Consider the following 57,671-nt stretch of genomic DNA (forward strand, 5'->3'; position numbering starts at 1 on the left):
GAGGTTGTTTATTCGTTGATTCAGTTTTTGGTTAGCTAATGTGACGGTACCAATGCTTTGCCATTGGTTTGCGTTGATAGTGTCCTTTGGATCAAACTTCCAATGACCAGTTAACGCTAAAACCGCTTCTTTTGAATAAATGCGGCCTGCTGAATCAAGCTTATTAAGCGGAAGTTGATAACCACCAATGGCAAAGATTTTTTCCCCCGCACCATCGTTTTGTACGGCTAGTTTAATTCCATTTTGATAGGATTTTTTTGGGCTAGCTAAAGGCAGTGACGGCAGTATCTTCCATGAGTTTTGATGGGTGAAATTGTCGAGATCACTTTTACTGTCAAACAATTTTCCCTCGGTGTTGATAAGTCCATTGAGATCCAACGCATAGAATTTATGATTAGTATCCGCGCCAGTTAGAACATAGAGCACATTGTCCATTATGACAGAAGATGGCGATGTTGCTGTGTTAGGTAGCGCAGGCAGTGGATAGCTATAAAGTGTTTTTGACCCAGAATGCCACATGATCAGGTTAACTAAATTTGTCGCTTTCAGCTTTGCTAGCCCTCCACTAACAAGGGTGGCACCATGGAAATCGGTTGCTGCGGCAAAAGCTCGATTACCTTGCTCTGCTGATAAGCTTGTGGCAATAACATTACTGCCATCGACGATGTAAACCACCTCTGGTTGAATGCTGCTATCAGTGATCTGTTCTGCGATAAAAGGATTTTGTTTAACCGTTAAATCTGTTATTCCAGAGGATATAAGTAAGCGAGTACTTTGATGGCTGATGAATGCACCGTAACCAATATTAATCTTGTCTGCTGAAGTGGTATTGACTTCCTGCCATTGGATAGATGTTTGAGCATGGGTGAGCAATGGCATCATCAACGTCAATAGAAATGCTGACTTTAATATCTTGTTAATCATATGTACCCAAATAGTGTTGTTTTGCTGTATACCTGTTATACCACTTGTGTTGCGGTAATACTATGAAAATATTGAGTCAACTAGAGAATTCTTAGTCTGGTAATACCGAAGATAATACTGCGGTTAATGCGATTATGTTGCTATTAACAAAAAGGCTATCTCTCGATAGCCTTTTCTTATAAGTGTCACATTTTATGCGATATTATTTTTCAGCATAATATTTGTCGAATACGTATTGGATGTGTTGAGTCAGTTTTTTATCTGCACCTTCTACATCATGATTTTTAATACAAGCCAAAATTTCTACATGATCTTGGTGGCTTTTGGCATTAAGTTCTTGAGCATTAGTTTTTGCTGGACGAGCGTCAATGACCCAATCAACAAGTGCCTGATGTATTGCTAAAAAAATCGGATTACCTGGGATAGATGCTATGACTCGATGAAAGTAAATATCTGTCTTTTTAAATTGGCTTTCATTATTTATTGCTTTGCCGTTTAGCTCAACCGCTTTTTCTAACTCCTGAATTTGTTCAGGTGTGGCAAATTCAGCGGCGTGACGAACTAAGCTTGATTCAAAAAAACTTCTTAATTGATCAAAGTACTGCAAACCGTTTGGCTGAGATAAAAAGTCTTTTGACATCCCTGATAATTCAGAAATGATAGCTTCTGGTGATGGTCTGGTAACCCGAGTTCTTTCACCACTACTAATTTTAACTAAACCTTTGCGCGCTAGCGCAGATAATGCATCACGAATAGAAGGTCTGCCTACACCAAATGCAGCCATAAGCTCTCTTTCTGAAGGAAGAGCATCTCCTTCGGCTATTTCACCTTGACGTATCATCAGTTCCAATTCTTCTTCAACTGTTTCCGATAGTTTTTTTCGTTCAACAGGACGTTTAATCGTAATTGGCATAATGAATTCCTTGGGTACGCGATTAGTTATGTATCACCTATTGAGCTATTGTACCAATGAGTGACAGAAAGTATACGAAATTATCAGTATTGATTAACTTTTAGTCATGAAAGCGAGGTCAGGTTTAAGCCTAAAAACGTTGAGTTGATGGCATACCTATCATACCATTGTTGGCATCTAATCTATTAACCCTGTGTATATATGAAATGTCATCAGAAAAAAATGATTTATTATGGGGTTGAGAGTCAGCAGTTCGGACATCTTTATACTCCTAGCCACTCTTCAAATACGCCTGTGGTTATCGTGGTTCATGGTGGCTATTGGAAAGATAATCATAGCCTTGAAACTTATGCAACTTACGCCATTGTTGATTACTTACAATCATTTGAGGTTGCAATATGGAATATAGAATATCGGCGTATGAACACCGAAGGTGAAAATAGCAACGCACCCTGGCCAACTACCTTTAAAGATGTTGCTGATGCCATTGACCATCTGCGTCGTATTCAACATAGTGAAAGCTTAGATTTAAGCCGAGTTTTGATCATCGGTCACTCTGCTGGAGGGCATTTAGCGACTTGGGTTGCCTCAAGAGAAAAGATAGCCGCTGATAGCGAGCTTTATTATCAGGCGCCTTTGAAAATACATAGGGCAATCTCTATAGCGGGTATTTTAGATCTGGCGTCAGTGAATGATGTTGACCAACCAGAGCAAATATATCGATTGATGGGGGGAACGCCATATACTCAGCCAGGGCGCTACCTTGCGTGTAATCCAAGCCTTTTATATCACTCCCAAATGGCGCTAACTGTGGTGCACGGTGAGCGAGATACTTGCGTTAACATTTCACAAGTAAAGCAATTCTGCGAACAACCCCAGACTAAGTTAAGGCAAATTATTTTACCTACCGCCGATCATTTTTCGATGCTACCTCATAATGGTGATTGGAGTGCGGCGCAGTGGCAGAAAATCCAACAATTAATTACAGATGAGATACAGGCTTTAGGCTAGGGGATTATAGCGAACACAATAACTTGACTTGATTCGATAGGATTGTATTTTTGTGTTTTAGATAAAAGACGTGTTGGTTTTTTAATAGCCAGCACGTCTTTTTTTATGGCGTTAAAGCTGTGCTATTTCGGTTGAGTGATAGCCAGTTCGAAATTTATATACTTCAATAAAGTACTGCCTGTCGCTTCATAGATAATTCCGATTGAACCATCATGTAGGCGTACTATATCTGAGTAGGCGCTTACGCCATACACTAGTTGATAGGGTGTGCCAAACGTCTGCCCTTCGTTGATACTCGACCAGATCCCTAGGTTATTGCGGCTGGGACCTGATGATGTGCCTATCGGTGCCGACACAATGATTCGGTCTTCAATATCGCCAGAACGAACTGCTGAATAGCGGGTTAAACCGATATCAACCTTCGAGATAACTAAGTCGTGGTTGATTTGAGTCCATGTAACCCCCGCGTCGCTGCTTAAAAAGTGATACCGAGTACCAGCTGCGCCGCCATCGTTTCGAGCAGACAACAAGAGTGTACCATCAGTGAGCTCTACCATATCTGCCTCGGTTGGACCTGATATTGGCGTAAATTGTCCTTTTTGCCAGCTTGTACCACTATCATCGCTGAATACGGTTGCCACATAGAAATTACTATTTCCAGCACGGATAATGGCTGGAAAAATCAGTCTGCCATTGTGGTTCCCTTGTGCTTGGGTTTGCCATTGCAACTGAATACCTTGCCCTGGTCCTGGGTTAATGGATCGCCAAGTGGAATCTTTGACTTGAGATGTTACATCTACTGCAGCTGACCATGTTAAGCCATTGTCTGAACTCTTACGATAAAGTAGGTAGTTGGCATCGTTTGGACCCACACAGTTACCGTTTTGGGCACATAAATCAGGCCATTGAACATAAAATACATATACAGTATTTGTTGCTTTATCAACAAATGGGCGAGGATCTGAATAGTCATATAAGGGATTTTGATGAATAATTTGTACGGGTAGCCAAGTACGGCCCATATCAATAGAACGTTTTAACGAAATATTAATTTGTCCTGCTTGGCCAGGATCGGCACCACTTGGACGGCCTTCTATAAATGCTAATAAGGTACCATCTTCAGACTGAAGTATGGAAGGGATCCGGTAGTTACTCATACCATCAACACCTTCTTGGCCACCTTGAAACACAATGCTTTCAAAGATAGGAGGAGTATTACCAAAGGTTTCAAAGCTAACGTGGCGATAGTTGACAATACCATTGGTGCCCGATGAGCCATTGCCCCACGCTATCACATTTTGACTGCTAGCCGTACCCGCCCATGTTTCAATGGCGATGCCATCAAAACTAAATGTTGCTAAGCCAGATTGTGCATCGTATACCGTTTTATAGGTATGATATTGCTGAGCACCTGTGGTAGTCACTAAGATATGGCTGCCACCGCCTTCCAGATTTGCCACTAAATCGCCATTAGCATTAATACTTAATAAAGCTAGAAATCTTTTGGTACCATTTGCATAGTAATCAGAGATAGCACCTCCGGATACCACGCGGCTGACTATAGTCATTTTCCAGCCGAGGGCATTAGCGTCATTATTGATTTGAGGGCTAGGTATAATTTCCCACTCAGCTCGTCCGCCTGTGCCATTTGCCTGCCAAGCTGCTTGGTCTTGTTCTGTGATTAAGCTGCCGCTGGCTGAACCTACGCTATCATCGATCCAGCCTGCAGAAACCAGGTCTGTATGCAGTTTGTTATTAAAGCTAGCGACAATCGTCGATAGTCTTGTTAGATCTTCAGCTTGTTTTGCCGTCATTACGTTGTCATAAATGCGGGTCTCATAGATACTGCCCCCGAAATACCATTGGCCACCGCTGCTGTCGTAGTTCCGTCCAATATTCATACTATCGAGTTCTGTGACGGCACTTAAAAAATGAGTTGCACTGCCACTGAATGCTAAATGACCATCCACATAGATTTTGGTTCCCTCATTGTTCACCATGATCAAGGCTTTATGCTCTTGATTATTGTTATATGTGGTCGTGGTTTTAGAGTCATTAATAAAGCTGCCATTTTCTCGAGCATGAACTCGCAATGTGCCATCACTATTGATGAGTACAGCAAATTCACTCGAATCATCGACAGAACTTGATGCGCTGAAGAGTGTTGCAGTGGTTCCAGTTGCTTTAAACTGAGTAAAGATACTTCCTTGAGATAAGTTTTGTACTGCAGTTAAGTCGCTATCAATCAACGAAAATTGACTAGCGCCATCAAATACTAAAGCTGATGTATCCCATTGAGCAACCAATTGTGCTTCGGCAGGTGAACTCAACTTTAAGGTGGAGAATGCCACTTTTTTATAATAGGCCACGCTATTAATGTTTGATGAGCCATTACCCCATGTAATCATATTTTGATTACTGCTTTCACCCACCCAATCAGATTCAATAACTACGCCATCAAAACTAAAGGTTGCTAATTGAGTGCTAGCATTAAACTCAATGGCATAGTCGTGATATGAGGCCGCTCCTGTACTTGTAATAAGTGTATGCGTGCCAGCACCAACAAGGGATACCACTAAATCCCCACTTGCATTAATACTTAATATGGGCAGAAAACGTTTCGATCCATTTGAGTAGTAATCAGTAATATAAGTCCCTGACTCTACACGACTTCGCCACGTCATTGACCAGCCATGGGTGTTAGCTTGGCTATTGACTGCAGCGCTTGGCACTACGTTCCACTGGGCACGACCAGAAATACCGTTAGCTTTCCAGCTTGGCGTACCAAGGTCTTGCGCTATTGAGCCTGTTGCTTGGCCGTTAGTAAAATTGTTCCAACCTTGTGCGCTGGGGCTGGTCGAATTACTGGCGTCGAAACTCGTAACGAGGGTATTTGCCTCTGCATAATTTTCATATCCGCTACTTAATGCTAAGGTGCATGAAGTAACCAACATGAAAAATAGTTGACTTATTCTTTGCATAATAAATTTCACCATTTTATTAGAATTAATGTTCTTTGTTTCAATATCAACAATGTTGGTTTTTAAATAAAAAGGTGCTGTTTATTTACGTTAATTAACTGCTCTCTTTCGGATAGAGAATGATCCACGTTACTGACATCCCTGACACCTTCAATTTAGCGTGTTGCAGCGATTGCTTAATCTAGCTTAACTAAAGTCTTCTTAATCCTATCAAGCTGTCATGCATTCACCTATTACACCAATCAATAAGAGCATGTTAACAAATAATTCACAAGTTATTTCTGGTATAACAGTATGATTGGGTGGAGTGTTGTGACATTCATTCACTTAATTGATTAGTGGCGTTGTACCTAAATGCCACTAATCAATTAAGTGTTTGATAGTCAGATGTTATTTTTTATTGGCGTGTGGTTTTACTTTGATTAAGGCGAGGGCGGCAGATAATGACCTGCCTATGTTAGCTTGGAGCTGGGTAGCGTCAGTGGGAACGCGACAGTATCCCGCGGTTATCAGCATACAATAACTAGAAGTGTACTCATCTATGTATATTAGCCCATAGTTACTGTGTCTTACTGGTTTGAAAGCACTGTACCTTGATATATGTTGGGCGTACGAATCACGGGTTTAGTCTCTCCTGAAACCCAATAGATTTTATTTCCTTGCTGAGTGATAGTCAGTGGCCCCGCCCCGCCAGGAAATGGCACTTTATTACTGAGCACAGACCATTTGTTTTGGTGAATATGATAAATCATCTGCTGACGGCTAAAATTAATGTCTTGTTCGCTTAGGCTGAAATATTGCTGCTTAAACGCCGTTAAAGTGTCATTTTTTTGTGTGGTTAACTGAAAGATAGCATCATTAAAAGTGTCGCGATTGACACCGCCCAATAAGACTAATTGGTCATTATTAATCACTGCGGCACCGCCACCTGTGACCGAAAAAGGCTTTTTGTGCAGCGTTATAGGTGCCAATGTTGTCCAATCCAATTTTTTAAAATCAAAAGCATAGGCATCGGTAAGTACATAGTTTTCTTTATCGGCTAACAAATTTAAGCCGCCGAAAATGTAAAACTTATCTTGATGATGAATGGCTGGGAAATCCGTACGGTTAGCACCAGGCAAGGAAGGTATCATTTCACTCTGAATACACGATTTACGGGTTAGCGAATACTGACAGACACGGTTATTCACTTTGCCATTTTGCTCACCGGCAAAGATATAGATGTCGCCACCTTGCCAAGCCGCGGCGCCTGAATGCCATGTAAAAGGTAAATGTTCTATCACTTCGGTGTTGGGAGTATTGTCTACATCTAAAGTTAATTTTATGATTGAGTCGAGGGCTTGCTCATTATTCTTGCCTCCGATGAGATAAAGGCTGTTATCGACAACCAAAGTTGCCCCATGTCCGGCTTTAATAGGTAAGTGCCCGTGTGTCACTAAATTTATGCTGTTATTTTGGGTATTGAAGACAAAAATATCGGTATAAAATTGTTTTTTCCCCTGTTCAAAAAATGGATGTCCATTAGGAAAGTTTGCACCGCCCGCAACAATGAGGTAATCACCAATAAAGCCACTATATGCACCTGAAATACCGATAGATTCAACAAAACTATCCGGATTTGGGAGTTGACCAGCCTTTATCCAGGAAATGGCCGATATTTTGTCTAGCGATGGATCATGTTGGAGATCATGCTCAACTTTATCAGTAGCGTTGGCGTTAAAGACCAACAATACCGCTGAGATTAACAAAAGTAGTAAGCGAATAAGTTTCAATGCTTTCTTCTCCGTAGTAACTAAAATAAAACCTAATCAATACTGATTAGGTTTTAAGGCTTTCATATTGACGTGCAAAGCATGCTTTGACTGATGCACAGCATGCTTTTGGGTCATCAGAATTTCATTTTAACACCAGCAAAGAGTTGACGACCAATAACATCATAAGCTTGAGGTGTTGTATTGGTTCCCACCGCAGCACTGGTTGCCTGAATATCCGGTTGCTGATCGAATAAGTTATTTGAACCAATATACACATTAAGAGCGTCATTTATTTGATAACTTGCTCTCACATCTGCATAGTAAACTGCATCCATGGTGTTCAGATCATTCGATAAAGTCGTTTCCCCTAGCACTCCTTCTGTTTCAGCGCGATATGTCATCTGAGCGAACAGGTTAAAGTCTTCAGTGATGTCATACGACGCGTTTATCGTATAGCGATATTCAGGGAATAATGTCGTCCCTAAGTTATCGATTGGGCCAGAAAGCGTGTCAATTTCATATTCTGCTAGGTAGTTAGCAATAAAATTCACTGTCAGATTATCGAGATAATATGCCAATTCTAAGTCAACGCCACTAGTTGAAATAGTATTGGCATTAATTGATGTTGAATAAATATTTAGGATCGGGCCATCTTGCACATCTCTAAGGACTCGACCACCACAGGTTGGATCAAATTGTGATGGGTCTACATCGTAACAACGTTTCACCATAGTGTCAGGGGTGATAGTTGTAATGCCATCTTCAATCTCGATACCGTAGTAATCCACTGAAACAGATAAGTTATCTAGCGGGGTTAGCACAAAACCTAGCGTTAATGAATCGGCAGTTTCTGCTTTTAAATCAGGTGATCCACTTTTAGACACTAAGGTATTATTTGTCTCTGAACCCACTAATATGTATTGACCGTTTGCATCAGTATCCATGCGGTTTGAAATTGCTGAGATAGAAGTACAATTCCGATCGGTATTTGTGGTGCCATTATTCGAGGTACCATTACAGACATCGATTGTTGGGTTTGCGACGCTGGTAGTACCCGTTGAGAAAATATCATTGATATTCGGAGCGCGCACAGAGCTTGACTGGCTTGCACGGATACGGAACATTTCATGGATCGGAGCATCAATACCTAGGCGGTAAGTTGAGGTTGTACCAATAGTAGAATAATCACCGAACCTTGCAGCTAGACTGAGGTTAAGCCAATCAGCAACTGGGACATATAGCTCACCAAATACTTCTGCAACATCAAAGCTTCCATCGATCGGCTGAACAGGGCCTTCGCGGGTGATGCCTAATTGGCGGAAACTATCAGGATTTTCAACAGCAGATTCTTTACGGTATTCAACACCCGCAGCAAAACCTAAATTGTCATGTCCTAACGAAAAATCTAATTCACCGGAAACAACACTGTTTACTACAAACTGTTCAACTTTTCCGGTTTGTCCTGTGTTTACCGCAAGGTATTTCATTGCTTCATCAGAAAAGCCTGTAATACCCGCTTGACCAACTAAACTATCCGTTGTCCCAAATGGGTTTACTGGCACACAGCCATAAGTTCTGGCGATAACATCAGCACATTGGTATCCGCCGTTACCGTCCTCTTCTATAGTCAGTGCTTGTTGCATATTAGGGATGCTAAAATCACCACTGTTCTGTTGTGTTTGTGAGGTTATGCCGTAAGTTGCCCCTGTTTTCCAATCCATACCATTATCTAAATAGTAAGTATAGTTACCGGCCACTCGGAATGTATCGCGTTGGTTTTCTGTTATACGATTGCCAAATTCAAAGGTACGTCTATTCGTTGTGACTCCATCCAGGGAGGTATTGGAACCCATTGCCGCTAAAAGTTGTTGTCCAGCACTACTGCCAACAAAGTACGGACTGGATGCTACGTCGATACCGGTAGTCCCACCTTTGTTTTTTCTGAAGACATCATTGACAACATCTATTGGTGCTTCTTCTAAATTAACGCTAGCTTGGGTTTGTGCGTAGTTTAATTCAACTTCCAACGATGATTTATCAGATAAGTCAAAAGAAATTCCCGAAGCGATATTGAAGCGTTGATAGGGTAAGACTAATGTACGGTTAGAGTGTTGATTATCCCAGTCTGAGTCACTGGTAGGCTGGTAATTACTGTCCAGTAAAGGTTGGTTGGCGTTAAATGGGTCGCCATTACCAAATATTTTTAAATCGCCATACCCAAGTAAAGCGCCATCGACGTGCCCAGGGCCATCTCGTCTTGCTATGGTATCTCTAATGCCGTCGCCATTAGTATCAACAAAGCGCATTTCATATCGCGAAAAGTCTCTTGCTGAAGAATTCAATACTTCTTGATTAGCATAACCAGCAGAAACCCAAGCATTGCCGGAATCAAAGTTTTTACCATAGGTAAAATCAATATTTTGTCGCTCAGCACCACCGTCAGATGAATCCGCAGCGAAAGCATTGATTTCAGCACCATCAAAATTTCTCTTTGTAATGATGTTAATCACACCAGCAATGGCATCTGAACCGTAAATCGCAGATTGACCACCTGTTAATACATCTACACGTTCAATAATGGCTGTAGGAATTGAGTTTAAATCAACACCATACCCAGTGTTGGCAGAAACACCCGAGACATAACGACGACCATTAACCAAAACTAAAGTACGTGCAGAACCCAAATTACGAAGTGAGGTTGTAGAAACGCCGACGTTACTGCCTGCGCCACCAAGAGAAACGTTATCACTTGAACCATTAATCGCAGAGGTGACAGAAGGGATATTATTTAGCACATCCCCAATAGAGATTGCCGCAACGCCCTCTATCATCTCTTTACCTACTTCGGTAATAGGTGCAGATGATGAAACGTTAGCGCTACCTTTAAAAATGTTTGAACCAGTGACAGCGATACGTTCAACATTTTTTGGTGCTTGTTCAGTTTCTATCGTTGCTTCAGCGGCCAATGCTACTGGACTGAATAAAGCTGCAATACATAACGACAATGCTGTGCGGCTAAATTTTCTTTGATTGGTGTTCATAGCTTCCCTCTTTGAGTTTTATAGTTTTAATGTCATGTTCATCTATTTTGGTGTAACTAACCTGTTTAATTATTGAGTAGACAATGCTTGTTTTTGTGTCATGCAGTTAACCTATCATACCAGTATGGGCTCGGCAACATAAATCACTCACAATACGCACTTGTGATTTACACTTTTGTAACCTTCAGGCTGTTAATTTTCTTAAACTCATTTATTTTTTATATAAAATGTTTTAATTCAGTTGATTAGTGTTTTTATTGAAGTGTGAATAAGCTTTTTGGGGATATTTTTATGGAGGAGAGATAGTATTTTTAACACGTAGAAGTCGATGACTTTTTTTAAAAGCTAATAGGACACTTAGGTATTGTTGCAGCAAAAGCCCGTCAGCTAAGTTTTAAACTGTAAAACTATTATGATTTTATTGGCCAGTCATTCTTCCCATGATGAGCATCCCATAAGTTACAAAGCTATTGTTCATTTTCCTTGCTCAACCAATTGCACGGTAGAATTAACCAAAGTAATGACAGAAGTGGGGCGTAGGTTAACTCGTGACGAGGTACGATATTACAGGGTGAGATTGATTGAGTAATATACCCAAATTGATTTATTTAATACGCCGATGGCGAACCCTGTGATGATGACCGTGTTAGCTACATTTAATCAATGTTATCGAGGCGATACTATTTTTGTTGCTCAGGGGGATAGAGTTGTAATGAGCGATACGTAGGGACTTTTTAACACCATAGTACAGCACAGGCTGGAGAGCTTTACCTCTGATAAAGTGTTAACTATTGTTATAAAAGTTGATCTTACCCACCTCGATTCTGAGCCAACTAAATCGTGTTACAGCCTTGCTGATGAGATATCTACAATGGTTAAAATAATAGTATTGGAATAAATAAAAATGGCCAACTTAATTAAGTTGACCATTTTTTATGAGTGCTTATTTTACTTGTACTATAAGGTGCTAAATACTAACGACGCCTTCTACTGCGGCGGCGCATTCGGCCTTCTTTGTCTGCTGTAGTAGGTTCTCCGTCAGTACCATTTCTTTCTTCATTATCAAGAAAATCATCATCTAGATCATCATCTAGATCATCATTGCTGTGGGCTAAAGATACCGGTGATTCCATTTTGACTTCTTGCTTTGGCTCAACTTTTTTATCGCCTCTGAATACTGATTTTAAAATACTGGTCACGCCTTGCAATTTCGCAGACGGTTCAGCTTTTGATTTTTCTGGTTCAGTTTTTGAACTAGACTTTTCATCAGGTACAGCAGGGCTTGCTTCAAAAACTTTCTCGAGCTTTTGTTCTATATTGTTTTTCAGTTCTTCAGAAAATTGAATGTTGTCAATTTTCTCTTGCGACTTTTTTGGCGTAATATCATCAATGGATTCCCCTGGCTTCAAGCGTACAGCAACATTGTCCATGCTGGCCGATGGTCGGATAGGCTGAGGGTCTAACGATGCTGTTCTGGGTCTAATTTCAGCAACGTTATCTAAGGTGATTGTTTTACTGATAATAGGATCGACAGGCACTGTTTTGGTGGCTACAGGATCTAATGATAATCCTGTGCTGGCAATAGGGTCTAATGAGGCTGACTTAGTTGCTACAGGATCAAGAGATAATGCTTGAGTGGCGACAGGATCGATAGATGTTGGTTTCGTCGCTAATGGTTCAAATGATGCGCTTGAGGCAGCACTTGAAGTAATAGAAGCATCTAATGTTACTTGTGGCGGTGTTGGCACTGAAGCTTGATCTTTTTCTCTTGCTTCTAGGCGCTTATCAAACTCGGCAGTCACTTCAGCTATTTCAGATTTAGCAATACTGACAGCGTGAATAAGTTCTTCAAAAAGGGTTTGGTAACCTTCATATCGACTTTCAATGGTGCTGATATTATTTCTAACTTCATCGCTTAACTTACTGGTAAGTCGCTTGTATATGTTTATTTCTTGTTCTAATTCATATAGATAAGTTTTAGAGTATTTAATCGACTCATCCATTTCAACGAGCTTTTCAGTCAACTCACGTCGCTTAGAAGTAAACTCATTAATCAGCTCTTTTGGAATCTGAGCAGGTGATTCAGGCTGTGACACTAAACCAGAAAACTCACTAATATGGCTAACAGGCAGCCATTGTGAAAATGCTGGGTGCCAGCCATAACAGTTAGGCTGGTTTTGTACAAACGTAATAGCCTCAACTTCGGTTAATGGCCCTGTTACGTCGCCATCATGTGAAAAAAACCATTTTTTCATAGTCATTATTCTTATTTAGTCGTTATCAACAGTGATTAAGAGTTATCGCAAATATGATTTGGAATCATTACTTTGTTGCGACGCCAGCAAGAGTTCTTTGTAAAGCCTCATACTGCTCATTAACACTTCGGATTGTTGTTTTAACTTCTTGATTTAAATTCTGGGTTACCGTTTTAGTCTTATTGGTATCACGATCAAAATCAGCCAGTGAAGTGCCAAGAGATTTTATCGTGGTTTCAATTCGACTAAGTGCGGTATTAAGCTCTTGTTCTTTAGCTATAAAACGCTCAATCAACTTTTTAGGGATTGCTTGAGGCGGAGGTGGTGGTGTGATGACGATATCAAATTCATCAACATGACTGACAGGTATCCATTGTGCATAAGAAGGATGCCAGGCATAGGAGTCTGGTTTTTTTTCGATAAACTTGTTTGAGTCCGTCAAGCCTAGCGGCCCGCTAACTTCACCATTATGTGAGAAATACCATTCTTTCATAGTTCCACTTTTATCCTTAATAGTGCTTGAGCTTATAATTATATTTATAGTTAATCAGGGGGTAGATTACAACTGCAGCAACGTTTGGTGTAAACGTTACTTTGTTTGTCATGTTTTAGGTGCTAGCAGTCTAAAGCGACAAGTAGAAGTGACAATTAGCACAGATATAATTTGTTACATTAACCTATATTTTTTAACATCGCCACTATTTATCAAGGATTGATCTTGTTAAGTGTGTAATGTCTATTTGACGCAAACTTCACATTGTTGCGGTTATTGGCCTTTTTTAATGCTGATAAAATAGTCTAATTAACTTTAACCTGCGGTTCTTTGATATTGATCACTCAAAATCAGCAAAAGTATTAAATTCGATCCAGGCATTGCTGGTTGGATGGTTAAAACCGATAAATGCAGCGTGCAGATGCAACCTATCTTCTTGTATGCCATATAAATCATCCCCCACAATGGGTAGCCCTAAACCTAAATGGTGGGCGCAATGCATTCTAAGTTGATGAGTACGTCCTGTTTTGGGATATAAGTGTAAAAGGGTGCGGGCGCCTTTGTGTTTATACACTTCCCAGTAGGTTTCTGCTTGTTTACCGTGTTCATAACAAACTAGTTGCTTGGGGCGATCATTTAAATCGACTCTAAGCGGTAAGTTGATTGTGCCATTTGGGCTCTTAGGTTTACCGTCAACTAAGGCAATATAGCGTTTAATGACTGTGCGGTTAATAAACTGTTGTTGTAATGCTTTATTAGCGTCTTTAGTTAATGCTATTACCATTAGCCCTGAAGTCGACATATCAAGCCGATGGACAATAAGCGGGCCACTTGCTTGGGGAAATAACTGTTTCATTCTGGTTTGCACTGAGTCGGTAACATTTTTACCTGCCACAGAGAGCATTTCAGCGGGTTTATTGATAATCGCTAAATCTTTATCTTGATAGACTATTTCAATGTGCTTATCGACTGCAGTATTGACAAGTAATGGGTCTGGGTCGACTGTCATGCCTTTAAGCATGTGTGCCAATATAGGACGGCATTTACTGTGGCAGGCCGGATAGAAGTTTTTATGCTGCTTTATTTCTGATTTAGGTGATGAACCCCACCAAAACTCAGCCATGGCAATAGGGGTTAACTGATGCTGAAACGCATATTGTAATAGTTTAGGCGCCGCGCATTCGCCGGCACCTGCAGGAGAAAGATGATTAGGGGCATCGTGAAATATTGTGTTTAAGTCTTTGCTTTCTGCTAACACATTTAAAAATTGGTACTGATTAAATAACTTCTTTTGCAGTTGATTAGAAAGCTGTTTGCGCTGCTTTTTTAATTGGCTTATTTGCTGTTGTCGTGTATCAAGCTGTTGCTGGGTATCGTCGACCTTGGTTGCCCAATGCTGTTTTAACTCAGCAAGTTGAAATTTTTGTTGCACACTCTGGCGGCTCAGTTCAATCGACAATGATGTAAATGCCTCCGCGGTGATATTATTTTGGGCTAAGGCTAAATCAGCCTGCTCACGCTGATCTTTTCTGTGTTTACGATTTTCAATAATGAATGATCGCAGCTGTGTGAGGTCATTTTCTGCTTGCTGCTGTTGAACCGCTAAAAGCTCAACGAGTCTGGCTAATTCAGGATCCGCTTCATACTGAGTTATGAGTTGAGTGATATCATTGATTTGTTTGTTTTCAACACTAAAAAAGCTGTCTTTAGTTAACATGTCAAACACAGGTGGCACAAAGGGAGGCAAAATATTTTGATCTGCTAGTTTGCCTGAGAATGCCGCTAAAAATCCTAGCTTGTCCTGTTGGTCTTTAACAACCAGTACACCAAACATTTTACCTATGACCATGCCACGATCATTTTTAGGATCTAAGCCAAAGTTATGTTGCCAGGGATTTGTATTTAACAAGTCTTGCTGTAATTGCTCTGCAGCCTGTATGCACATGGGGTGGGGTTGGTAATAAAACGGAAAAGTAAACGACTCCGGTAAGATGTGCTCGGCAATACTGTCATTGAAAAGAATAAAACAGGGGTCATTAACAGCCATTACACACTCTTACTACACAAAAGGGCGATTATTTTACCCTGTAGTGGATTGTGATGCATCTATAAGTGTTATTACTTTAAGCTGTGTTCCAAGCTCGAAGGCTCAATAGACCTTAGTGTGATCTAGAGGATATTATATTTAAAAGTGTGTTTTATAATAAAAATGGGCGCAGTATCAACGCTTCGCCCACCTTGTTATTGCAGACGTAGATTAGTCTTTAGCCACTCTATGCAGTGCACACAGTTTATTACCATCTGGATCGCGTAAATAGGCCAGATACAATTCAAATTCAGGGCCTTGGCGTAAACCTGGTGCTCCTTCGCAGGCGGTACCGCCACTTTTCACGCCCATCGCTTCCCATGCATCGGCAATGGCTGGGGTTTCAGCGGCAAAACCAATAGTGGTGCCGTTACCGTGACAAGCAGGCTCACCGTTAATCGGTTTAGTTAATGCAAAAATACCTGTAGGAGTAAAGTAAAAGCAGCGGCCTTTATCATCTATCACGCCTGGTGCATGGCCTAAAGTGCCTAAAATGGCATCGTAAAACTTTTTTGATTTTTCAATATCATTAACGCCGATCATGATGTGACTAAACATGGTGACTCTCCGTATATGAACTCATTGAGTTCGATTAGTAGACTTATTTTTGGAGCTGGGTTGCCTGATTTTAGTAATATTACTGTGTACGATTATATTGCTCAACTAGTTGAATGGTGTGGCTGAGTAATGCCGTGTCACCACTGGCACCATGACCGGAATAACCAGGTTAATGTTAGGGAACTGTTGACTTATTTTATTGATCGTTGTCGGCCATGCCTGCATATCGGCCTCGCCAATATAGCCCATGGTTTTTGAATCGAGTGATTTGATTAAACAACCGCCGAATAGCATTTGCTGTTTGGGCAACCAAACAACCAAGTTATCTTTGGTATGCCCTGCACCGAGATCATATATCTCAATAAGATCAGACTTTATAGTATAACGACTACCTTTAAAGGCCATGCTTGCTTGAGGTTTATTATTAACGGCTAAAATATCTTGGGTACGGTCAGATACAATGGTTTGTACCCCATGATTATTTAAATAACCTATGCCACCGGCGCGATCTTGATGTGAATGGGTCGAAATACTAGAGACTGGAGTGAAACCTTGCTGTGTTATCCATTGAAGTAACAGCGCTGTATCGCTGTCTGTCCATGGTGTATCTATGATGTAAGCTTGTTTATCTTGCACGACCACAAGCCCATTGGCTTCAACTAAGCCAAAGTCTGTGACTGTTAAATATGAATGATGCAGATAAACGCCATCAGCTATTTTTGCAATGACAAACTCACCTTGTTGGCTGGTGCTGCCCGATCTAGTTTGGGTCACCGTTTCCGTATGAGCCTGGTTTTGGGGAGATATTAATAAACTCATTAAACACAAACTGGTCAAACTGATTTTTAAGCCGTTATTCATACATTTTCCAAGATAATATCTGATGTTGGTTGAGCATCATATAGTGCACAACTGTCTGCTCTTAAAGAGGTGGTTATGGCATGTTACAACGGTTTTTTGACATCAATGGCTTGATGAACAGAAAATAATGCCTGTACATTGACCTTGGCTTTAATTTTAGCAGCCAACAAATAAATGCCAGCCAATTTACGGTGTATAAAAATAGCATCCATTGGTGGTGTGTGCCATTCATCTTGTTGGGTGCTCATTACTTTAGCTGCATCGGTAATTTTTTTTGCTAATTGGCTTTGGGCAAAATCATATTCGCCATTGCATCTTAACGGTTCGCACGCCTGATGAAAAATATCGACAATAAGTGCTTGTTGCTCAGCTGAAATGTTGTCTTGGAAGAAACCGATTTGTGATGCTGCGGTGGTGATTAATTCTAAATCACTGGTCATGGCGCCCTGCATCAGTAATTTATAACCCTCTGATAAGGCGTTTGATATTGGTCGGGTGGCACCAAAATCAAGTAATATTATGCAGTCTGTGTCTGCTTGATACTGAAAATTACCAAAATTAGCATCGGTTTGAATAAGCTTAAAGGTAAATAACTCATCAAGAAATAACTGCAATAATCTGCTGGCCACACTGTCCCGTGTGTGTTGATCTAACGAGGCGATAGATTCTATAGGTAGGCCTTCAATAAACTCCATACATAAAATACTATCGTTGCTCAGTGCGGGATAAATTTTTGGCACAATAAAATAGTTTTGGTGTTTAACCCATTGCTGATATTGCGTTAACAAGGCTGCTTCGTGAAGGTAATCTGCTTCATGATGTAGTTGCTGTTTAGCGTGCGACAGTAGCTCGTCAAGTTTGACGTTGTTTGGCACTAAGCCTGACATTTTTAATAATGAAGCCACATTATCAATGTCGCTATCAATGCTGTCTTTAATACCAGGATATTGAATTTTTACCGCCAGCTTTTCTCCTGTGGCTAGATAAGCAAGATGAACTTGGCCGATTGATGCTGCCGCAAAAGGGCGTAATTCAAATTGACCAAAAGCATCTAGCCAATTCTCTCCCCAGTGGGATTTTAATACGCCGAGAAGCTGTTTATGGGGCATGTAATTGGCGTCAGAACGTAACTTGGCCAGCACGTCAGTTAACTCGGACGGCAGTAGTTCACCCGCATCCATTGACAGCATTTGGCCCACTTTCATGGCCGCGCCACGTAATTGGGCAAGTTTATCTGCAATATGACCAATATTAGTTGGGGTCATAATCAGTTTTTTCAGCTGCGGCGATTGGCCCTGGCTGTACTGTTTAACCCCTTCTTTAATCATGTTGCCAGCTAACCGGGTGGCTAACCCTCCAAATGCTGAAAAACGTGCGACTCTGCTGCTTGGCACTTTAGTGGCTTTTTGAGTATCAGATGGCTTGTTCATATTAGGCTTAAATCGACGACCAGTAATCAAAGATAATTAAATGATACGTCAATAAAGTGGTTAAGATCATTTAATCAATTTTAATAAAGCTCTAAATCTATCGCCTTCAGCTTGATGTTGTAATTCAAACAGTAATGACTCTACATTGGTTAGCTGCGCACCCAGATTAAGCATCATTTGAATACCCAGCACTTTGTTATCCGTTGAGCGTGAAGACATTGCATCGGCGACAACATGGACATCAAAGTCATTTAGCAGTAAATCTTTGCAAGTTTGATAAACACAAACATGGGCTTCAATACCGCATAAAATAACCTGTTTACGGCCTGTTTGGGTAAGTAAAGTTTGTACTTGTTTTGATTGCCAGCCACTGAAATGTTGCTTTGCAATAGGTTGGCATAGGGGAGATAACAATTCAGCTAATTCCGGTGAGGTAGTGCCGAGTTTATCGGGTAGTTGTTCTAACCAAATAATAGGCATATCAAAAAGAATAGTGCCTTTAATTAATGTGCTTAAGCGATGATGTAATAGTTCCGAGTCTTGCATCACTTGCGCAAGTTTTCCTTGAACATCAACGACCATGAGTACGCAATCAGTTGGATTTATCATAATTTAGCCCAATTAAGTGTAAGTGATAAGAGTAAGATAACGATAAGATAGGTACCTAAGCACGATATTTTATTATGATAGTAGATTGTTTTTTACACCAGTTTCCAATAGGGCCTTAGTCTATAGTGGTTGAAATATTAAAGGATGTGAATCTATGAGCAAAAGGATTGTAGTGTGCGCCGACGGTACCTGGAATCGGCCTGAGCTTGATGTTGAACAAGATCATGCCACTAATGTGCTTAAATTTTCCCGTGCCATTGACCCGATAGCCAGTGACGGCAAGCCACAACAGGTATTTTATGATTGGGGCATTGGCTCTTACCATGACGTGTTAATTGGCGGCGCTACTGGCCGAGGGTTACATAAAAACATTGTCGATGGTTATCGGTATATTGTCCAAAACTACTCTCCAGGAGATGAGATTTGGTTATTTGGTTTTAGTCGTGGTGCTTACACGGTTCGCTGTTTATCGGGGTTGATCAATAATTGCGGCATAATCAAACGGCCAGATGCTAAGTATATTCAAAAAGCGTTTGATCATTATAAAACCCAAGATGATAAATATGCGCCAGACGGTATTAAGTCTGTCGAGTTTAGACATCAGTATTCTTACCCAACACGTGATGTCGCTTTTGTGGGAGTTTGGGATACTGTTGGTGCTATGGGGATCCCTTTTTCATTTTTGGGGCTCTTTGAAGATAAAGATGAATTTTATGACACCAAAATTGGTGGCAATGTCAAAGTGGCTCGACATGCATTAGCAATCGATGAACATCGAGAAGATTTTACCCCAACGATTTGGTCATCAAAGGACAGTGTTGATATTGAGCAGGTTTGGTTTGCGGGGGCGCACAGTAATGTGGGGGGCAGTTATCCTGCCGATGACGATGGCACTCGACTATCAGATATTCCATTGCAATGGATGATGCAACAAGCACAGCAAAATGGGCTGAGTATTGAAAATCATTTACTCAATGGTGTCGTGCTTAACCCGCTGGCCAAGTTGGTTAATTCCAGACGCAAGTTTTATCGATTAAAGACAAAAGCATTGCGGGTGATTCAAGGTGTTGGTGCAACACAAATTCATCCATCAGTTAAGGAGCGCTGGCAACAAGATGACAGTTATCGTCCTGAAAACCTGCTTGAATATGCCAAGTTGCATGCTTGGTAATAAAGCTTAATAACTATGATTAATAACTGTGATTAATAACTGTGATTAATAACCATCAATACTAATAACGATGACTAGCCACTGTCGCCTAAGCAAAATTAATTAACAATGAGCATTTCACTGGAAAGGACACACGTTTGCCAAACTTTATACTTAATCGCTTTTTTTCGTTCACTATGATTGCAGCAGCCTTAGTGACCGTATCATTTACTACGCTTGTACAAACAGCGGAGGCAGATACTCAAGCTAATGCTCAAATAAATGCCCACGCTACTAGTGCAAAACGTATTGTAGCTTTGTCTCCCCACGGCGTTGAAATGCTGTATGCCATAGGTGCTGGTGACAGAATTGTTGCGACGACAGATTATGCCGACTACCCTGAATCAGCAAAGTTTATCCCGCGTATTGGTGGCTATTATGGTATTCAAATAGAGCGAATTATTGAGCTTAATCCTGATTTGGTGGTCGTTTGGGCAAGTGGTAATAAACTAGAGGATATTAATCAAATTAAGCAGCTGGGTTTTACAGTGTTTAATAGTGATCCTAAATCTTTAGATGATGTAGCGACAGAGATTGAGCAATTAGGGCTAGTCACTGGTCAAACACAACAAGCTCAACAAGTGGCAGCTGATTACCGCCAGCAGTTAGCTGACATTCGTCAACAACATAAACTTAAAACTGAGGTTAAGGTTTTTTATCAGTTGTGGTCGACTCCGTTAATGACAGTGTCTAAGGGAAGTTGGATTCAACATATTATTGAGGCATGTAATGGGACCAATGTATTTTATAATGCTGCCAGTGAGTATCCGCAAATTAGTATTGAGAATGTATTATTAACCGATGCTGAAGTGATTTTACAAAGCCTGGATGAAGGAAATGTCATGGGGGTCAATTGGTCACAGTGGCCAGAATTACCAGCGGTTAAAAACAAGCATATTTATCAATTGGATGCTGATGTTTTACATCGGGCATCACCGCGAGCGATTGAAGGTGTTAAGTTGGTATGTGACACCTTAGATAAGGCACGTAACCTTTTAGCTCATGACTGATTTTATCAGTCTATCAATCATGTTGTGTTAGCATTAGAAAACAAGAGCTGCGTTTGCAGCCCTTGTTTTTATTGCATTTGAAGTGTGACGGTATTTTTTATTAATCTTTTACATTCAAACTCACGTTAACATTGAGCGATTAATATCTCAGGTTAACATTGAGCGATTATAAATATTCAACCTCCAGCGAAATAAGCATGGCATCGTTATCCTCAGTGGTGAACTCAGCTCTAATCTCATAATCATTGTTGGTCACTGTCATTTTTTCTAACCAGAATGTCGCACTGCTTGCATACTTGTCCATCATGGCTTGTTTGGTTTCAGGTATATTCATTTGCTTTAAAAAATGCATAAAGTCTTCATCCGACTCAACCGGATAATTAATACTTTCTGATAATTTTACCTGCTTGATCATATTGTCTACGTGTTTTACCTGGATGTGTTTAGATAACACTTCCCAGCTGCCATCATCTGAGTAATTGATCACGTTAGGTACATAGTGAGTCACTAAGTCTTGTATTTTTAATGGTTTAGGTTTAGATACTGGGACAAGTAAATTATTTAACAAGTTGCTATCAATATCAGAATACTGAATTTGATTTTCATCTCTATCGTACTGGCGCGAATAAAAGGTGAAGCCACTTAACAGCAAATCTGGTTCATTACCGTTGTATGAGGAAAACTCTGAGAAATCTAACTTCAATAAATTGTTTTGGTTTGAAACAGTATACTCTGCCTTCGATTTCTGCTTCAGATAATTGAGCTTTGCACGGACATTAGGCACATCGTCTCGGAAACCGGCTTTATCATCAATCAGCCAATTATTATCAAAGTCTTCATTATATAAAATAAAATTCTTACCAGTGTAATTAAGCAATGAATGTTCTTTATAAGTAATTTTTTGTACTTTGTCATTTTCAATAATAAGCCATAAATCACGGCCATATAACCATGCTGTGGTATCTTCGCTAAGAGTAAACACAGCACTTGCTGGTCCAAGAATATTCAGTACATATTCAGTTGAGTTATTAATGTTAATGCCATAAGCGCCCGATAAGGTTATATTTGTTGAAATCTTACCCGCTTTATTTGCTTTGGCGGCAAGTTTTGCCAGTTCTAATTGTGTCATCAGTGCTGGGGTAAAGTTTTTTGCTGACGTACCCGCTCTGGCGGTATTGGCTGTTCGTGTTACTACTGGCACAGCTTGTACAGGCTCGACACTCGCACTCGCAATGGCAATTTCAGGTTCAGGGATTGTAATTGATGTAACGGCTTTTTTTTGCGATGGGGTGACAGAGCGCTCAAAAGTAATGGGTCTGCGACTCAGTTGGTTATATGCGGTGCTCATTGATGACAAACTGTCATTATCATCACAAAAGTCGATTAGATCAGCGGTAATGATCAACTTATTGGTTTGAATAAGGTTAGTAATAATAATGGCATCGACTCGCTTTTCTTTTGCTTTTTCTCTGATCAGTTGAAAACTACTTGCTATGAGTTTGTTATTTGCGCTGCCAGTGAGTTTTTTTTCAACATATATACCATCAACAATGATAGGCGCACATGAAGGTAAAAAATTAAGGATCGGAGGAAGTGATTTAGCTGAAACAGGTAGGCTTAACATAAGCAGCATTAATACTAACAGTTTGTTCATTGTCTGACACATCCTTTTGGTTTTGCTTGAATTTATGCTAATTATTGTTAAATTATGCTCTGTTTAATTGGCATTACTAGCGCTTGCTCATCCGTACTTTAGTAGTATGTATTGACTAATAATTGAGTAGCGGCTCTAATTTAACAAGTATTTAACAACCATGTCAAAGGTGGATTGCGAATTTTGTTACAAAAAAGATCATATTTCGCCAGTTTGCTATATTTATGCTGCATTTTATCCATTCGCTTTCCCTCATCTAGGCTAACCTGATATTCTTATTTCATTATTGATTGATAGACAGTGAACATGGACAAATCGGCTTTTCTCGATGCAATGAACATCACCCGTTGGCGTAGCGCTGACAAACCCGGTAAACCTTTCTTGGTATTACACGATGTAGATGCAGATTTATCTGAACAACAGTTTATTGAAAACGTGCTGGCGCAATTAGGTATCACCCCAGACCAATGTGATTTTGATTGCGAAGTGATTAAAGGTCCGCAGGTTGTTTGGGATATGCGCAAAGTAAAAAGACGTCCACGGGTAGCATGGTTAGTCACTGCACCATTGGAAGATGTGGTTCAAAGTGTGGCTGAAAAACGTCAGTTGTGGCAGCAAATTTGTTTACAGCGTGAGAAAACCGCTTAATGTAATCGTGCTTATATTTATCCAGTATTTCTACTTCCTGCTTACTTCCATTTTATTATTATTTTCAATTTAGGCTTAATCATGTCATCTGCTACTTCATTCCAATTACGCGCACTATCTTTGAGTGATGCTCAAGCCATGTTTGTTATTGAATCTAGCGCCTATAGTCATCCCTTGAGTCTAGCTAACTTGCAAGATTGCTTTGGTTATTTATATCGAGTCGAAGGGCTGTTTGACGGCGATCAATTACTGGGGTTTAGTATTGTCCAGCAGGTGATTGATGAAGTGACTTTAATAGATATTTGCGTTAATCCAGCCGTGCAAGGTAAAGGGCTAGGTAAGCGCTTATTAACCTCATTAGTTGCACAGGCAAAGGCATTAAATGCAGTGGTGGTTATGCTAGAAGTTCGTCAATCTAACATGGGCGCGATTGGGTTATATGAAAAAGCAGGTTTTGTTGAAAGCGGTCGCCGCAAGGGATATTACTCAACCGATGATGGGCATGAAGATGCGATTTTGATGGATTTAGCCTTGGGTTAATTAACCTAGATATCGATAGCCACATTCGGGTTAATACCCGATATTGAATTTCTTATATTCTTCGCATGTGATATTTTGTGTTAATTCATTCTGTTATTTGAGATTAAATCGAAGAAAAATCATCTACATAGTGAATGTAGGATGATATAAATTGTGATTGAGCTGTAACCAAACTCAAGTAATAGATGATTTACGCATAAAAAAACGGCGCGATAAGCGCCGTTTCTGTTCAAACTTTAAAATTAAGAAGTTACTTCACTTCTTTACCCTGAGCTTGTAAGTCTGCATGGTAGCTTGAACGAACAAGCGGGCCACATGCTGCATGGGTAAAGCCAAGTTTGTCAGCTAATGCCTTAAGCTCGTCAAACTCTGCTGGTGGCACGTAACGTTCAACCGGTAAGTGGAACTTACTTGGTTGTAAGTATTGGCCTAAAGTCAGCATTTCAACCTTGTGGGCACGTAAGTCATGCAGTACTTCTGCGATCTCTTCGTTAGTTTCACCTAAGCCCATCATCAAACCTGACTTTGTTGGTACATCAGGGTGACGTTCTTTAAATTTTCTCAATAGATCTAATGACCATTGATAGTTAGCACCTGGACGCGCTTTACGATAATGCTTAGGCGCTGTTTCTAAATTGTGGTTGAACACATCAGGTGGCTCTGTGGCTAAAATTTCTAATGCCGCATCAATACGACCACGGAAATCTGGCACTAAAATTTCGATCTTAATTTCAGGATTTAGAACACGAATTTCACGTATACAGTCAGCAAAATGTTGGGCGCCGCCATCACGTAAGTCATCACGATCCACCGAGGTGATAACCACATATTTAAGCTTCATATCGGCAATGGTTTGTGCCAGCTTTTTAGGCTCTTCAGCATCAGCGGCTAATGGACGACCATGGGCAACGTCACAAAACGGGCAACGGCGAGTACAGATTGCGCCAAGGATCATAAAGGTGGCTGTACCGTGGTTAAAACATTCCGCTAGGTTAGGGCACGATGCCTCTTCACAAACAGAATGTAAGCCATTCTTACGCAGCGCCGCTTTAATTTCTAAAATACGCGTATTAGATGAAGGTAGCTTTACCCGCAACCAATCTGGCTTGCGCAGCATGGTTTCGCGCTCTGAGGGTACAATTTTAATAGGAATGCGTGCAACTTTATCGGCGTCACGTAATTTAACTCCCGGTTGTAATCTTTCAGGCCTATTCATTATTCTGCTAATCCTTGATGATGCACAAGTTGTTGGTAGCCCATAACTTGGCTAAATGTTTGAATGAGTTTATCGCCAGCTTCAAGTACGGTTTGTGGGCCGCCGAGCGCTTTGCATTGCACCATTTCAAGACCGGCATAACCACAGGGGTTAATACGCTGAAATGGACCTAAGTCCATGTCGACGTTTAACGCTAAGCCGTGGAATGAACAGCCTTTTCGAATGCGTAAGCCTAATGAGGCTAGTTTGCGTTCTTGTACATATACGCCAGGGGCATCGGCTTTTGCGTAAGCTTGTACACCATAGGGCGCTAACATATCCACTATGCTTTGCTCTATGTTGTTAACCAGTTGCCTGACGCCCATTTTATTACGTTTTATGTCGATAAGCGGATAAACCACTAGCTGCCCAGGGCCATGATAGGTGACTTGACCACCACGGTCTACTTGGATTACCAGGATATCGCCAGGATTTAGAATATGCTCACTTTTACCCGCTTGACCTTGGGTAAAAACAGGTTGATGCTCGACAACCCATAGTTCATCTTGGCTATCACTGTCACGGGTGTCAGTGTATTCCTGCATGGCGTGCCATACGGATTGATAGTCTTGCATACCAAGATGGCGAATGTGCAATGTTGATGCTGGCAAGGGCAACGTCTCCCCAAAAGTTGGACCGGTCACGCGTATGTTCAACGTGCTTAAAAACAATCCTGAGTATTATACTCAAGTTTTACACGTATAAAGAACTCATTTAACAATTAGAGTACGCGTTTTACGCCCTCAATAGCGGCAAGATCAATATACGCTTTTTCAATATGCTCTTTGCTGGTGACGGTAATGCGGATCGTAATCGAATAATAACTGCCTTTGCTTGATGCTTTAACGGTTGGCACATAATCACCAGGGGCGAGTTGTTGGGCTACAGCGACGACGCGATCGGCCAAGGTGTCATCAGCATCGCCAATAACTTTAAATGGACATGCATTAGGGAACGTCATTACTTCATCAAAAGTGGTGTTTAGCATCGGATTACTCATTGGTGATTGTTACACTAAATATGGTGGTGATTATACCTGATTCAAGGCTTAGATAACTTGAAAAAATAAAGCCGCTGTTAAAGCGGCTTTAATTAATTGATTTCAGTATAATTATTATTGATTATTCAAACCAGCTAGCAAACATTTGTTTGAAGTAGTCCATCAATTTACTGATCCAGCTACCTTCTTCAACGGTATTTAATGTCACTAAAGGATATTGAGCAATGTCTTTTCCATCTAGTTGAAAGAATACTCGACCAACAGTTTCACCTTTTGCAAGTGGTGCACTTAATGGCTTAGTTAGCTCAAAGTTAGCTTGTAAGTCTTTGGCTTTACCACGATTGATAGTGATAGGGGTGTCTGTCATTACACCTAGGTCAACATTATCGACATCACCATACCAGATTTTTTGGCTAACAAAGGTGTCACCCGCTTTATACGGTGTGATGGTTTCAAAAAAGCGGAAACCATAGTTAAGTAACTTTTTGCTTTCAGCTTTACGGGCTGACTCACTGCTAGTACCTAACACGACAGTGATTAAACGCATGCCATCGTCACTGGTAGCTGATGAGACTAAGTTATAACCCGCACCAGATGTATGCCCTGTTTTAATGCCATCTACTTTTAAACTGTTATCCCACAGCAGCCCATTACGGTTGTACTGTTTGATACCATTAAAGGTAAAAGATTTTTCTGAATAGACACGATATTCTTCAGGCACATCACGAATAAGTGCCGCCCCTAAAATGGCCATATCGTATGCGGTCGTTTTATGGTTGTCTGAGTCTAAACCGTGAGAGTTTTCAAAGTAGCTGTCATTCATGCCTAACTGCTTTGCCCATGAGTTCATTAAATCAACAAAGGCACCTTCTGTGCCAGCAATATGTTCAGCCATGGCCACACATGCATCATTACCTGATTGAATAACAATACCGCGATTTAAATCAGCCACCTTTACGGTTTTACCGACTTCAATAAACATTTTTGATGAATCAGGGAAGTTTTTTGACCAGGCATTCTTGGTGATAAGCACATCATCATCCATTGAAATGTTGCCCACTTTTACTTCATGGCCAATCACATAGCTGGTCAACATTTTGGTTAAACTTGCAGGATTTAAGCTGTCGTAAGCATTTTGTTCCGCGATCACTCGGCCTGAATAATAATCCATCAATACATAAGCTTTTGCCGCAACACTAGGTGCGTCAGGCGTTACCATTGGAGCACGATTCGGTGTTGGGCGTGCATCTGGCTGCGGTGTGTTGGCAGAAGAAGTAAACGACACAAAAGAAAGTAGCAGTGCAGTTGCAATTGGGGCTTTGGCAATATTTATCATGAAATTAGCTGGTCTCTATTAATTCGAAGAAAAGACAATAAAAAAGATTATAACATTAGTCGTGCCACTATTAGTCAACCAAATTGCATTAAGGTTCCTTAATCGAGCAAATTTAAGGAACAATAAAGCTTTGTGGGTAACCTTGGTTATGTAAGCTATCTAATAATTTATTGGTTAAGTAAATTTTACCAATTGGGCCTAATTGAACTCGATGTAAGCCATTACTTGACACTATCCGAGACGAAACACCGTATTTATTTTCGAGCTCTTTTGCTAGGGCATTCACACGTAGCTTATCTTGAGATGCGGCAACTTGAATATAATGAACTTCGTTACTGGTAGCCTCAGAGATGCCTCGCTGATCGTTTGATTCTATGTAAATCACTTCGATTTTTACTTTGGCGGTGCCTTTTGCCAACATATCTAGGTGATAAGCTCCAGCATAGGACAAATCAATCACGCGCCCATTATGGAATGGTCCGCGATCATTAACCCTCACAATAATTTGTTTATTATTTTCAAGGTTAGTCACTTTCACGTAACTTGGCAGCGGTAAATTTTTATGCGCGGCTGACATGGTATACATATCATAGGTTTCACCATTTGAGGTTAAGTGGCCATGAAACTTAGCCCCATACCATGATGCATGACCTGTTTCGGAAAAGCCTTTACCTGTTGGTAGCACCTTATAGCTTTTGCCTAAAACAGTGTAATTACGATTGCCTTGGCGAGTATAGGCTTCGTATTTTGGCACCGCATTTTTAACTTTACTGACATCTGGCGCATCATCAGGATAACGGTCATCGGCCATCTGATAGCGACCTGATTGACTACTTCCTGAGCTGGCTTTTTTATTACCATCTGAACTTGATGTACATGCTGTCATAAGTAATAACAACATCATGCTGGTGAAGGGTAAATAAAGATTATTTTGCATTGTATTGAGCTTTTAATTGTTCGCTGAATTGGTAAACCGCCATAGCATATAGCGGGCTGCGATTATATCGGGTGATAACATAAAAGTTTTTAAGCCCCAACCAGTATTCATCAGCTTCAGGTTGTTCTAATTTTACTAATAGCGCCTGCTGAGACACATCAATATCCTGCGGCGTTGCTAAACTTAATGTCGGATCTAAAATATCTGATGCTTGGTAATGTAATTTCTCTGCGGTCCATACTTTAGCTTTGGGGGCTTTATCAGAGGTATGATTTAGCGGCAATGCTACAGGCTCGCCTCGTTGCCAGCCGTGCTGATGAAAATAATTTGCTACGCTACCAATAGCGTCGGCTTTACTGGTCAGTAAGTCTCGACGGCCATCACCACTGAAGTCGACTGAGTAATGACGATAGCTTGATGGAATAAATTGACCAAACCCCATAGCGCCTGCATATGAGCCTTTTAAGCTGGCATTATCGAGTTTTTCTTCCTTGATGAGTGACATCAAGTTACCGTATTCACTTCTAAAAAAAGTGGCTCTTGGAGGATAGTAAAAACCTAAGGTGTACAGCGCATCTTGCACACGATAGTTACCCATGTAACCACCGTAAAATGTTTCAATACCTATGATGGCGACAATGATTTGCGGGTCAACATTAAATTTATCCGCCGCTTTTGCTATGGTTGTGGCATTTTCATGCCAAAACTCTAGGCCTTTGGCCAAGCGTTTTTCGGTAAGAAAAATAGGGTAATACTGGTGCCAAGGTTTGGCTTCCCAAGGTTTGGTTATGGCATCAATTACTTCCTGGGTATAAGTCGATTCCTTTAAAAATGCTTCAACTTCTTGCTGGCTAAAACCTTGTTTAATTTGTTGTGCCATAAACTGTTTTTTTAAGGCATCGACATCTGTCGCCGCAGAGGCTATACCAATATGAGCCGATACCATCAAGGTAATCGCACTAAACAAACGGGTAGATAATTTCATAACACCTTCCTATCGATCAATAAATCGTCTATGAGTTTGAATACTCATTAAAATGCCAAAGCCTGTCATGAGTGTCATCATTGATGTACCGCCATAGCTAACTAGCGGTAAAGGCACGCCAACGACAGGTAGAATACCTGAAACCATGCCGATGTTAACAAAGATGTATACAAAGAAGGTGAGTGTAATACTGCCGGCCAATAAACGTGCGAAACTGGTTTGTGCTCGCGAGGCGATGACTAAACCTCGGCCAATAATGAACAGATAAATAGTTAATAGCAATAAACTGCCCATTAAGCCAAATTCTTCACCTATGACACCAAAGATAAAGTCGGTGTGCCGTTCAGGTAAAAACTCCAACTGAGACTGAGAGCCATTTAGCCAACCTTTACCCCAAAAACCACCTGAGCCAATGGCAATTTTAGATTGAATAATATGATAGCCTGCACCTAAAGGATCTTTCTCCAGGTCGAATAAGGTTAATACTCGGGTACGCTGGTAATCGTGCATTAAAAAGAACCATAAAATAGGCAAAAATATGAGTCCAGCTAGTACAATTGCGCCAACAATTAACCAACTCATACCCGATAAAAACAGCACAAACACTCCAGATGCGGCCACTAAAATTGAAGTGCCTAGATCCGGTTGTTTAGCGATAAGTAACGTTGGAATTAATAGGATTATTGCACCACCAGCAAGGTGGCGTTTTTTAGGCGGTAATGGAAATTTACTGATATACCACGCCATGGTGATGGGGAAGGCGAGTTTAATCAATTCTGAAGGTTGAAACTCTACAAAACCGAGATTTAACCAGCGCTGCGCACCTTTGTTAATGGTGCCAAAAAACTCCACCCCTAACAATAAAATAATACCCGCAACATAAATAGGTAATGCCCAGCGTTTTAATGCTTCGGGATTAATTTGGGCCATAGTAAGCATGATGATTAAAGATAACCCCATTCGCAGTAACTGGCGTTCCATCATTGCCATACTTTCACCGCTGGCTGAGTAAATGATGAATAATCCAAAAGCCATTAATATCATTAATCCTGATAATAGCGGCAAATCAATATGCAGCTTTTGCCAAATATTTTTTTATGGTGGTGACCGTGACTACGATGGCTATTCATGTGGTTGCTCTGTTATAGGCGGTGTGACCTTATCTGTGAGTTTGCCATTGGTTACTGTCCATTCATCCCTAAGAATATATTCGTCCAGTAAGGCGCGTGCTAGTGGTCCTGCATTCGCGCCACCCCAACCGGCATTTTCTAGCACAACGGCTAAGGCGATGCGCGGATTCTCATAGGGGGCATAGGCAACAATTAAGGCGTTGTCGCGTAAATGTTCTGCAATAGTGTCAGCATTATATTTTTCATCTTTGCCGACCGAGAACACTTGAGCTGTGCCTGTTTTCATTGCAGCGGTATAGGTCGCATCGGTGAAACGGGATTTATCGGCGGTTTGACGCATGGCTTCGTTAATAATATCCCAGTTTCTCGGGTTTTTAAGTTCAATCGGTGGTAGCTCATCAATTGGTGCATCAATTGTGACCTTGTCATCCTTAAACGTTTTCAATAAATGCGGGGTAAAGCGACGGCCTTTGTTGGCCAAAATTGCAGTAGAACTCGCGAGTTGTAATGGGGTGCTGGTCCAATATCCTTGACCAATGCCAACTGAAATAGTGTCGCCAATATACCAAGCTTGGTTGTATCGTAAGCGTTTCCAATCACGGGATGGCATAATGCCACCGACTTCTTCATATATGTCGATATTGGTTCGTTCACCGAAACCAAATTGCGCCATGAACGAAGCCATTTTATCTATGCCGACTTTATAAACCAGGTCGTAGAAAAAGATATCGCATGAGTCAACAATTGCATGATAAACATCAACCCACCCATGACCCCATTTTTTCCAATCTCGCCATTTGCGTTCAACCCCTGGAATTTGCCAAAAGCCTGGATCCCACACGCGTGTTTTGTCATTAATAGCACGTTCTTCTAGGCCCAGTAGGGCAACTAATGGCTTTATGGTAGAGGCTGGAGAATATTGTCCCTGGGTGGAACGGTTAATTAATGGCCTAGATTTGTCATTCAGTAAGTCACTGTAGGCTTTACTACTAATGCCATGGACAAATAGATTTGCATCATAACTTGGACTAGACACCATGGCTAAAATTCCACCATTTTGAGGGTCGATGGCGACCACAGAACCGCGTCTACCGGCGAGTAGCTCCATGGCTTTTTGTTGCAGCTTTAAATCAAGAGTAAGATAAATATCTTGCCCCAGGAGTAGGTGGCGTGACTCGTAAAGTGCGAATAACACGGCCGCGATTATTCACTTCTTCTTCTAAATGCCCTGGTAGTCCATGGAGTAAACTCTCATAGAATTTTTCGATACCTTGTTTACCGATATCTTTTGTAGCCGCATAATTTTTCCAGCTATTACTTTTCTCTAATAGTGCTTTATCACTGGTATTAATTCTACCAACATAGCCAAGTACATGTGTCATTAGACTATTGTAGGGGTAGTTGCGTTTTAACTGGCTTCAACATAAATACCAGGAAACCTGTGTTGGTTAACTGAAAAGGTCGCCACTTGTTCTTCAGTTAATTTTCCTTTAATCGTTAATGGCTTAAAACGACGATGAAACTTAAGGGTTTCTTTAATTTGTTCTCGCTCATCTTGGGATATTTCAATAACAGTATTGAGTTGATCAAAAGTGGCATCAAGATCGTCAATTCGCTCTGGGATCATTTCTAAAGAGTGATAAGGTTGGTTTTCTGCGAGTAACTGACCGTGTCGGTCAAAAATAAGTCCGCGACTGGGTGCGGTGGGGACGACTCTAATACGGTTGTCGTTGGAGCGGGTTTCATAATCTTTGTAAGAAACCACCTGCAATTGGTACAGATTAAAAAATATTATACTCAGTAATATGAACACGCAAAAAAAGTGAATAATGCACGGCGTTTGAATAACGAAGCCTCGGCGGCATGGTCATGCATTGTGATGCGCTTCTTTGGCGGCACTTAAGTCTCCAGCGTGTAAATAGCGAAAAGGTTAGCGTCGCTTTTATGGTGTTGTGGTGTCAACAACCATGAATGTCTTTTAATGAACTCACGCCTTATTACTCGCGGTGATAAGGGTGGTTATTATTGATGCTCCAGGCGCGATAAAGGCTTTCACCAATTAAGATACGCACAAGTGGATGCGGTAATGTTAGGGCTGACAAACACCAGCTTTGATCTGCAGCAGCTTTGCAGGCTGGGGCAAGTCCTTCTGGCCCACCAATCAATAAACTTACATCTCGCCCATCTAATTGCCACTTGGTCATTTGTTCAGCTAAATCGGGCGTGGTCCAATTTTTACCGGGCAAATCTAAGCTCACAATATGATTGCCTTTTGCAACAGCGGCGAGCATAGCCTCACCTTCTTTTTGCAAAATTCGAGCGATATCAGCATTCTTACCCCGTTTACCCGCAGTGATTTCGACTAATTCTAGCGGCATATCCCGAGGGAATCGGCGCTGGTATTCTTCAAAACCTCGGGTAACCCAGTCGGGCATTTTCGTGCCTACGGCAATCAGTTGTAACTTCATTAGGCGTTATTGTTCGACCACAATTTTTCAAGCTCGTAGTATTCACGAGTTTGTTCTTGCATCACATGAACAATCACTTCACCTAAGTCTACTAAGACCCATTCGCTGCTGTCTCGGCCTTCAACACCAAGAGGTTGCATGCCAGCTTTTTTGGCTTCAACCACAAGATGTTCACCAATAGAGCGAACGTGTGTTTTAGATGTACCCGTACAAATCACCATGGTATCAGTGATAGTCGATTGTTTTTGAACATCTAATACAACAATATTTTTTGCTTTTAAGTCACCGATTTTATCGACAACGAAATCTTTCAGTTCGGTGCTTTGCACGCGAATTACCTCACTAGTCAAAATTAACGGGGCATTATACTCAATTTCATCCCACGGAAGCAATTAAGCAAAGGTGTTTATGCTGATCCATATTGCAATGAAGGCAATAAAAAACGGCTTTGATACGATTTAAATTGGTTTTGATCTGGCTTGAGCTTTGGATAACTAGGCAAGATATAATTTATGCTGCTGAATATAATTGAGGGTGGTAGGGGCAATAAGTTCATCTACCGACTCATTGTTTAGCAGTTTATGACGCACAGCGGTTGAAGAAATATTCTGCAAAGCGATAGGCACAGGGATGATAGCACCGTGTGTCAGTGGTGCCTGATGAGATGCTAACTGCTGTACATAATCGACATGGTTAATTGATTTTTCATCAAGCACTTGTTGCATTGAATGTTCAGCATCAAGCTGCCAGCCTGAACGTTGGCATAATACAATATGGCAATGACTAAACAATGTTTGCCAAAGATGCCAGCTAGGTAAGTGCAAAAATGAATCCATTCCCATAATAAAATAAAACTGATGCTGCGGGTAAGTGTGCTGTAAGTTTTGCAGGCTTACCACTGTATATGAAGGGCTATCGCGGTTAATTTCAATGTCACAGACTTCAAGATCAGTGAACTGTTGGCAAACATCTTCTACCATGGCAAGCCTGTGTTGGCTGCTAACGTTGGTCATTTGCTTATGGGGCGGAATATGATTTGGCATCAACCACACTTTATCCAAATGTAATAGCTGCTTCACTTCTAACGCTGGGCGAATATGGCCGAAATGGATAGGGTCGAAAGTGCCACCTAAAATACCTATTCGCATATTTAATCCTAGGACTAGTTTAATTCAATATGGGCTAAACGGTTGTGCGCGCGCGGGTCAAACAGAATGCACAAATGACTCATCCCTACCCAATCTTCAATACCATGTTGCTTAAGGTTAAGCTCTAATGTGGATGCGAAACCAAGCATATGTTCAATATGATGTAACTCTAAACGCGTTAACGCTGCTTGATAAAGGGGTTTGCGCTTATCCCAAATGCGATACTGTCCCCATAACTTGCTGAGCTGTTCGCCTTGTAGTTGGGCTAATTTTAAATTGAGTAATAGGGTGATCTCTTTAAAAATTGCCCACATTAAAATAGGCATAGCAGTACCTTCACCTTGCAACTGCGCCAACATATGTTGGGCTTGTTTTTGATGATTACTCAAAATGGCGTCGGTAAGCTGGAACACACTAAAACGTGATTGGTCTTCAAAATAGTCTGTCAGTTGCTCAGGGGTAATATTGTCATTTGGGCTGACCAGCTGCAAAATTTGCATCGCTTGTTCTGCGGCAAGTAAATTACCTTCAAATAAATTGAACATCATTGCTTTAGCATCATGATGAATAGTTAACTTATGCTGCGAAATGCGATTGTCTAACCAGCGCTCAAATTGTTTACCTTCAGGCGTGGCACAAGGAATATATAATCCTTGGCTATCAAGTGATTTAAACCACTTACTGTTAGTTTGCTCAATGCCAGCCTTGGGGCCTTGAATGATCAATAGAATATCTGGATTTGGCTGTTGTAATAATAGTTGAAACGCATTGGCTCCGTCAGTACCAGGCTTACCATTAGGTAAATGAAGTTCGATAATTCGTCTGCTGGCAAACAAGCTCATAGATTGCCACTCTTGAATTAACTCGCCCCAGTTAAAGCCTGTTTCTTGGCTAAGTTGTACGCGCTCATCAAAGCCTTGTTTTTTGGCGGCGACAACGACTTGTCTTTTACTGTCTTCGAGCAACCATAAATCATCGCCAAATAATAAGCATACTTGGGGAAGTTTTTGCAGATGAGTTTTTAGCTGGTCTGGATAAACCCGCATTTATTCATTACCGATTGAAGCAAGTGTTTGAATAATGCTGTCGGCCGCTTGGGCACGCATCTCACGGGTTAATATTTCCATTTCGCGACTTTTAGCTAAGGCTGTTCGGGGATCGTCCTGGTAGTCTCGTCGCACTTCTGCTTGGAATTCTGTTGGTTCTTGCTCTGGTAACATCACGGTATAGTTGACTAAATAAATCAATTCGTATTCAGCTACATTGCCCGTAGGATAAAGGGAAAGGGTGGCGCGCTCTAATGAATCACTGACAAGTCTTAGTGTTGGTGTGCCTTCTGCTGCTGATACTAAGGTTACACGGTTTATACGGAGCCTGTCGCCCACGAGGCGAGTGAGTTCACTATATTGGTCACTACTGCTGAGATGTAATTGTTGTAATTCAAGCGGAATAGAGTAACTGCGCTGTAATTTAAAACCACAACCTGCGGTGGCAATTAGCACAAAAAAGAGTAACGCTAAGCTAATACGTTTTGCCAACATAAGTGTTATCGACATCCTTTATATCCATGAAAATCATGGCGGTGATAATAAATGCCCATCTTATGTTGGTTAACATAAGATGGGCTTGTCGCTTACAAGTGTTCGGTAGGTTTTACGCTACCGTATCGTTAGCCAGATTTTGACTGGCAACAATAGACTAGTTCGCAACAATATTAAGTAATTTACCCGGTACATAAATCACTTTGCGGATAGTCAGTCCCTCAGAGTGTTTTTGTACATGTTCATCGACCATAGCCAGTGCTTGAACTTGCTCTTGGCTAGCGTCAGCGGCAACGGTAATTTTTGCACGTAACTTACCGTTAATTTGCACAATAATTAACTTACTGTCTTCAACCAACGCGCTTTCATCCACTTCTGGCCAGCGGCTATCTTCGATATCGCTGTTATTGCCAAGCTCTTTCCAAAGGTTAAAGCTGATGTGCGGCACGATTGGATACAATAAACGGGTTACTGCAGATAAGGCTTCAGCCATTAATGCGCGATCTTGAGCGGACTCTTGTGGCGCTTTTAATAAGTGATTCATTAATTCCATTACTGCTGCAACAGCGGTATTGAACATTTGGCGGCGGCCAATATCATCACTGACTTTAGCAATGGTTTTATGTAATTCACGACGCAGTGCTTTTTGATTACCGCTCAGTGCTTTAACATCTAACGCCTCTGTGGTGCCAGCTGCGATATGATCACTAGCCAGTTTCCAAAAACGTTTAATGAAGCGATGTGCACCTTCCACACCTGATTCTTGCCATTCTAAAGTCAATTCGGGAGGTGAAGCGAACATCATGAATAAACGGACTGTGTCAGCACCGTACTTTTCAACCATGACCTGCGGGTCTATGCCGTTGTTTTTCGACTTCGACATTTTGCTCATACCGGTATAAACCAACTCGTTACCGTCTTTGTCGATAGCTTTGGTGACACGACCTTTATCGTCTTTTTCAAGCTCAGCAACATCAAGCGGCGACACCCATACGCGGGCACCTTTTTCGTTGTTGTAGTAGTAAGCGTCAGCTAATACCATACCTTGAGTCAGCAATTGCTTAGCTGGCTCGTCTGAGTTAACTAAGCCCATATCGCGTAAAAGCTTATGGAAGAAGCGGAAATACAATAGGTGCATACATGCGTGTTCAATCCCACCAATATACTGATCTACCGGTAGCCAGTAGTTGGCTTTGGCAGGATCAAGCATTTGGTCTGCATGCGGGCTACAGTAACGCGCATAATACCAAGATGACTCCATAAAGGTGTCAAAGGTATCGGTTTCACGAAATGCTGTTTGACCATTAATGGTGATTTCAGCCCAAGCTTTATCTGCTTTAATTGGGCTTTGAATACCGTCCATTACGACATCTTCTGGCAGAATGACTGGCAGTTGATCTTCTGGCATAGGCATAACCGTACCGTCTTCTAGGGTCACCATGGGAATCGGTGCCCCCCAATAACGTTGACGAGAAACACCCCAATCACGTAAACGGAAATTAACTTGGCGTTTACCTTTACCTTCAGCGCTTAGCTTAGCGTTAATGGCTTCAAAAGCCGCTTGGAAATCTAAACCGTCTAGCTCACCAGAGTTAAATAACACGCCTTTGTCAGTAAAGGCTTCTTCACTGATGTCGACTTCGCCATCAACTGGCTTGATCACTGCTTCAATCGCTAAACCAAACTTTTTAGCAAACTCATAATCACGTTGGTCATGTGCCGGTACAGACATAACCGCGCCTGTGCCATAGTTCATTAACACAAAGTTAGCGACCCAAATAGGCACTAGCTTGCCACTGATTGGGTGTACTGCATTTAAGCCTGTAGCCACACCTTTTTTCTCCATTGATGCCATCGCGGCTTCAGTGGTGTCAGCGTTTTTACATTCTTCAATAAACTCTGCTAAAGCAGGATTGTTGGTCGCGGCTTGAATCGCTAACGGATGACCTGCGGCAATAGCAACATAAGTCACACCCATTACCGTATCAGGACGGGTGGTATAAATATCGAAGCTTTGCTGGCTATTTTCCACTTTGAAGGTCATTTCAATACCTTCACTGCGGCCAATCCAGTTACGTTGCATCGCCTTTACTTGCTCAGGCCAGCCGTCAAGGGTGTCGATATCGTTTAACAATTCTTCTGCGTAATCAGTAATTTTAATAAACCACTGTGGAATTTCTTTTTGTACCACTGGGGTGTCACAGCGCCAGCAACAACCATCTTGTACTTGCTCGTTCGCCAGTACTGTTTCGTCATTTGGACACCAGTTTACTGAAGAGGTTTTTTTGTACACTAAGCCTTTTTCATAAAGTTTAGTGAAAAACCATTGTTCCCAGCGATAGTACTCAGGGGTACAAGTGGCGATTTCACGACTCCAGTCATAGCCAAAACCAAGCAATTTGAGCTGATTTTTCATGTACTCTATATTTTCATAAGTCCATGGTGCTGGAGAGGTTTTATTATTAATTGCTGCGTTTTCAGCAGGCAGGCCGAATGAATCCCAACCAATAGGCTGCAGAACATTTTTTCCTTGCAAACGTTGGTAACGAGCGACAACATCACCTATTGTGTAGTTACGGACGTGTCCCATGTGAAGGCGACCTGATGGATAAGGAAACATTGAGAGGCAGTAAAACTTCTCTTTGGTTTCATCTTCAGTCACTTCGAAGGTTTTTTGGTCTTGCCAGTGCTTTTGCACTAAGGCTTCAATTTCTAAAGGATTATATTGTTCTTGCATCAATCTATTTCCGGCTATGCCGCCCATTGTTGGATTTGCGCGTATGGTATGATCTAACGCGCATTCGCCTGATGAATAACTACATAGAATAAACTAGAAGTGATGCTTTAAAAAGGTTCGTCTAAGGAGTATTTAATATGAGTGGAAGAAGTACAGCATTATTAGCCTTATATCAGGCGTTAATTGAACAGGTTAAGCAGCAGTTTGAGCAAGATAACTCATTGACTGCTAATAGTTTATTTAAGTCTATTACCCAAGGGAAAAACTATTTACAGCTTAAGTCCGCAGCCAACGAACAAGAGCTCGCTTTAGTGGAAGAATTTTTAAAGCGAGACATTGCTAGCTTTTTAAAACAAGAAACTGAAGACGATATTAGCTACAGTCCGACAGCCATCGCATTTGAGAATACGTTATGGCAGTGGCTAAGCAGTATAACGGATAGAAGCCAGGTGCAATGGCATGAATTACAACAGGATTTTAAACATCATGGTTGTTATAGAACAGGAGAAATTATCAATCAAGGTGTATTGACTTGTGATAATTGCAGCCATCAAATGAGAATTGATTTTCCAGGGGTAATATCAGAATGCCCTAATTGTGATGGTGAGATCTTTTCTCGTGAACCGCTGTCGCCTTAATTATTGAGCGCTAAACGACAGCCTGATTAGAAGGCTGTCGTTTAAAAATCAACGTTATACTGACATTGAGCGGAGCTGCTATTGCCGATCATTTCATTATATGCAGTTTGGGTTTGTATGATGACGTAACAGATCCCTTGCAGCGTCAATAGATCTTTTGCTTGTTTAATTGAGTTAAAGCTTAACTATTTACCATTTACCATTTACCATTTCTACTACGTGCACAACGAAAATTACCTCTACTGTCTTGTACACCTAACAAATAATGATTTGAGTCGACATTACTGATAATGGCTGGTTGTAATGGCTGTTGCACGATCATATTTCTGATAGCCGCATTTTTAATACCCGCATTATGTTATTGCTAATAATATGGGCCACTAAATTTTTAGGTTCATTTTTTGAATCAAAAAACAGCAATAATAGAGGGGAAGGGCGCATAATATTCGATAATAAATTGTTATTACTAAATTATATGCCAGTCCTCGCTATCCTTTAGCTTTTTCGATGTGTTAACCCTTGATACTTTATCCACAGTGCGAATAACAACAATAACCAGCAAAGCGTCAGTAATGGTGTTTGTCCAATACGTTTGAACCAGGTTTCACCTTGATATAAAGCCACATCATTAATCAGTACGTCAGTGACAAACTGCGGCAGAATATCAACAATTTTACCGTAGGGATCAACCACAGCGGTGACGCCATTATTGGTTGCTCTGAGTAGCGGTTTACCCATTTCAATCGCGCGCATTTGCGCAATTTCCATATGCTGTAATGGACCGTTAGAGGCTCCAAACCACGCATCATTGGAAACAGTAAGAATAAAGTCTGTGTCGGTTTGGGTATTGGCTCTGACTTGTTCTGGAAAGACGATTTCGTAGCAAATTGCCGGAGCAACTTTATACCCTAAAGCTGTCAGGTTAGGTTGAACAAAGTCGCCTTGCTGAAATGAACTCATCGGCAAATTAAACAATGGCGCTAATGGCCGTAATAAAGCGGCAAATGGCACAAATTCACCTATGGGTAATAAGTGGTGTTTTCTAAACTCATTTGCGCCACCAATTTGATAGTCGCCATTGGGTTGTTGCTTACTATTATGGTTGCCTAATACGATAAGCGAGTTATAAAAATTTTGCTCTTGGCGGCTAATAATACCGGTAATTATTGCGGTGTTATTTAAGTTGGCCACTTGGTTACTGTTTAATAAAAAGTCCTCGACCATAGCCTCTGGTGCTGGAATGGCAGCTTCCGGCCAAATAACAATATCAATACTAGATTGCTGGTCGAAATGCTCTCGGCTTAAGTCCATAAATTTTAGCATAGTAGGCCATAAAGCGCCTGGTTCCCACTTCATGCTTTGAGCAATATTTCCTTGCACTAGAGCTACTTTGACACTTTTGCCGCTAGGCGTAATCGGGTTCAATTGAGGAGTAATTATCGCAGCACTAATAACTAGCGTTAACACCCCTAACAAAGGTAATAGACGTCTTTGTATCGCTAGCATCAATGCACCGGCAATTAGCGCCAATATAAAACTTAACCCTAAAGCACCAATAATACTGGCGAGTTCACTTAAAGGACCACTAGTTTGGCTATATCCAGCCCATAGCCAAGGAAAACCTGTCATTATCCAGCCGCGAAGCCACTCAGTTAATACCCATAATGCTGGGAATAAACCTAGATATTTAAATAGTTGTATTCTGCGATCTCGTAAAGATGAGAAGCTGTCTTGTGGCGTAATAAGCTTATTTAATAAGTATCCTGCTAAGGCGGGATAAAGCCCTAAATACAGTGACAGCACTGACATTAAAGCAATGGACACTATTAATGGTAAGCCACCAAAAGTGGCCATGCTGACATGCACCCAACTTATTCCGATAGCAAAGGTGCCAAACCCAAAAGCAAGCCAATAGCGAAAGGCATATTTGCCGGCTAACAGCTGACTTTGCCATAACGCAAAAGCGAGTGCTAACGGCATAAGTAGCCAAACATTATAGGGGGCAAAAGATAGTGAAGTACTTGCACCTGCAGCAAACGCACTGATTAAGGTGATTAAACTTAATTGGGTTTGAGGTAATAATTTTTTAAACACAACTCGCCTTATTGATCGCGTTATTCTAGCAATTCAGTTTGGAATTAAGTGGCATTATGTCAATGCGTATGATGCCATTAGTCGATAAAGTCGTTAACTTGCTACGACAGCAGATTTTAAAATGGATAAAATAAAAAAGCAGCTTAATTAACATTAAAGCTGCTTTATCGATATTATTTTATCAACCAATAGAATTAGTTATCGTCGTTAATACTGCCAGAGTCGGGCAGTTTCACCCTCAACTGGATCAAGCGGCGAGTGTCAGCATTGGTAACTTTAAATTCAATATTATCAATCATAATAGTTTCATTTCGCTCTGGTAAGTGACCAAAAGCGTGCGAAACTAATCCGCCAACGGTATCAAACTCTTCATCGCTGAAATGAGTGCCGCAAGCGTCGTTAAAATCATCGATTTCAGTTAACGCTTTAACAAGAAATACTGTATTACTGATTTTTTTCACTTCAGTGTCTTCCACTGAACTGTGATCGAATTCATCTTCGATTTCGCCCACAATTTCTTCAAGAATATCTTCAATTGTGACTAGGCCGGATACGCCGCCATATTCATCGACAACAATTGCCATATGGTAGCGTTGCGAGCGGAACTCTTTGAGTAACACGTCAACACGCTTACTTTCCGGGACGACTACGGCAGGGCGGATAACTTGGGATAACGTGAACGGTACATCTGAATTTTTGAAACCATATTTGAGCAAATCTTTGGCTAACAAGATACCTTCAATATGGTCTTTATCTTCATTTACAACAGGGAAGCGAGAGTGAGCGGATGCAATAACGGTTTCAAGAAGCTCATCTACCGTACAGTCAATTTGCAGAGTAACAATTTGTGAGCGTGGGATCATAATGTCTCGCACGCGTAGGTCAGAGACCTCTAACACACCTTTAATCATTTCGCGGGTGTCTTCTGTGATCAAGTCGCGCAACTCTGCACCATCTATCACGTCTACTAAATCTTCGCGATTTTGAGGTTCGCCCTGGAATAATTGGTTAAATTTATCGAACCAACTTTTCTTATAGGCGTTTGTACTCGGGGGGATATCGTCACTCATAATATTTAACTAAATAGATAATTGGGCATTGAAGTAATCTTGTGCCTGAAAATCTATTTATTTATGCTTCCTTATAGGGGTCAGTAAAACCTAAATGTTCAAGGAGTTGGGTCTCTAAAGACTCCATTTCCTCAGCTTCTTCATCGATAATATGGTCATAGCCTAGCAAATGCAAGCAGCCATGTATAACCATATGAGCCCAATGGGCTTCAAGGGTTTTCTCTTGCTCTTGTGCTTCTTTTTTTACCACATCAACACAGATGATTAAATCGCCCAATAGTGGCAAATCAATTTCAGCAGGTGCTTCAAATGGGAAAGACAATACGTTAGTTGGCTTGTCTTTGCCACGGTAAGTATGATTTAAATGCTGACTTTCACTCACTTCTACTAGGCGAATGGTGAGCTCTACCGCAGGCATGGTTTGACCCACTGCTATGCGCACCCATGTTTCAAATTGCGCTTGAGTAGGCAAATTGTCTGCTTCAACGGCAATTTGCAGATCTAAATCTAAATTGAGCTTACTCATGTTATTTCACTCGCACTGTCTTGGGCAGTAAGTTGACGCTTTTGTTCCCGCTTTTGGTAAGCCTTTTCTTTAGCCGCTTTTTCAAGTTGTTCTTTTTGCTCGAATGCTTCATAAGCTTCAACGATACTGGCAACAATAGGGTGACGTACAACATCTTGAGCCATAAAAAAGTTAAAGCTGATTTCGGGAACTTCGCTTAATACTTCAATAGCATGACGCAGGCCGGATTTCTGGCCACGGGGCAAATCTGATTGAGTAATATCGCCGGTTATCACTGCTCGAGAATTAAAACCAATACGGGTTAAGAACATTTTCATTTGCTCTACTGTAGTATTTTGGCTTTCATCCAAAATAATAAAGGCATCATTGAGTGTGCGTCCACGCATATAAGCTAAAGGTGCGACTTCAATCACGCTACGTTCAATCAGTTTTTCAACTTTTTCAAAACCCATCATTTCAAATAAAGCATCATAAAGTGGACGCAGATAAGGGTCGACTTTTTGGCTCAAATCGCCAGGTAAAAAACCGAGCTTCTCGCCAGCTTCAACAGCGGGGCGAGTTAATAAAATGCGGCGAACTTCTTGACGTTCGTATGCATCTACAGCGGCTGCTACGGCTAAATAAGTTTTACCTGTGCCCGCAGGGCCGACACCAAAGCTAATATCATGGCGAGTAATGTTATGCATATACACGCTTTGATTTGGGGTGCGAGGCTTAATAACACCGCGTTTAGTTTTGATGCTAATGCCAGAATCATTCAGGCCATCATCGGCCTCTAATGCTACCGCTTCTTGAATAGCCAAATGCACTCGGTCAGGTTCTAAATCAGGGGTGCTACCTTTGACTGTTTGAGTTTCGATATAAAGTTGCTTGAGAATATTATTGGCGTTAAAGGCATTGCGCGGTAGGCCTACAATAGTGAAGTGATTATTTTTATGAATAATCTCGACCCCTAAACGGCGCTCTAACTGCTTAATATTATCGTCAAATGGGCCGCATAATGAAGTTAAACGGCGTGTATCTGATGGTTCCAGATACAAGTTCATGGTGGTCACTTTAGTCGACAAATAAGGCTCCGTTAATCGTTGTGCTGATCATTTAAAAACAGTGTACGTAGGTACTGGAATTAATTCTAGCGTCCATTATAAATAGAGACAAAAAATAAAGGTGGACTAGCCACCTTTTATTTTATTTTGATACGCTTAAACCTGACTTAAGGTTTAAATAGGGTCACACCTATTTCATCATCTAGCTTATGCTTGGCTACAATTTCAGATGGGCGTAGGTTTCTGCGTAAGTCCATTTCAGATTCACCGCGAACAAATTTACCACGTAAAGAGTTAGTGTAAACATCTACAATTTCAACATCGACAAAGCCGCCAATGCTTGAATGTGGCGCTTCAAAGTTAACCACACGATTGTTTTCAGTACGGCCACGTAATTCCATTGGGTTTTTAACCGACGGGCCTTCAACTAATACTCGTTGAACCGAACCTAACATTTGACGGCTATAACGCATGGCTTGCTGGGTAATCCGGTCTTGCAAAATGGCTAGGCGCTGTTTTTTCTCTTCATCTGATACGTTATCTGGCAAATCTGCAGCCGGTGTACCTGGACGAGCACTGTAAATAAAGCTAAAGCTGTGGTCGAACCCCACATCTTCAATTAACTTCATTGTGTCTTCAAAGTCTTGCTCTGTCTCACCAGGGAAGCCAATAATAAAGTCTGAACTGATATGAATATCAGGACGGGCTTTACGTAAGCGACGAATAATAGATTTATATTCAATTGCCATATGACCGCGCTTCATTTGAGTTAAGATGCGATCTGAGCCAGATTGCACCGGTAAATGAAGAAAGCTAACTAATTCAGGTGTATCTTGATAAACATCAATAATATCCTGTGTGAACTCAATAGGGTGGCTGGTAGTAAAACGAATACGGTCAATACCATCAATACTGGCGACTAAGCGCAGTAACTCAGCAAAGGTACAAATTTGGTCGTCATGGGTTGCCCCACGAAACGCGTTAACGTTTTGACCTAAAAGATTAACTTCACGTACGCCTTGCTCTGCCAATTGGGCAATTTCTAGAATCACATCATCAACAGGACGACTGACTTCTTCCCCACGGGTGTATGGCACCACGCAGAAAGAGCAATACTTACTGCAGCCTTCCATTATTGACACAAAAGCCGTTGGACCATCAGCGCGAGGCTCTGGTAAACGGTCAAATTTTTCAATTTCAGGGAAACTGATATCGATGACGGCTTTCTCGCCACGTTGAATTTGATCGATCATCTCAGGCAAACGATGCAAGGTTTGCGGACCAAAAATAATATCTACGCATTGGGCGCGATCTTTAATGGCTTTACCTTCTTGGGAAGCCACACAGCCGCCCACGCCGATAATTAAATTCGGGTTTTTATCTTTTAAGGTTTTCCATCTGCCTAATTGATGGAAAACCTTCTCCTGCGCTTTTTCGCGAATAGAACAAGTGTTAAGCAATAATATATCTGCTTCACTTGGATCTTCGGTCAAGGTATAGCCTTGATATTCGTCTAATAAATCGGCCATCTTTGAAGAGTCATACTCATTCATTTGACAGCCCCAGGTTTTAATATGAAGTTTTTTACTCATCACTGCTCGCCGGTAACCTATAGTAAAAATAGCGCGATATTTTACCTGTTGTCGCGCCTTGTGGCTAGTCTTTGTGCGAGTTTTGCGAATATTACTCTGACTGAGATAATATCCATGTAAAGAGTAGTGGGTTAAGTGTGCTCTAATGTTGAGTTTTTTGAGCCGCTGTTATCCGAAAATACTGGGAAATATTCGGGGGTGTTTTTGGCAGATGTGCAGCTTAAGGTACATTTTGTGTTTAAGGTTGTGATTTCAGTTGATGTGTATTTCCGTGGTTTGGGGATATAAGGCATAATCGAACCTGTTTCGATAACTTAATACAATAAATGTTCATTAATCAGTGAGTGCTGACAGGTTCACGCTTACTGAATACAGATTTATTCATCCAAGGAAGTCGCATGTCGCAGAATCAATCAACATCAGAGCCTATTAGCGTAACTGAACATTCAAACAGTCAGTCACACACTCGCCATTTTGATGTTGTTATTAACGGTGGTGGCATGGTGGGAGCTGCGGTAGCGGTTGGGTTAGGGCAACTCGGATTGTCTGTTGCTGTGATAGAGGCCCGCGCTCCGCAAGCTTTTGAGGTCAATCAGCCATTAGATGTGCGTGTATCAGCCATCAGTGTTGCATCAGCGCAGTTGTTATCGCGCCTAGGGGTTATGGATGAATTATTGACTTTGCGTCATGTGCCTTATACCGGGCTTGAAACATGGGAAATGCAAGGTTACATCACCCAGTTCACCGCAGAGCAAGTGGCTGAGCCATTATTAGGTTACTTTTTTGAAAATAGATTAATTCAACTTGGTTTATGGCAACAGATTGAAGCCTTAACCAATGTAGTGCTTTTTTGTCCTGACAAGGTGGTTAAATTTGAACGCCTTGAGTCATTGGGTGGCATAGCGTCGTTAGATAATGCACAAGATGCGATAACAATTGAGCTTGAAAGTGGGGAGATATTATCGACTCATCTATTAGTGGGCGCTGATGGTGCTAACTCGCAGGTCCGTCAATGGGCAGGGATCGGCGTAACTGGCTGGGATTATGCGCAATCAGCTATGTTAATTAATATTGAAACTCAAACCCCGCAGCAGTATGTGACTTGGCAACAGTTTACGCCACAGGGACCAAGAAGCTTGCTGCCTTTGCCAGGCAATCATGCATCATTAGTTTGGTATGACTCGCCAGCACGCATACAACAATTAATGCAGCTGAATGATACCCAATTAGCAGAGCAGATCAGAGTGCATTTTCCGTCTCGATTAGATCCTCACTTTACCGTGCAGGCTAAAGGCAGTTTTGCGTTAACTCGTCGTCATGCACAACGCTATTATGAATCAAACTTAGTGATACTGGGCGATGCCGCTCACACCATCAATCCCTTGGCGGGGCAGGGTGTTAATATTGGATTTAAAGATGTCGATATCTTAATAACACAGATTGCCAGTGCTATTGGTAATGGTGAGGTATGGTGGCATGACAGTGTGCTAAAGCGTTATCAGCAGGCCCGGTACCTAGATAACCAGTTGATGATGACAGCTATGGATGTTTTTTATGCCGGATTTAGTAATGATGTTTTACCCCTAAAAGTACTGCGAAATGGCATGTTAAAGCTGGCAAATATCGACGGGCCTATTAAGCAAAAGGTGCTCAAATATGCACTTGGCCTATAGCTGAAAAATCTTAAGCCAAAATGGCTTTCGTTAATCGGTGTTTGTTGGTAGCCAAATTGAGTGTTAAAATGCCGCGTTTTAAGGCTGCAGTGCAATAGGTGCTGTGAGTAATTCAAACAATATTTAGGTTGTCATGAGCCACATTAAACTGATTGTAGGGTTAGCTAACCCTGGTGCTGAGTATGCGCAAACCCGCCACAATGCTGGTGCCTGGTATGTCGAAGAGCTTGCACGTGTTTTTAATGCGCCACTGGTACCAGAAAGTAAATATTTTGGATTATCAGCTAGAGTAACCATTAATCATCGTGATGTGCGTTTATTAATTCCAACAACTTTTATGAATCTCAGTGGTAAATCTGTTTCTGCCTTGGCAAATTTTTTTCGTATTTTGCCAGAGGAAATTTTAGTGGCCCACGATGAGCTAGATATGCCTCCTGGTGTAGCTAAATTTAAATTAGGCGGCGGACACGGTGGTCATAATGGCTTAAAAGACATTATTTCAAGCCTGGCTAACGATAAAGGCTTTCATCGTTTACGGATTGGTATTGGTCATCCTGGTGATAAGAATAAAGTCAGCGGTTATGTATTGGGTAAAGCCCCTGCAACCGAACAAGAATTAATTGTTGCGGCTATTGATGAAGCGGTACGCGCGACAGATATTTTATACAAAGAAGATATGGTGAAAGCCATGAACAGACTACATTCGTTTAAAGCTGAATAGCTTAGCGATACTATTTCGAACGTCATTATCATTAAGATAATTCTACATATAAAGGTATGAATATGGGTTTTAAATGCGGCATAGTTGGTTTGCCAAACGTAGGTAAGTCAACGCTGTTTAATGCACTAACACAAGCGGGTATTGAAGCGGCAAACTTTCCATTTTGTACTATTGAGCCAAATACGGGTGTGGTACCAGTGCCTGACGCACGTCTTGACGCGTTAGCGGCTATTGTTAAACCTCAACGCATTTTGCCTACTTCTATGGAGTTCGTTGATATCGCTGGCCTAGTGGCTGGTGCATCAAAAGGTGAGGGTTTAGGTAACAAGTTTTTAGCGAACATTCGTGAAACCGATGCAATTGGTCACGTAGTGCGCTGTTTTGAAGACCCAAACATTGTTCACGTAGCCAATAAAATTGACCCAGCTGGTGACATTGAAGTCATTAATACTGAGTTAGCTCTAGCAGACTTAGACGCATGTGAGCGTGCTATTTTTCGTCAAGCCAAACGTGCTAAAGGCGGCGACGGTGATGCGAAGTTTGAAGTAGCAGTACTTGAAAAAATGCGTCCTGTGTTGAATGAAGGCCAAATGTTGCGTTCGTTGGCATTAACTAAAGAAGAGTTGGCCGCTGTGGCTTACCTTAACTTCTTAACCATTAAACCAACAATGTACATTGCTAACGTTGCAGACGATGGGTTTGAAAATAACCCTCATTTAGATGTTGTTCGTGCTATTGCCGCAACAGAAAATGCAATCGTTGTGCCTGTATGTGCGGCTATTGAGTCTGAATTAGCCGAAATGGAAGCCGATGACCGTGCAGAGTTTATGACCGACCTGGGTCTAGAAGAGTCTGGTTTGGATCGTGTTATTCGCGCTGGTTATGAATTACTGAATCTGCAAACCTACTTTACCGCTGGTGTAAAGGAAGTTCGCGCATGGACAGTACCTGTTGGTGCATCAGCCCCACAAGCTGCTGGCGTCATTCACACTGATTTTGAACGTGGATTTATTCGTGCTCAGGTTATGGCGTATGAAGACTTTATTACCTACAAAGGTGAAGCCGGCGCTAAAGATGCAGGTAAATTACGCGTAGAAGGTAAAACATACGTCGTTAAAGATGGCGATGTAATGCACTTCTTATTTAACGTGTAATATTGACAGCTTTAGGTTTAACGGTTGCCGTTTTTAATATGAAATTGGTAGGATTAATTATCACAAATTGGTAATTATGCTCAATCTGAGTAAAAATATCGTTTCACCTAAAGATAGTAAAGCAGCATCAGTCTAGGTTGAAGTTTGGGCGTGTGATGTAAATGATAGCAATTTAGGCGACAAATTCGTTGGAAGATCATTCAGTTTGGTGAAGTAATAGCCGAATAAGCAAGAATGATGAAATAAGCGAAAAAAAGCAGTTGACCTCGATACCTTGAATAAGCATAATACGCCCCGTTCCTCGCTAAGAGGACAATGAAAAATGTAGTGGCAATATAGCTCAGCTGGTTAGAGCACAGCATTCATAATGCTGGGGTCGCAGGTTCAAGTCCCGCTATTGCTACCATCTTCACTTTTAGTGAGTTCAAGATGTAAAACATGAACAGTTGTGCGGGAATGGTGAAATTGGTAGACACGCCAGATTTAGGTTCTGGTGCCGCAAGGTGTGAGAGTTCAAGTCTCTCTTCCCGTACCATTTATTAGAAAGGCTGGCTTAATGCGGGTTTTTCAAAAGTGTTTCAGTTGGGGTATCGCCAAGTGGTAAGGCACCAGGTTTTGATCTCGGCATCCCCAGGTTCGAATCCTGGTACCCCAGCCATTTTATTGTAAGTATATTGATTTTAGTTTGACCATAGTCTTAAACAGATTATTGGGGTATCGCCAAGTGGTAAGGCACCGGGTTTTGATCTCGGCATCCCCAGGTTCGAATCCTGGTACCCCAGCCATTTTTTAGAAATAAAAAATGTGGCAATGTAGCTCAGCTGGTTAGAGCACAGCATTCATAATGCTGGGGTCGCAGGTTCAAGTCCCGCCATTGCTACCATATTTCTATGTGGAATGGTTAGACCAAGCTAGTTAGTTTTCAAAGGTTTACTCTAATATGAATTAGGGTATACTCGTAAAAGTTTGATGCGGGAATGGTGAAATTGGTAGACACGCCAGATTTAGGTTCTGGTGCCGCAAGGTGTGAGAGTTCAAGTCTCTCTTCCCGTACCATCAAATTGTCAAAAGTAATTCCTTCGCTGTAAAAAATAATTGGGGTATCGCCAAGTGGTAAGGCACCAGGTTTTGATCTCGGCATCCCCAGGTTCGAATCCTGGTACCCCAGCCATATTTGAAAACCTGTCTTTATGACAGGTTTTTGCGTTTTAGTTTTATAATTGTAAATCGCTGTTATAAGTAATAGTTGAAAGCGCATATCAGCTAAACTGACTTAGATATAAGACGTTTTATATTTTTTATCATCCTCCTCACCATTCAAATTACATTACTACCTATCAGCATTGTAATCTACGCTTCTAGGCGGCATACAAACCTACTACAGCAGTAAATGTCCTTGATGTATATGCGATGACACGCCTACAGTCATTATCATTGAACTAGGCTTAACAGCGTAGGCTAAAAAGGCCACTTTATAATAAGGTTGGTATAATGTAACCCCGTCTAGATAAGCTAAATTGTTATTGCTATCATGTAATATTACTTCTCGGAACACTCAGAATATTGATGAATATTGAAATAAAAGATATCACTATCCAAGAGGTCAGTTGTTCAAACTGCCAAGCTTGTTGCTGCCGATTAGAAGTGATGATCATTTCAGACACAGGCGTGCCTAAAAAACATATTGCTTTCGATAAGTGGGGCGGTGAAACCATGAAGCGCTTAAATGATGGTTGGTGTTCTGCATTAGATCGTGACACATTCATGTGTACCATTTATGAAAACCGTCCGTGGATCTGTCGAGAATTTGAAACTGGCTCGTTTGAATGTTTAACTGAGCGAAAACAGCTTAATGGCTAATGCTTTATTCTACATAAAAAGCCGATAACGCAGTAAAAACGACCAACAAACGCTGCCCGAAGGAATTGGCTAAAAACGTTTTACTCTTTGTTGAATGTATCTTTGTGAATAAAGAGTTGCTTAGATGACTAGGCATCAATCCATTCATCTCAATTAAAATGTTTTTAACTCGAACAAAATTCAACCAGAAAAGATCAACTGGCCCTAGTATTGGGGAGTGATATTTATTGGCACAAAAATGATGGATACAAAAATGCCGTTTGTAGTGATACAAACGGCATTTAGCTAAAAGAAGCAACAAACTAATTTTTACCTTCTACCAAGCCTTAGCAAGGTCACAGTATCGTTAGCGGTAGTCTTTTATGGTCTAGTGGCGAAACATCGCAGAGATAGACTCTTCGTTGCTTACACGACGGATTGCTTCAGCGAGTACTGCAGACATAGTTAATTGAGTCACTTTAGCGACCTTGAGCATTTCTGCACTTAGCGGCACAGTGTCAGTTACAATCACTTCATCAATGACAGAATTGGCAATGTTTTCTGCGGCATTACCTGAAAAAACAGGGTGAGTAGCATAAGCAAACACGCGATTAGCGCCATGTTCTTTTAATGCTTCAGCTGCTTTACATAGGGTGCCACCGGTGTCGATCATATCGTCAACAATAATACAGTCACGACCTTGAACATCACCAATAATATGCATAACTTGTGCAACGTTGGCTTGTGGACGGCGTTTGTCGATAATAGCTAGATCAGAATCATCCAGTAATTTAGCAACAGCACGGGCACGCACTACACCACCAATGTCAGGAGAAACAACCACAGGGTTATCTAATTTCTTCGCTAACATATCTTCTAGTAACACTGGGCTACCAAATACGTTATCTACAGGCACATCGAAGAAACCTTGTATTTGTTCAGCGTGTAAGTCGCAGGTTAATACGCGATCTACACCCACACTTGATAAAAAGTCTGCTACTACTTTAGCGGTAATAGGGACACGAGCACTGCGAACACGACGGTCTTGGCGCGCATAACCAAAGTAAGGAATTACTGCGGTGATACGGCCTGCAGAAGCACGACGTAGTGCGTCAACCATAACGATTAATTCCATTAAGTTATCGTTGGTTGGAGCACAAGTAGATTGAATGATAAATACATCCGCACCACGTACATTTTCGTTAATTTGAACACTGATTTCACCGTCGCTGAAACGGCCTACAACTGCGTCGCCAAGTTTGCAAAATAAACGATCTGCAATCTTGATGGCTAGATTTGGGGTAGCGTTACCAGCAAAGAGCTTAATGTCGGGCACTTTATGAACCTCAGGTGTTTGCATTGAAATTAGTGGCTAAATCAATTTTATGTGTTAGCACTCAAAATTGACTCAGAAGAATATTGTTAGAGCTCACCTAAACGCATGAGTAGCGGTGAAGTATTGAGCCCTTTTGCAACAAAACCTTTCATGCTAGCTGGAAGTTGAGCTAAGACATCAAGAGCTTGTTGCGAATGCTCGAATTCCCCAAACACACATGCGCCTGTTCCGGTCATTCTCGACGGCGCATATTCTACCAGCCAGCTTAAGGCATTGGCAACTTCGGGGTGTTGTTCGATCACCAAATTTTGGCAATCATTGCTCCATTTGTTGGACATTAATGTGTCCAGCTGTAACTTAGCTGTGTTACGGGGTAAGTCAGGGTGTTGGAATACACTACGAGTGCAAACGTGCACATCAGGAGTGATAACCAAGTACCACTTTTCAGCAGGATATACCGTCTGCAATTGTTCACCCACCCCCTCAGCAAATGCTGCTAAGCCATTAATAAATACCGGAACATCAGCTCCTAGCGCTAATCCAATCTCGGCTAATTTACTCAGTGGTAGATTAGTTTCCCATAGCGCATTTAACGCGACTAAGGTTGTTGCTGCATCAGATGAGCCACCACCTAAACCACCGCCCATAGGGAGTAATTTGTCTAACCAAATATGCGCGCCGCCATGATAATGAGTATATTCCTTTAAAGACTTTGCAGCCTTAAGAATTAAGTTATCGCTGTCGGGGACAGAATCAGAGATATTCGAATGAAGAAAGAACTCTGGTGTTTCTGTGACATGAAAGTCGAGGTAATCACAATGATCAATAAATTGAAACAAGGTTTGCAGCTCATGATAACCATCTTCACGTTGGCCAGTAATATGTAAAAATAAATTTAACTTAGCGGGAGCAGGCCAGCTGTGAGAGATTGGGTGATTTGGCTTCAATTTATTATCCTAATATTAGTGGCGTTTATTTTGGCGTCAATGCCTGCCATAAATTGGTTTGGATCTTTATTTGTACATCTTTACGGACAATTTTTACCTGTTTAGGGACCAAAACCCCACTTTGTTGTTGCCAACTCATAAAACTGACTTGCCAATCGGCTTCATTATCAGGGCTGATAAATTGTTGGACCTGACCTGTAGCATTATAGCTGATAATTTTATCATTGCTGCCAATTTGCCCTGTAAGCCATAACGGTATGTCAGCAAATGGAATGGTGATCCCACTTACACCTTCTAATAATGCTTGCGGGTTATTGTCATGATAGGTTTTTCCGTCTACTTCTAATGTAGCAACACCCTGACCATTTTTTAGGGTGAGCACATTGGTCCCCAGCGGAGTGGTTAGGCGTAATTCATTGCCTTTTATGTGATGAAACCAATATAAGTTAGTACTAAACTTATCTGTTGATGACTTAAAAGCAATTTTACCCTGTAATTCCCAATTATCAGCTTCTTGGGTATGAGCCACTTCAATAGGCTGATACTCTTGGGTAGGTAATGAGGTACAAGCATTCAAAAAAAGTATGGATGCAGTAATAACCAAATAATGAATTTTAAAAAAACGTTGCAAAAGTAACTCGTTTACTAAGAATTGATTCCGTTATAATACTGGGCATTGGCATTGTTGTAAAAATGCTTTTGTGATTAAGGTTTATTAATCGGTTATTTGAAAGAAAAATTAGACATATATTCGGTTTTGTTAACCCTACAGTGTTTTTAATTAGCCTGATTCAGTAGAATAGCCTAATTAACGATACCGAGAAAAACTTAGAACGAGTCAGATGAGCCTAGTAGTAATCGGGATAAACCATAAAACCGCCACTGTAGATCTACGTGAAAAAGTCGCTTTTTCGCCAGATAAAATACATGATGCGATGAAAAGTTTGGCAGGTCGCACCACCACAGGCGAAGCTGTGATTGTGTCTACCTGTAATCGAACTGAACTTTATTGTAATAATGGCAATGAAGCGGACATCATCGAATGGTTACAGGACTATCATGATTTAAAGCATGAAGACTTAATGCCCTGCATCTATGCCTATCGCGATCAAGTAGCGGTCAAGCACTTGATGAGAGTTTCGTCAGGGCTTGATTCATTGGTATTGGGCGAACCACAAATTCTAGGTCAGGTAAAACAAGCCTTTGTAAAAGCTAAAGAGGCCGGTACCACAGCGATAACCATCGACCGTTTATTTCAAAATACTTTTTCAGTCGCCAAAAAAGTGCGCACCGACACCGAAATAGGCGCCGCCGCGGTATCAGTTGCTTTTGCTGCTGTGAGTATGGCGAAGCATATTTTTTCCAGTTTAAGTCGCACTAAAGTGTTGCTTATTGGCGCCGGAGAAACCATTGAACTGGTTGCCAAACATTTAAAAGACAATAATGTTGAATCAATTGTTGTCGCCAATCGCACCATTGAGCGTGCGCAAGCCATGTGCGAAGAGTTCAACGCGACTGCGATTACCTTGCAACAAATTCCGGATTATCTTGCTAACGCCGATATCGTGATATCCTCTACCGCGAGTCCTTTACCTATTTTAGGTAAAGGAATGGTCGAAAAAGCATTAAAACAACGTCGTCATCAACCTATGTTGCTCGTTGATATTGCAGTGCCAAGAGATATTGAAGCGGAAGTCGGTGAGTTAGACGACGCTTTCCTTTATACTGTGGACGATTTACATAGTATCATTGAACAGAACATGGCTTCCCGTATGGAAGCAGCCGAACAAGCTGAATTAATAACTGAAGAACAATCTCATATTTTTATGGAATGGGTACGTTCTTTAGAGTCTGTTGACAGTATTCGTGAGTATCGCAGCCAAAGTGTGGCAATTAAAGATGAATTAGTCGAACGTGCCTTGAACAAATTAGCTCAAGGTGGCGATGGCGAGCAAGTGTTATTGGAATTAGCAAATAGACTAACCAATCGCCTTATTCATGCCCCCACACAAGCATTAACGGTCGCAAGCCGTCAGGGCGATTTGAATACGTTAGGACAATTAAGAATAGCGCTCGGACTCGATAAAAATTAAGGTTAGCGAGCTAAATGAAACAATCCGTTATCCGCAAGCTTGAAGGCTTGCTTGAGCGAAATGAAGAAGTATTGGCATTATTATCAGATCCTGGTGTGATTGCCAATCAAGAGCGCTTTCGCGCATTATCAAAAGAATATTCTCAACTTGAAGATGTCGTCAAAGGGTTTAAAGAATTTCAACAGGCACAAGGCGATCTAGCGTCAGCGAAAGAAATGCTTGAAGAAGACGATGCAGAAATGCGTGAAATGGCACAGGAAGAAATGAAAGCGGCTAAAATTGAATTAGCTCGTTTAGAAGATGAACTTCAAATTCTATTACTGCCTAAAGATCCCAATGATGATACCAATGCGTTTATGGAGATTCGTGCTGGTGCGGGCGGTGATGAAGCGGCTATTTTTGCCGGTGACTTATACCGTATGTACAGTCGTTTTGCCGAGGCGAACCGCTGGCAGATGGAAATCATGAACGTCAATGAAGGCGAACATGGTGGCTTTAAAGAGATTATTGTTAAAGTCAGTGGTGAAAGCGTTTACGGTAAGTTGAAATATGAATCCGGCGGACACCGCGTACAACGTGTGCCTGAAACTGAATCCCAAGGCCAGGTGCACACCTCAGCTTGTACTGTGGTAGTTATGCATGAAGTACCTGAAGCGGAAGCCATTTCAATTAACCCTGCCGATTTAAAAGTGGATACTTTCCGCGCATCTGGCGCAGGTGGTCAGCACGTTAACAAAACCGACTCGGCTATTCGAATTACCCATATTCCCAGCGGAATTATTGTTGAATGTCAGGACCAACGCTCACAGCACAAAAACCGTGCCCAAGCGATGAGCGTTTTGGCTGCACGTATTCAAGCGGTTGAAGATGAAAAACGTCGTAGCGAAGAAGAAACGACTCGCCGTAGTCTAGTGGCAAGTGGTGATCGCTCTGAACGTATTCGTACCTATAATTATCCACAAGGGCGAGTCAGTGATCATCGTATCAACCTAACGCTTTATCGTTTAGGTGAAATAATGGAAGGTGATTTAAATGCATTACTTGATCCTATTATGCTAGAACACCAAGCAGATTTACTTGCCGCCTTATCAGGCGATTAAGGAGCAGCCTTGCCCCAGTCATCGTATTCAACCATAGTTGAAGCTCAGCAATGGGCTTTTTCACAGTTGGCTTCAACCTCTGACTCTGCCCATGTAGATGCAGAGGCTTTGCTTATTCATTGCCTCAATAAAACACGTAGTTTTTTATATACCTGGCCGGAGCGAACACTCACTGTTGAGCAGTTTAAGAACTTTCAACAGATGGTTAAAAAGCGCAAGCAAGGTATGCCTGTGGCGCATATTATTGGTGAGCGAGAGTTTTGGTCATTGCCTTTTATTGTTAATGATTCGACCCTTATCCCACGTCCAGATACTGAAATATTAGTTGAAACCGCATTAAATTTGGATATCCGATTTAACGCTAGGGTATTGGATTTAGGCACTGGAACAGGCGCTATTGCTTTAGCTATTGCTCACGAAAGACCTAAATGGCGGATCACTGCAATAGATAAGGTGCCTGAGGCGGTAGCCCTAGCTAAAGCGAATCGAGCAAACTTACAGCTTGAACACGTTGAAATACTGCAATCAGATTGGTTTAGTGCGGTAAAAGATCGTGATTTTGATTTGATTGTCTCTAACCCTCCATATATCGCTGAACAAGATGAACACTTAAGTATTGGCGATGTTAGATTTGAGCCACAAAGTGCATTGACAGCAGCTGATGAAGGTTATGCAGATATTTATCATATTGCAGATAAGGCGCGTGAGCACTTATTGCCTGGTGGTTTTTTATTACTTGAGCATGGCTATCAACAAGCTATTACAGTAAGAGAGAAAATGATCGATTTAGGCTATAAAGATGTCGCCACAGTACGAGATTTTGGCAGTAACGATCGTTGTACCATAGGGACATGGACAGAGTAGTCATTATATTGATGCTATTGGAAAGCGGTTAGTTTATCGAGTAGACTAGCCGCTATTTTATTTATGCCCAACTGAGAACCACAAATAATGGAAACATTTTACAGTTTATATCCGGCGGTAAAACATACTCATTTAATGTTTATTGCGTTAAGCGTCTCGTTTTTTGTATTGCGTTTTGTATTGCACCTGCGCCAATCACCGCTTATGGACCGAAAACTCCTTAAAGTGGCGCCTCATGTCATTGATACTTTTTTATTAGCATCAGGTATTACACTGTGTTTTATGATCAACCAATATCCATTTGTGGATCCTTGGATGACAGAAAAAATCATCTGTGTAGTGGCATACATTGTATTAGGGATCATGGCACTTAAATCAAGCCGCAATAAACTGTTTAAGTTTTTCGCCTTCCTAGGGGCAATCGGTTGGTTAGTGTTAGCGGCCAAGCTGGCTCATTTTAAAC

49 protein-coding genes, 7 tRNA genes and 1 pseudogene (2 of these 57 running past the window's edge) are annotated in these 57,671 nt (G+C 41.3%); 21 read left to right on the forward strand and 36 right to left on the reverse strand.

The genetic code is table 11. The features are described from left to right. Together L0B17_RS05960 and L0B17_RS05965 are read right to left on the reverse strand one after the other, a co-directional pair. Positions 1 to 924 carry the start of a sodium:solute symporter gene (locus L0B17_RS05960; RefSeq protein ID WP_235088330.1) on the reverse strand. 1,782 nt of this gene lie to the left of the window's left edge, so only the first 924 of its 2,706 coding nucleotides appear in the window; its start codon is at positions 922 to 924; its stop codon lies off the left edge, out of view. 202 nt (positions 925 to 1,126) lie between these two features. Continuing rightward, positions 1,127 to 1,837, reverse strand: coding sequence for a transcriptional regulator NanR (locus L0B17_RS05965; protein ID WP_235088332.1), 711 nt, complete (start codon positions 1,835 to 1,837; stop codon positions 1,127 to 1,129). Between the two features lie 201 nt (positions 1,838 to 2,038). On the opposite strand from L0B17_RS05965, the gene L0B17_RS05970 reads away from it, so the two are divergent. Next, positions 2,039 to 2,848 carry an alpha/beta hydrolase gene (locus tag L0B17_RS05970; protein WP_235088334.1) on the forward strand — a complete coding sequence of 270 codons (810 nt, stop codon included), beginning with the start codon at positions 2,039 to 2,041 and terminating at the stop codon, positions 2,846 to 2,848. Positions 2,849 to 2,970: 122 nt separating this feature from the next. Here the strand turns inward: L0B17_RS05970 and L0B17_RS05975 are convergent, their stop codons facing one another. The 10 genes from L0B17_RS05975 to L0B17_RS06020 all read right to left on the reverse strand — a co-directional run bounded on the left by L0B17_RS05975 (position 2,971) and on the right by L0B17_RS06020 (position 18,916). Then, positions 2,971 to 5,829: an exo-alpha-sialidase gene (locus tag L0B17_RS05975; protein WP_235088336.1), complete on the reverse strand. Its 2,859-nt coding sequence runs from the start codon at positions 5,827 to 5,829 to the stop codon at positions 2,971 to 2,973. A 569-nt stretch (positions 5,830 to 6,398) separates the two neighbouring features. Beyond that, on the reverse strand, positions 6,399 to 7,601 hold the full coding sequence (locus L0B17_RS05980; protein WP_235088338.1) for a cyclically-permuted mutarotase family protein: 1,203 nt from the start codon (positions 7,599 to 7,601) through the stop codon (positions 6,399 to 6,401). Positions 7,602 to 7,717: 116 nt separating this feature from the next. Further along, the gene (locus L0B17_RS05985; protein WP_235088340.1) at positions 7,718 to 10,624 is read right to left on the reverse strand and encodes a TonB-dependent receptor domain-containing protein; all 2,907 of its coding nucleotides are present in this window, start codon (positions 10,622 to 10,624) and stop codon (positions 7,718 to 7,720) included. A 974-nt stretch (positions 10,625 to 11,598) separates the two neighbouring features. Beyond that, on the reverse strand, positions 11,599 to 12,879 hold the full coding sequence (locus L0B17_RS05990; RefSeq protein ID WP_235088341.1) for a DUF4339 domain-containing protein: 1,281 nt from the start codon (positions 12,877 to 12,879) through the stop codon (positions 11,599 to 11,601). Positions 12,880 to 12,946: 67 nt separating this feature from the next. Continuing rightward, a complete protein-coding gene (locus L0B17_RS05995) occupies positions 12,947 to 13,372 on the reverse strand; it encodes a DUF4339 domain-containing protein (RefSeq protein WP_235088343.1) in 426 nt (141 codons plus the stop codon). Between the two features lie 340 nt (positions 13,373 to 13,712). Then, complete coding sequence (locus tag L0B17_RS06000) at positions 13,713 to 15,419, reverse strand: RluA family pseudouridine synthase (protein ID WP_235088344.1); 1,707 nt, start codon at positions 15,417 to 15,419, stop codon at positions 13,713 to 13,715. A 210-nt stretch (positions 15,420 to 15,629) separates the two neighbouring features. Continuing rightward, positions 15,630 to 16,016 (reverse strand): VOC family protein, encoded by a 387-nt coding sequence (locus L0B17_RS06005; protein ID WP_235088346.1) that lies wholly within the window; start codon positions 16,014 to 16,016, stop codon positions 15,630 to 15,632. A 105-nt stretch (positions 16,017 to 16,121) separates the two neighbouring features. Beyond that, positions 16,122 to 16,877, reverse strand: a complete 756-nt coding sequence (gene bla / locus L0B17_RS06010; protein ID WP_235088347.1) for a subclass B1 metallo-beta-lactamase — start codon at positions 16,875 to 16,877, stop codon at positions 16,122 to 16,124. An 83-nt stretch (positions 16,878 to 16,960) separates the two neighbouring features. Then, positions 16,961 to 18,307 carry an ABC1 kinase family protein gene (locus L0B17_RS06015; protein WP_235088349.1) on the reverse strand — a complete coding sequence of 449 codons (1,347 nt, stop codon included), beginning with the start codon at positions 18,305 to 18,307 and terminating at the stop codon, positions 16,961 to 16,963. 66 nt (positions 18,308 to 18,373) lie between these two features. Continuing rightward, positions 18,374 to 18,916, reverse strand: a complete 543-nt coding sequence (locus tag L0B17_RS06020; protein ID WP_235088351.1) for a hydrolase — start codon at positions 18,914 to 18,916, stop codon at positions 18,374 to 18,376. A 154-nt stretch (positions 18,917 to 19,070) separates the two neighbouring features. On the opposite strand from L0B17_RS06020, the gene L0B17_RS06025 reads away from it, so the two are divergent. Further along, entirely contained in the window at positions 19,071 to 20,087 is a 1,017-nt protein-coding gene (locus tag L0B17_RS06025) for a DUF2235 domain-containing protein (protein ID WP_235088352.1), read from the forward strand. A 137-nt stretch (positions 20,088 to 20,224) separates the two neighbouring features. Beyond that, positions 20,225 to 21,136, forward strand: a complete 912-nt coding sequence (locus L0B17_RS06030; protein ID WP_235088354.1) for a cobalamin-binding protein — start codon at positions 20,225 to 20,227, stop codon at positions 21,134 to 21,136. A gap of 166 nt (positions 21,137 to 21,302) precedes the next feature. Here the strand turns inward: L0B17_RS06030 and L0B17_RS06035 are convergent, their stop codons facing one another. Further along, entirely contained in the window at positions 21,303 to 22,790 is a 1,488-nt protein-coding gene (locus L0B17_RS06035) for a hypothetical protein (protein ID WP_235088355.1), read from the reverse strand. Between the two features lie 306 nt (positions 22,791 to 23,096). Between L0B17_RS06035 and L0B17_RS06040 the strand changes: the two genes are divergently transcribed. Continuing rightward, positions 23,097 to 23,438, forward strand: a complete 342-nt coding sequence (locus L0B17_RS06040) for a DNA polymerase III subunit psi (protein ID WP_235088357.1) — start codon at positions 23,097 to 23,099, stop codon at positions 23,436 to 23,438. Positions 23,439 to 23,519: 81 nt separating this feature from the next. Then, positions 23,520 to 23,978: a ribosomal protein S18-alanine N-acetyltransferase gene (rimI, locus tag L0B17_RS06045; protein WP_443019925.1), complete on the forward strand. Its 459-nt coding sequence runs from the start codon at positions 23,520 to 23,522 to the stop codon at positions 23,976 to 23,978. A gap of 250 nt (positions 23,979 to 24,228) precedes the next feature. Here the strand turns inward: rimI and lipA are convergent, their stop codons facing one another. The 14 genes and pseudogenes from lipA to leuS form a co-directional block, all read right to left on the reverse strand. Beyond that, positions 24,229 to 25,194, reverse strand: coding sequence for a lipoyl synthase (lipA, locus tag L0B17_RS06050; protein WP_235088359.1), 966 nt, complete (start codon positions 25,192 to 25,194; stop codon positions 24,229 to 24,231). Beyond that, positions 25,194 to 25,844 (reverse strand): lipoyl(octanoyl) transferase LipB, encoded by a 651-nt coding sequence (gene lipB, locus L0B17_RS06055; protein ID WP_235088361.1) that lies wholly within the window; start codon positions 25,842 to 25,844, stop codon positions 25,194 to 25,196. Before lipB ends, lipA begins: the two co-directional genes overlap by 1 nt. A gap of 110 nt (positions 25,845 to 25,954) precedes the next feature. Continuing rightward, positions 25,955 to 26,221, reverse strand: coding sequence for a DUF493 family protein YbeD (gene ybeD, locus L0B17_RS06060; RefSeq protein ID WP_235088363.1), 267 nt, complete (start codon positions 26,219 to 26,221; stop codon positions 25,955 to 25,957). 133 nt (positions 26,222 to 26,354) lie between these two features. After that, positions 26,355 to 27,569, reverse strand: a complete 1,215-nt coding sequence (locus L0B17_RS06065) for a serine hydrolase (protein ID WP_235088364.1) — start codon at positions 27,567 to 27,569, stop codon at positions 26,355 to 26,357. 112 nt (positions 27,570 to 27,681) lie between these two features. After that, positions 27,682 to 28,506, reverse strand: coding sequence for a septal ring lytic transglycosylase RlpA family protein (locus L0B17_RS06070; protein WP_272491887.1), 825 nt, complete (start codon positions 28,504 to 28,506; stop codon positions 27,682 to 27,684). After that, on the reverse strand, positions 28,496 to 29,452 hold the full coding sequence (gene mltB, locus L0B17_RS06075; protein WP_235089621.1) for a lytic murein transglycosylase B: 957 nt from the start codon (positions 29,450 to 29,452) through the stop codon (positions 28,496 to 28,498). Before mltB ends, L0B17_RS06070 begins: the two co-directional genes overlap by 11 nt. Positions 29,453 to 29,500: 48 nt before the next feature. Continuing rightward, on the reverse strand, positions 29,501 to 30,580 hold the full coding sequence (gene rodA, locus L0B17_RS06080) for a rod shape-determining protein RodA (RefSeq protein WP_235089623.1): 1,080 nt from the start codon (positions 30,578 to 30,580) through the stop codon (positions 29,501 to 29,503). A 33-nt stretch (positions 30,581 to 30,613) separates the two neighbouring features. Beyond that, a pseudogene (gene mrdA, locus L0B17_RS06085) lies at positions 30,614 to 32,520 on the reverse strand (penicillin-binding protein 2). Positions 32,521 to 32,618: 98 nt separating this feature from the next. Further along, positions 32,619 to 33,089: a 23S rRNA (pseudouridine(1915)-N(3))-methyltransferase RlmH gene (rlmH, locus tag L0B17_RS06090; protein ID WP_226413719.1), complete on the reverse strand. Its 471-nt coding sequence runs from the start codon at positions 33,087 to 33,089 to the stop codon at positions 32,619 to 32,621. After that, positions 33,089 to 33,418, reverse strand: a complete 330-nt coding sequence (gene rsfS, locus L0B17_RS06095; RefSeq protein WP_235088366.1) for a ribosome silencing factor — start codon at positions 33,416 to 33,418, stop codon at positions 33,089 to 33,091. The genes rlmH and rsfS overlap by 1 nt, the downstream gene beginning before the upstream one ends. Before the next feature lie 165 nt (positions 33,419 to 33,583). Continuing rightward, positions 33,584 to 34,237, reverse strand: coding sequence for a nicotinate-nucleotide adenylyltransferase (nadD, locus tag L0B17_RS06100; protein ID WP_235088368.1), 654 nt, complete (start codon positions 34,235 to 34,237; stop codon positions 33,584 to 33,586). A 14-nt stretch (positions 34,238 to 34,251) separates the two neighbouring features. After that, the gene (gene holA / locus L0B17_RS06105) at positions 34,252 to 35,283 is read right to left on the reverse strand and encodes a DNA polymerase III subunit delta (protein ID WP_235088370.1); all 1,032 of its coding nucleotides are present in this window, start codon (positions 35,281 to 35,283) and stop codon (positions 34,252 to 34,254) included. Then, entirely contained in the window at positions 35,284 to 35,778 is a 495-nt protein-coding gene (locus tag L0B17_RS06110; protein WP_235089629.1) for an LPS-assembly lipoprotein LptE, read from the reverse strand. Between the two features lie 157 nt (positions 35,779 to 35,935). Continuing rightward, positions 35,936 to 38,515 (reverse strand): leucine--tRNA ligase, encoded by a 2,580-nt coding sequence (leuS, locus tag L0B17_RS06115; protein ID WP_235088372.1) that lies wholly within the window; start codon positions 38,513 to 38,515, stop codon positions 35,936 to 35,938. 137 nt (positions 38,516 to 38,652) lie between these two features. On the opposite strand from leuS, the gene L0B17_RS06120 reads away from it, so the two are divergent. After that, the gene (locus L0B17_RS06120) at positions 38,653 to 39,153 is read left to right on the forward strand and encodes a zinc ribbon-containing protein (protein ID WP_235088374.1); all 501 of its coding nucleotides are present in this window, start codon (positions 38,653 to 38,655) and stop codon (positions 39,151 to 39,153) included. Positions 39,154 to 39,194: 41 nt separating this feature from the next. Here the strand turns inward: L0B17_RS06120 and L0B17_RS06125 are convergent, their stop codons facing one another. The 6 genes from L0B17_RS06125 to miaB all read right to left on the reverse strand — a co-directional run bounded on the left by L0B17_RS06125 (position 39,195) and on the right by miaB (position 45,481). After that, a complete protein-coding gene (locus L0B17_RS06125) occupies positions 39,195 to 39,302 on the reverse strand; it encodes a hypothetical protein (protein WP_235088375.1) in 108 nt (35 codons plus the stop codon). Positions 39,303 to 39,648: 346 nt separating this feature from the next. Further along, the gene (gene lnt / locus L0B17_RS06130) at positions 39,649 to 41,271 is read right to left on the reverse strand and encodes an apolipoprotein N-acyltransferase (protein WP_443019940.1); all 1,623 of its coding nucleotides are present in this window, start codon (positions 41,269 to 41,271) and stop codon (positions 39,649 to 39,651) included. A 170-nt stretch (positions 41,272 to 41,441) separates the two neighbouring features. Further along, the gene (corC, locus tag L0B17_RS06135; RefSeq protein ID WP_235088378.1) at positions 41,442 to 42,317 is read right to left on the reverse strand and encodes a CNNM family magnesium/cobalt transport protein CorC; all 876 of its coding nucleotides are present in this window, start codon (positions 42,315 to 42,317) and stop codon (positions 41,442 to 41,444) included. A 61-nt stretch (positions 42,318 to 42,378) separates the two neighbouring features. Continuing rightward, entirely contained in the window at positions 42,379 to 42,843 is a 465-nt protein-coding gene (ybeY, locus tag L0B17_RS06140; RefSeq protein ID WP_235088380.1) for an rRNA maturation RNase YbeY, read from the reverse strand. Beyond that, positions 42,840 to 43,910, reverse strand: a complete 1,071-nt coding sequence (locus L0B17_RS06145) for a PhoH family protein (RefSeq protein WP_235088382.1) — start codon at positions 43,908 to 43,910, stop codon at positions 42,840 to 42,842. Before L0B17_RS06145 ends, ybeY begins: the two co-directional genes overlap by 4 nt. A gap of 146 nt (positions 43,911 to 44,056) precedes the next feature. Next, a complete protein-coding gene (miaB, locus tag L0B17_RS06150; protein WP_235088383.1) occupies positions 44,057 to 45,481 on the reverse strand; it encodes a tRNA (N6-isopentenyl adenosine(37)-C2)-methylthiotransferase MiaB in 1,425 nt (474 codons plus the stop codon). 398 nt (positions 45,482 to 45,879) lie between these two features. Between miaB and L0B17_RS06155 the strand changes: the two genes are divergently transcribed. The 11 genes from L0B17_RS06155 to L0B17_RS06205 all read left to right on the forward strand — a co-directional run bounded on the left by L0B17_RS06155 (position 45,880) and on the right by L0B17_RS06205 (position 50,889). After that, entirely contained in the window at positions 45,880 to 47,154 is a 1,275-nt protein-coding gene (locus tag L0B17_RS06155; RefSeq protein WP_235088385.1) for an FAD-dependent monooxygenase, read from the forward strand. A 133-nt stretch (positions 47,155 to 47,287) separates the two neighbouring features. Further along, positions 47,288 to 47,875 carry an aminoacyl-tRNA hydrolase gene (gene pth, locus L0B17_RS06160; protein WP_235088387.1) on the forward strand — a complete coding sequence of 196 codons (588 nt, stop codon included), beginning with the start codon at positions 47,288 to 47,290 and terminating at the stop codon, positions 47,873 to 47,875. 62 nt (positions 47,876 to 47,937) lie between these two features. After that, the gene (gene ychF, locus L0B17_RS06165; RefSeq protein WP_235088388.1) at positions 47,938 to 49,029 is read left to right on the forward strand and encodes a redox-regulated ATPase YchF; all 1,092 of its coding nucleotides are present in this window, start codon (positions 47,938 to 47,940) and stop codon (positions 49,027 to 49,029) included. Positions 49,030 to 49,358: 329 nt separating this feature from the next. After that, positions 49,359 to 49,435, forward strand: a tRNA-Met gene (locus tag L0B17_RS06170). Positions 49,436 to 49,479: 44 nt separating this feature from the next. Then, positions 49,480 to 49,564: transfer RNA gene (locus L0B17_RS06175), tRNA-Leu, on the forward strand. A 48-nt stretch (positions 49,565 to 49,612) separates the two neighbouring features. Continuing rightward, positions 49,613 to 49,687 (forward strand) — tRNA-Gln (locus L0B17_RS06180). Positions 49,688 to 49,739: 52 nt separating this feature from the next. Next, positions 49,740 to 49,814 (forward strand) — tRNA-Gln (locus L0B17_RS06185). Positions 49,815 to 49,835: 21 nt separating this feature from the next. Further along, positions 49,836 to 49,912 (forward strand) — tRNA-Met (locus L0B17_RS06190). Positions 49,913 to 50,000: 88 nt separating this feature from the next. Continuing rightward, a tRNA-Leu gene (locus L0B17_RS06195) sits at positions 50,001 to 50,085 on the forward strand. A 40-nt stretch (positions 50,086 to 50,125) separates the two neighbouring features. After that, positions 50,126 to 50,200 (forward strand) — tRNA-Gln (locus tag L0B17_RS06200). 395 nt (positions 50,201 to 50,595) lie between these two features. After that, positions 50,596 to 50,889, forward strand: coding sequence for a YkgJ family cysteine cluster protein (locus tag L0B17_RS06205; protein ID WP_235088390.1), 294 nt, complete (start codon positions 50,596 to 50,598; stop codon positions 50,887 to 50,889). A 367-nt stretch (positions 50,890 to 51,256) separates the two neighbouring features. Here L0B17_RS06205 and L0B17_RS06210 read toward each other — a convergent pair whose 3' ends face one another. From L0B17_RS06210 to lolB, 3 genes are all read right to left on the reverse strand, one after another. Beyond that, positions 51,257 to 52,204, reverse strand: coding sequence for a ribose-phosphate pyrophosphokinase (locus tag L0B17_RS06210; protein WP_226415846.1), 948 nt, complete (start codon positions 52,202 to 52,204; stop codon positions 51,257 to 51,259). An 86-nt stretch (positions 52,205 to 52,290) separates the two neighbouring features. Further along, positions 52,291 to 53,151, reverse strand: a complete 861-nt coding sequence (ispE, locus tag L0B17_RS06215) for a 4-(cytidine 5'-diphospho)-2-C-methyl-D-erythritol kinase (protein ID WP_235088392.1) — start codon at positions 53,149 to 53,151, stop codon at positions 52,291 to 52,293. Positions 53,152 to 53,176: 25 nt separating this feature from the next. Beyond that, a complete protein-coding gene (gene lolB, locus L0B17_RS06220; RefSeq protein ID WP_235088394.1) occupies positions 53,177 to 53,782 on the reverse strand; it encodes a lipoprotein insertase outer membrane protein LolB in 606 nt (201 codons plus the stop codon). Positions 53,783 to 53,993: 211 nt separating this feature from the next. On the opposite strand from lolB, the gene hemA reads away from it, so the two are divergent. From hemA to L0B17_RS06240, 4 genes are all read left to right on the forward strand, one after another. Then, positions 53,994 to 55,244, forward strand: a complete 1,251-nt coding sequence (gene hemA / locus L0B17_RS06225; RefSeq protein WP_235088396.1) for a glutamyl-tRNA reductase — start codon at positions 53,994 to 53,996, stop codon at positions 55,242 to 55,244. Positions 55,245 to 55,258: 14 nt separating this feature from the next. Beyond that, positions 55,259 to 56,344: a peptide chain release factor 1 gene (prfA, locus tag L0B17_RS06230; RefSeq protein ID WP_235088398.1), complete on the forward strand. Its 1,086-nt coding sequence runs from the start codon at positions 55,259 to 55,261 to the stop codon at positions 56,342 to 56,344. 9 nt (positions 56,345 to 56,353) lie between these two features. Then, entirely contained in the window at positions 56,354 to 57,208 is an 855-nt protein-coding gene (gene prmC / locus L0B17_RS06235) for a peptide chain release factor N(5)-glutamine methyltransferase (protein ID WP_235088399.1), read from the forward strand. Positions 57,209 to 57,295: 87 nt separating this feature from the next. Next, positions 57,296 to 57,671: the 5' portion of a SirB2 family protein gene (locus tag L0B17_RS06240; RefSeq protein WP_235088401.1), read on the forward strand. It continues 20 nt past the right edge of the window; the window shows 376 of its 396 coding nt (coding positions 1-376); the start codon lies at positions 57,296 to 57,298; its stop codon lies off the right edge, out of view.

It is taken from the genome of Shewanella sp. OMA3-2, from assembly GCF_021513195.1.
Taxonomy (GTDB): domain Bacteria; phylum Pseudomonadota; class Gammaproteobacteria; order Enterobacterales; family Shewanellaceae; genus Shewanella.

Coding starts and splice junctions, on each gene's coding strand:
- L0B17_RS05965 (WP_235088332.1), bottom strand. CDS start 1,837: ATGCCAATTACGATTAAACGTCCTGTTGAACGAAAAAAACTATCGGAA.
- L0B17_RS05970 (WP_235088334.1), top strand. CDS start 2,039: ATGAAATGTCATCAGAAAAAAATGATTTATTATGGGGTTGAGAGTCAG.
- L0B17_RS05975 (WP_235088336.1), bottom strand. CDS start 5,829: ATGCAAAGAATAAGTCAACTATTTTTCATGTTGGTTACTTCATGCACC.
- L0B17_RS05985 (WP_235088340.1), bottom strand. CDS start 10,624: ATGAACACCAATCAAAGAAAATTTAGCCGCACAGCATTGTCGTTATGT.
- L0B17_RS05990 (WP_235088341.1), bottom strand. CDS start 12,879: ATGAAAAAATGGTTTTTTTCACATGATGGCGACGTAACAGGGCCATTA.
- L0B17_RS05995 (WP_235088343.1), bottom strand. CDS start 13,372: ATGAAAGAATGGTATTTCTCACATAATGGTGAAGTTAGCGGGCCGCTA.
- L0B17_RS06000 (WP_235088344.1), bottom strand. CDS start 15,419: ATGGCTGTTAATGACCCCTGTTTTATTCTTTTCAATGACAGTATTGCC.
- L0B17_RS06005 (WP_235088346.1), bottom strand. CDS start 16,016: ATGTTTAGTCACATCATGATCGGCGTTAATGATATTGAAAAATCAAAA.
- bla (WP_235088347.1), bottom strand. CDS start 16,877: ATGAATAACGGCTTAAAAATCAGTTTGACCAGTTTGTGTTTAATGAGT.
- L0B17_RS06015 (WP_235088349.1), bottom strand. CDS start 18,307: ATGAACAAGCCATCTGATACTCAAAAAGCCACTAAAGTGCCAAGCAGC.
- L0B17_RS06020 (WP_235088351.1), bottom strand. CDS start 18,916: ATGATAAATCCAACTGATTGCGTACTCATGGTCGTTGATGTTCAAGGA.
- L0B17_RS06025 (WP_235088352.1), top strand. CDS start 19,071: ATGAGCAAAAGGATTGTAGTGTGCGCCGACGGTACCTGGAATCGGCCT.
- L0B17_RS06035 (WP_235088355.1), bottom strand. CDS start 22,790: ATGAACAAACTGTTAGTATTAATGCTGCTTATGTTAAGCCTACCTGTT.
- L0B17_RS06040 (WP_235088357.1), top strand. CDS start 23,097: ATGGACAAATCGGCTTTTCTCGATGCAATGAACATCACCCGTTGGCGT.
- rimI (WP_443019925.1), top strand. CDS start 23,520: ATGTCATCTGCTACTTCATTCCAATTACGCGCACTATCTTTGAGTGAT.
- lipA (WP_235088359.1), bottom strand. CDS start 25,194: ATGAATAGGCCTGAAAGATTACAACCGGGAGTTAAATTACGTGACGCC.
- ybeD (WP_235088363.1), bottom strand. CDS start 26,221: ATGCTAAACACCACTTTTGATGAAGTAATGACGTTCCCTAATGCATGT.
- L0B17_RS06065 (WP_235088364.1), bottom strand. CDS start 27,569: ATGATAAATATTGCCAAAGCCCCAATTGCAACTGCACTGCTACTTTCT.
- L0B17_RS06070 (WP_272491887.1), bottom strand. CDS start 28,506: ATGCAAAATAATCTTTATTTACCCTTCACCAGCATGATGTTGTTATTA.
- mltB (WP_235089621.1), bottom strand. CDS start 29,452: ATGGTATCGGCTCATATTGGTATAGCCTCTGCGGCGACAGATGTCGAT.
- rlmH (WP_226413719.1), bottom strand. CDS start 33,089: ATGAAGTTACAACTGATTGCCGTAGGCACGAAAATGCCCGACTGGGTT.
- nadD (WP_235088368.1), bottom strand. CDS start 34,237: ATGCGAATAGGTATTTTAGGTGGCACTTTCGACCCTATCCATTTCGGC.
- holA (WP_235088370.1), bottom strand. CDS start 35,283: ATGCGGGTTTATCCAGACCAGCTAAAAACTCATCTGCAAAAACTTCCC.
- L0B17_RS06110 (WP_235089629.1), bottom strand. CDS start 35,778: ATGTTGGCAAAACGTATTAGCTTAGCGTTACTCTTTTTTGTGCTAATT.
- leuS (WP_235088372.1), bottom strand. CDS start 38,515: ATGCAAGAACAATATAATCCTTTAGAAATTGAAGCCTTAGTGCAAAAG.
- L0B17_RS06120 (WP_235088374.1), top strand. CDS start 38,653: ATGAGTGGAAGAAGTACAGCATTATTAGCCTTATATCAGGCGTTAATT.
- corC (WP_235088378.1), bottom strand. CDS start 42,317: ATGAGTGACGATATCCCCCCGAGTACAAACGCCTATAAGAAAAGTTGG.
- ybeY (WP_235088380.1), bottom strand. CDS start 42,843: ATGAGTAAGCTCAATTTAGATTTAGATCTGCAAATTGCCGTTGAAGCA.
- miaB (WP_235088383.1), bottom strand. CDS start 45,481: ATGAGTAAAAAACTTCATATTAAAACCTGGGGCTGTCAAATGAATGAG.
- L0B17_RS06155 (WP_235088385.1), top strand. CDS start 45,880: ATGTCGCAGAATCAATCAACATCAGAGCCTATTAGCGTAACTGAACAT.
- pth (WP_235088387.1), top strand. CDS start 47,288: ATGAGCCACATTAAACTGATTGTAGGGTTAGCTAACCCTGGTGCTGAG.
- ychF (WP_235088388.1), top strand. CDS start 47,938: ATGGGTTTTAAATGCGGCATAGTTGGTTTGCCAAACGTAGGTAAGTCA.
- L0B17_RS06205 (WP_235088390.1), top strand. CDS start 50,596: ATGAATATTGAAATAAAAGATATCACTATCCAAGAGGTCAGTTGTTCA.
- hemA (WP_235088396.1), top strand. CDS start 53,994: ATGAGCCTAGTAGTAATCGGGATAAACCATAAAACCGCCACTGTAGAT.
- prfA (WP_235088398.1), top strand. CDS start 55,259: ATGAAACAATCCGTTATCCGCAAGCTTGAAGGCTTGCTTGAGCGAAAT.